The organism is Geothrix mesophila (genome assembly GCF_022808835.1).
Lineage (GTDB): Bacteria > Acidobacteriota > Holophagae > Holophagales > Holophagaceae > Geothrix > Geothrix paludis.
Genome location: NZ_JAKZLD010000004.1, coordinates 157,006 through 210,200, shown reverse-complemented (window position 1 = coordinate 210,200; position 53,195 = coordinate 157,006). Strand labels below are relative to the sequence as shown.

62 protein-coding genes and 4 tRNA genes (1 of these 66 running past the window's edge) are annotated in these 53,195 nt (G+C 68.3%); 32 read left to right on the top strand and 34 right to left on the bottom strand.

From position 1 onward, the window contains the following. From nusG to frr, 13 genes are all read right to left on the bottom strand, one after another. Positions 1-396, bottom strand: the 5' portion of a protein-coding gene (gene nusG / locus MLG87_RS13335) for a transcription termination/antitermination protein NusG (RefSeq protein WP_243295637.1). 243 nt of this gene lie to the left of the window's left edge; 396 of the gene's 639 nt are visible here — the first part of the coding sequence; it begins with the start codon at positions 394-396; its stop codon lies beyond the left edge, outside the window. 13 nt (positions 397-409) lie between these two features. Beyond that, positions 410-604 (bottom strand): preprotein translocase subunit SecE, encoded by a 195-nt coding sequence (gene secE, locus MLG87_RS13330; protein WP_243288286.1) that lies wholly within the window; start codon positions 602-604, stop codon positions 410-412. A 69-nt stretch (positions 605-673) separates the two neighbouring features. Then, a tRNA-Trp gene (locus MLG87_RS13325) sits at positions 674-749 on the bottom strand. 52 nt (positions 750-801) lie between these two features. Then, positions 802-951 carry a 50S ribosomal protein L33 gene (gene rpmG, locus MLG87_RS13320; RefSeq protein ID WP_026853109.1) on the bottom strand — a complete coding sequence of 50 codons (150 nt, stop codon included), beginning with the start codon at positions 949-951 and terminating at the stop codon, positions 802-804. Positions 952-984: 33 nt separating this feature from the next. Beyond that, the gene (gene tuf, locus MLG87_RS13315) at positions 985-2,178 is read right to left on the bottom strand and encodes an elongation factor Tu (protein WP_243295636.1); all 1,194 of its coding nucleotides are present in this window, start codon (positions 2,176-2,178) and stop codon (positions 985-987) included. Positions 2,179-2,232: 54 nt separating this feature from the next. Further along, a tRNA-Thr gene (locus MLG87_RS13310) sits at positions 2,233-2,307 on the bottom strand. A 67-nt stretch (positions 2,308-2,374) separates the two neighbouring features. Further along, positions 2,375-2,450, bottom strand: a tRNA-Gly gene (locus tag MLG87_RS13305). A gap of 50 nt (positions 2,451-2,500) precedes the next feature. Continuing rightward, positions 2,501-2,587, bottom strand: a tRNA-Tyr gene (locus MLG87_RS13300). A 181-nt stretch (positions 2,588-2,768) separates the two neighbouring features. After that, complete coding sequence (rlmB, locus tag MLG87_RS13295; RefSeq protein WP_243295635.1) at positions 2,769-3,491, bottom strand: 23S rRNA (guanosine(2251)-2'-O)-methyltransferase RlmB; 723 nt, start codon at positions 3,489-3,491, stop codon at positions 2,769-2,771. 23 nt (positions 3,492-3,514) lie between these two features. Next, complete coding sequence (locus MLG87_RS13290) at positions 3,515-4,846, bottom strand: OmpP1/FadL family transporter (protein WP_243295634.1); 1,332 nt, start codon at positions 4,844-4,846, stop codon at positions 3,515-3,517. A 152-nt stretch (positions 4,847-4,998) separates the two neighbouring features. Beyond that, the gene (locus MLG87_RS13285) at positions 4,999-5,286 is read right to left on the bottom strand and encodes a hypothetical protein (RefSeq protein WP_243295633.1); all 288 of its coding nucleotides are present in this window, start codon (positions 5,284-5,286) and stop codon (positions 4,999-5,001) included. Between the two features lie 9 nt (positions 5,287-5,295). After that, positions 5,296-6,069 carry a TSUP family transporter gene (locus tag MLG87_RS13280; RefSeq protein WP_243295632.1) on the bottom strand — a complete coding sequence of 258 codons (774 nt, stop codon included), beginning with the start codon at positions 6,067-6,069 and terminating at the stop codon, positions 5,296-5,298. Positions 6,070-6,134: 65 nt separating this feature from the next. After that, positions 6,135-6,707, bottom strand: a complete 573-nt coding sequence (frr, locus tag MLG87_RS13275; RefSeq protein WP_243295631.1) for a ribosome recycling factor — start codon at positions 6,705-6,707, stop codon at positions 6,135-6,137. Positions 6,708-7,069: 362 nt separating this feature from the next. On the opposite strand from frr, the gene MLG87_RS13270 reads away from it, so the two are divergent. After that, complete coding sequence (locus MLG87_RS13270) at positions 7,070-7,960, top strand: alpha/beta hydrolase (RefSeq protein WP_243295630.1); 891 nt, start codon at positions 7,070-7,072, stop codon at positions 7,958-7,960. A 29-nt stretch (positions 7,961-7,989) separates the two neighbouring features. Here MLG87_RS13270 and aceA read toward each other — a convergent pair whose 3' ends face one another. Further along, positions 7,990-9,264, bottom strand: coding sequence for an isocitrate lyase (aceA, locus tag MLG87_RS13265; RefSeq protein WP_243295629.1), 1,275 nt, complete (start codon positions 9,262-9,264; stop codon positions 7,990-7,992). Positions 9,265-9,418: 154 nt separating this feature from the next. On the opposite strand from aceA, the gene MLG87_RS13260 reads away from it, so the two are divergent. Then, positions 9,419-10,861 (top strand): helix-turn-helix domain-containing protein, encoded by a 1,443-nt coding sequence (locus tag MLG87_RS13260; protein ID WP_243295628.1) that lies wholly within the window; start codon positions 9,419-9,421, stop codon positions 10,859-10,861. On the opposite strand, the gene MLG87_RS13255 is transcribed toward MLG87_RS13260, so the two are convergent. From MLG87_RS13255 to purM, 3 genes are all read right to left on the bottom strand, one after another. Further along, positions 10,862-11,917 carry an acyltransferase family protein gene (locus MLG87_RS13255; protein ID WP_243295627.1) on the bottom strand — a complete coding sequence of 352 codons (1,056 nt, stop codon included), beginning with the start codon at positions 11,915-11,917 and terminating at the stop codon, positions 10,862-10,864. It lies immediately after the preceding gene. Positions 11,918-12,012: 95 nt separating this feature from the next. Next, a complete protein-coding gene (locus MLG87_RS13250) occupies positions 12,013-13,767 on the bottom strand; it encodes an NAD-dependent malic enzyme (protein ID WP_243295626.1) in 1,755 nt (584 codons plus the stop codon). A 159-nt stretch (positions 13,768-13,926) separates the two neighbouring features. After that, the gene (gene purM, locus MLG87_RS13245) at positions 13,927-14,964 is read right to left on the bottom strand and encodes a phosphoribosylformylglycinamidine cyclo-ligase (protein ID WP_243295625.1); all 1,038 of its coding nucleotides are present in this window, start codon (positions 14,962-14,964) and stop codon (positions 13,927-13,929) included. Between the two features lie 268 nt (positions 14,965-15,232). Between purM and folE the strand changes: the two genes are divergently transcribed. The 21 genes from folE (at position 15,233) to MLG87_RS13140 (ending at position 31,665) form a co-directional block, all read left to right on the top strand. Continuing rightward, a complete protein-coding gene (folE, locus tag MLG87_RS13240) occupies positions 15,233-15,808 on the top strand; it encodes a GTP cyclohydrolase I (protein ID WP_243295624.1) in 576 nt (191 codons plus the stop codon). A gap of 86 nt (positions 15,809-15,894) precedes the next feature. Further along, on the top strand, positions 15,895-17,865 hold the full coding sequence (locus MLG87_RS13235; RefSeq protein WP_243295623.1) for a fibronectin type III domain-containing protein: 1,971 nt from the start codon (positions 15,895-15,897) through the stop codon (positions 17,863-17,865). Positions 17,866-17,983: 118 nt separating this feature from the next. Further along, entirely contained in the window at positions 17,984-18,442 is a 459-nt protein-coding gene (locus MLG87_RS13230) for a hypothetical protein (protein WP_243295622.1), read from the top strand. A gap of 167 nt (positions 18,443-18,609) precedes the next feature. Continuing rightward, a complete protein-coding gene (locus tag MLG87_RS13225) occupies positions 18,610-20,607 on the top strand; it encodes a fibronectin type III domain-containing protein (RefSeq protein WP_243295621.1) in 1,998 nt (665 codons plus the stop codon). A 75-nt stretch (positions 20,608-20,682) separates the two neighbouring features. Next, positions 20,683-21,000 carry a hypothetical protein gene (locus tag MLG87_RS13220; protein WP_243295620.1) on the top strand — a complete coding sequence of 106 codons (318 nt, stop codon included), beginning with the start codon at positions 20,683-20,685 and terminating at the stop codon, positions 20,998-21,000. Between the two features lie 166 nt (positions 21,001-21,166). Continuing rightward, positions 21,167-21,466, top strand: a complete 300-nt coding sequence (locus MLG87_RS13215) for a YciI-like protein (protein WP_243295619.1) — start codon at positions 21,167-21,169, stop codon at positions 21,464-21,466. 279 nt (positions 21,467-21,745) lie between these two features. Further along, positions 21,746-22,420: a DUF2278 family protein gene (locus MLG87_RS13210; protein ID WP_243295618.1), complete on the top strand. Its 675-nt coding sequence runs from the start codon at positions 21,746-21,748 to the stop codon at positions 22,418-22,420. Between the two features lie 127 nt (positions 22,421-22,547). Next, entirely contained in the window at positions 22,548-22,934 is a 387-nt protein-coding gene (locus MLG87_RS13205; RefSeq protein WP_243295617.1) for a DoxX family protein, read from the top strand. Further along, positions 22,931-23,155, top strand: coding sequence for a hypothetical protein (locus MLG87_RS13200; protein ID WP_243295616.1), 225 nt, complete (start codon positions 22,931-22,933; stop codon positions 23,153-23,155). Before MLG87_RS13205 ends, MLG87_RS13200 begins: the two co-directional genes overlap by 4 nt. Further along, positions 23,155-23,688 (top strand): NADPH-dependent FMN reductase, encoded by a 534-nt coding sequence (locus MLG87_RS13195; protein WP_243295615.1) that lies wholly within the window; start codon positions 23,155-23,157, stop codon positions 23,686-23,688. Before MLG87_RS13200 ends, MLG87_RS13195 begins: the two co-directional genes overlap by 1 nt. Further along, complete coding sequence (locus MLG87_RS13190; protein WP_243295614.1) at positions 23,685-24,170, top strand: YaiI/YqxD family protein; 486 nt, start codon at positions 23,685-23,687, stop codon at positions 24,168-24,170. Before MLG87_RS13195 ends, MLG87_RS13190 begins: the two co-directional genes overlap by 4 nt. A gap of 51 nt (positions 24,171-24,221) precedes the next feature. Further along, positions 24,222-24,419, top strand: coding sequence for a hypothetical protein (locus MLG87_RS13185; protein ID WP_243295613.1), 198 nt, complete (start codon positions 24,222-24,224; stop codon positions 24,417-24,419). A 90-nt stretch (positions 24,420-24,509) separates the two neighbouring features. Further along, positions 24,510-25,376, top strand: coding sequence for a class A beta-lactamase (gene bla, locus MLG87_RS13180; protein ID WP_243295612.1), 867 nt, complete (start codon positions 24,510-24,512; stop codon positions 25,374-25,376). Positions 25,377-25,394: 18 nt separating this feature from the next. Further along, complete coding sequence (locus tag MLG87_RS13175) at positions 25,395-25,874, top strand: HugZ family pyridoxamine 5'-phosphate oxidase (RefSeq protein ID WP_243295611.1); 480 nt, start codon at positions 25,395-25,397, stop codon at positions 25,872-25,874. A 167-nt stretch (positions 25,875-26,041) separates the two neighbouring features. Continuing rightward, positions 26,042-26,515 (top strand): rubrerythrin family protein, encoded by a 474-nt coding sequence (locus tag MLG87_RS13170; protein WP_243295610.1) that lies wholly within the window; start codon positions 26,042-26,044, stop codon positions 26,513-26,515. 7 nt (positions 26,516-26,522) lie between these two features. Continuing rightward, positions 26,523-27,071, top strand: coding sequence for a DUF3501 family protein (locus MLG87_RS13165; RefSeq protein WP_243295609.1), 549 nt, complete (start codon positions 26,523-26,525; stop codon positions 27,069-27,071). A 9-nt stretch (positions 27,072-27,080) separates the two neighbouring features. Beyond that, positions 27,081-27,524, top strand: coding sequence for a Dps family protein (locus tag MLG87_RS13160; protein ID WP_243295608.1), 444 nt, complete (start codon positions 27,081-27,083; stop codon positions 27,522-27,524). 196 nt (positions 27,525-27,720) lie between these two features. Further along, entirely contained in the window at positions 27,721-28,299 is a 579-nt protein-coding gene (locus MLG87_RS13155) for a Fe-Mn family superoxide dismutase (RefSeq protein WP_243295607.1), read from the top strand. Positions 28,300-28,518: 219 nt separating this feature from the next. Continuing rightward, positions 28,519-28,746: a hypothetical protein gene (locus tag MLG87_RS13150; RefSeq protein WP_243295606.1), complete on the top strand. Its 228-nt coding sequence runs from the start codon at positions 28,519-28,521 to the stop codon at positions 28,744-28,746. 41 nt (positions 28,747-28,787) lie between these two features. Continuing rightward, a complete protein-coding gene (locus MLG87_RS13145; protein ID WP_243295605.1) occupies positions 28,788-30,716 on the top strand; it encodes an AAA family ATPase in 1,929 nt (642 codons plus the stop codon). A 247-nt stretch (positions 30,717-30,963) separates the two neighbouring features. Further along, positions 30,964-31,665 carry a DUF2461 domain-containing protein gene (locus MLG87_RS13140; RefSeq protein ID WP_243295604.1) on the top strand — a complete coding sequence of 234 codons (702 nt, stop codon included), beginning with the start codon at positions 30,964-30,966 and terminating at the stop codon, positions 31,663-31,665. Between the two features lie 4 nt (positions 31,666-31,669). Here the strand turns inward: MLG87_RS13140 and MLG87_RS13135 are convergent, their stop codons facing one another. The 11 genes from MLG87_RS13135 to MLG87_RS13085 form a co-directional block, all read right to left on the bottom strand. Next, on the bottom strand, positions 31,670-32,710 hold the full coding sequence (locus tag MLG87_RS13135; RefSeq protein WP_243295603.1) for a prephenate dehydrogenase/arogenate dehydrogenase family protein: 1,041 nt from the start codon (positions 32,708-32,710) through the stop codon (positions 31,670-31,672). Between the two features lie 27 nt (positions 32,711-32,737). Further along, complete coding sequence (locus tag MLG87_RS13130) at positions 32,738-32,968, bottom strand: thioredoxin family protein (protein ID WP_243295602.1); 231 nt, start codon at positions 32,966-32,968, stop codon at positions 32,738-32,740. Between the two features lie 141 nt (positions 32,969-33,109). Beyond that, positions 33,110-34,183: a permease gene (locus MLG87_RS13125; RefSeq protein WP_243295601.1), complete on the bottom strand. Its 1,074-nt coding sequence runs from the start codon at positions 34,181-34,183 to the stop codon at positions 33,110-33,112. Between the two features lie 7 nt (positions 34,184-34,190). Continuing rightward, positions 34,191-35,051, bottom strand: coding sequence for an arsenite methyltransferase (gene arsM, locus MLG87_RS13120; protein WP_243295600.1), 861 nt, complete (start codon positions 35,049-35,051; stop codon positions 34,191-34,193). Positions 35,052-35,116: 65 nt separating this feature from the next. Next, entirely contained in the window at positions 35,117-35,452 is a 336-nt protein-coding gene (locus tag MLG87_RS13115; RefSeq protein WP_243295599.1) for an ArsR/SmtB family transcription factor, read from the bottom strand. Between the two features lie 71 nt (positions 35,453-35,523). After that, positions 35,524-35,943 (bottom strand): arsenate reductase ArsC, encoded by a 420-nt coding sequence (locus MLG87_RS13110; RefSeq protein ID WP_243295598.1) that lies wholly within the window; start codon positions 35,941-35,943, stop codon positions 35,524-35,526. A gap of 10 nt (positions 35,944-35,953) precedes the next feature. After that, positions 35,954-36,436 carry an arsinothricin resistance N-acetyltransferase ArsN1 family B gene (locus tag MLG87_RS13105; RefSeq protein ID WP_243295597.1) on the bottom strand — a complete coding sequence of 161 codons (483 nt, stop codon included), beginning with the start codon at positions 36,434-36,436 and terminating at the stop codon, positions 35,954-35,956. Next, positions 36,433-36,846, bottom strand: a complete 414-nt coding sequence (locus tag MLG87_RS13100; protein ID WP_243295596.1) for a rhodanese-like domain-containing protein — start codon at positions 36,844-36,846, stop codon at positions 36,433-36,435. Before MLG87_RS13100 ends, MLG87_RS13105 begins: the two co-directional genes overlap by 4 nt. A gap of 3 nt (positions 36,847-36,849) precedes the next feature. Beyond that, complete coding sequence (gene arsB, locus MLG87_RS13095; RefSeq protein WP_243295595.1) at positions 36,850-37,938, bottom strand: ACR3 family arsenite efflux transporter; 1,089 nt, start codon at positions 37,936-37,938, stop codon at positions 36,850-36,852. Positions 37,939-37,947: 9 nt separating this feature from the next. After that, entirely contained in the window at positions 37,948-38,280 is a 333-nt protein-coding gene (locus tag MLG87_RS13090; RefSeq protein WP_243295594.1) for a carboxymuconolactone decarboxylase family protein, read from the bottom strand. After that, entirely contained in the window at positions 38,277-38,666 is a 390-nt protein-coding gene (locus MLG87_RS13085; RefSeq protein ID WP_243295593.1) for an ArsR/SmtB family transcription factor, read from the bottom strand. Before MLG87_RS13085 ends, MLG87_RS13090 begins: the two co-directional genes overlap by 4 nt. Positions 38,667-38,768: 102 nt before the next feature. On the opposite strand from MLG87_RS13085, the gene MLG87_RS13080 reads away from it, so the two are divergent. Continuing rightward, on the top strand, positions 38,769-40,256 hold the full coding sequence (locus MLG87_RS13080) for a M20/M25/M40 family metallo-hydrolase (protein ID WP_243295592.1): 1,488 nt from the start codon (positions 38,769-38,771) through the stop codon (positions 40,254-40,256). Between the two features lie 9 nt (positions 40,257-40,265). Here the strand turns inward: MLG87_RS13080 and MLG87_RS13075 are convergent, their stop codons facing one another. Genes MLG87_RS13075 through MLG87_RS13065 form a run of 3 tightly spaced genes read right to left on the bottom strand, consistent with a single transcriptional unit; the run spans position 40,266 to position 43,783 of the window. Next, positions 40,266-42,290 carry a cation:proton antiporter gene (locus tag MLG87_RS13075; RefSeq protein ID WP_243295591.1) on the bottom strand — a complete coding sequence of 675 codons (2,025 nt, stop codon included), beginning with the start codon at positions 42,288-42,290 and terminating at the stop codon, positions 40,266-40,268. Between the two features lie 4 nt (positions 42,291-42,294). Further along, a complete protein-coding gene (locus MLG87_RS13070; protein ID WP_243295590.1) occupies positions 42,295-43,338 on the bottom strand; it encodes a potassium channel family protein in 1,044 nt (347 codons plus the stop codon). A gap of 1 nt (position 43,339) precedes the next feature. Next, on the bottom strand, positions 43,340-43,783 hold the full coding sequence (locus MLG87_RS13065; protein WP_243295589.1) for a PaaI family thioesterase: 444 nt from the start codon (positions 43,781-43,783) through the stop codon (positions 43,340-43,342). 99 nt (positions 43,784-43,882) lie between these two features. On the opposite strand from MLG87_RS13065, the gene MLG87_RS13060 reads away from it, so the two are divergent. Continuing rightward, the gene (locus MLG87_RS13060; protein WP_243295588.1) at positions 43,883-44,881 is read left to right on the top strand and encodes a PstS family phosphate ABC transporter substrate-binding protein; all 999 of its coding nucleotides are present in this window, start codon (positions 43,883-43,885) and stop codon (positions 44,879-44,881) included. A 7-nt stretch (positions 44,882-44,888) separates the two neighbouring features. After that, positions 44,889-45,428, top strand: a complete 540-nt coding sequence (locus MLG87_RS13055) for a TraB/TrbI/VirB10 family type IV secretion system protein (protein ID WP_243295587.1) — start codon at positions 44,889-44,891, stop codon at positions 45,426-45,428. Between the two features lie 3 nt (positions 45,429-45,431). Here the strand turns inward: MLG87_RS13055 and MLG87_RS13050 are convergent, their stop codons facing one another. Both MLG87_RS13050 and ppk1 read right to left on the bottom strand, forming a co-directional pair. After that, positions 45,432-46,466: an Mrp/NBP35 family ATP-binding protein gene (locus MLG87_RS13050; protein WP_243295586.1), complete on the bottom strand. Its 1,035-nt coding sequence runs from the start codon at positions 46,464-46,466 to the stop codon at positions 45,432-45,434. A gap of 163 nt (positions 46,467-46,629) precedes the next feature. Beyond that, the gene (gene ppk1 / locus MLG87_RS13045; protein WP_243295585.1) at positions 46,630-48,762 is read right to left on the bottom strand and encodes a polyphosphate kinase 1; all 2,133 of its coding nucleotides are present in this window, start codon (positions 48,760-48,762) and stop codon (positions 46,630-46,632) included. 181 nt (positions 48,763-48,943) lie between these two features. Between ppk1 and MLG87_RS13040 the strand changes: the two genes are divergently transcribed. The 4 genes from MLG87_RS13040 (at position 48,944) to pth (ending at position 51,606) form a co-directional block, all read left to right on the top strand. Next, entirely contained in the window at positions 48,944-49,588 is a 645-nt protein-coding gene (locus tag MLG87_RS13040; protein WP_243295584.1) for a 50S ribosomal protein L25, read from the top strand. Between the two features lie 93 nt (positions 49,589-49,681). After that, positions 49,682-50,275, top strand: coding sequence for a TetR/AcrR family transcriptional regulator (locus tag MLG87_RS13035; protein WP_243295583.1), 594 nt, complete (start codon positions 49,682-49,684; stop codon positions 50,273-50,275). Positions 50,276-50,299: 24 nt separating this feature from the next. After that, complete coding sequence (locus MLG87_RS13030) at positions 50,300-50,932, top strand: DUF6448 family protein (RefSeq protein WP_243295582.1); 633 nt, start codon at positions 50,300-50,302, stop codon at positions 50,930-50,932. An 89-nt stretch (positions 50,933-51,021) separates the two neighbouring features. Then, positions 51,022-51,606 (top strand): aminoacyl-tRNA hydrolase, encoded by a 585-nt coding sequence (pth, locus tag MLG87_RS13025; RefSeq protein WP_243295581.1) that lies wholly within the window; start codon positions 51,022-51,024, stop codon positions 51,604-51,606. Positions 51,607-51,615: 9 nt separating this feature from the next. Here the strand turns inward: pth and MLG87_RS13020 are convergent, their stop codons facing one another. Continuing rightward, complete coding sequence (locus MLG87_RS13020; protein ID WP_243295580.1) at positions 51,616-52,086, bottom strand: nuclear transport factor 2 family protein; 471 nt, start codon at positions 52,084-52,086, stop codon at positions 51,616-51,618. 278 nt (positions 52,087-52,364) lie between these two features. Between MLG87_RS13020 and rpsF the strand changes: the two genes are divergently transcribed. Further along, positions 52,365-52,754, top strand: coding sequence for a 30S ribosomal protein S6 (gene rpsF / locus MLG87_RS13015; RefSeq protein ID WP_243288344.1), 390 nt, complete (start codon positions 52,365-52,367; stop codon positions 52,752-52,754). After that, entirely contained in the window at positions 52,751-53,017 is a 267-nt protein-coding gene (rpsR, locus tag MLG87_RS13010) for a 30S ribosomal protein S18 (RefSeq protein ID WP_243295579.1), read from the top strand. The genes rpsF and rpsR overlap by 4 nt, the downstream gene beginning before the upstream one ends. Positions 53,018-53,195 lie beyond the last annotated feature (178 nt).

Below are 53,195 nucleotides of genomic sequence, written 5' to 3'. Positions count from 1 at the left end.
CGTGGGGCGCTTCTTGTTGGCGCCCACGAAGCTGGTCACCTTGGGCGTGTTCCGCACCAGGTGCCAGTCGGCATCCGCCATCTCCACGGAGCCGTCGGGCTTGCGCTCCACCTGGATCTGCACGAGCAGGTAGCCGGGGAAGGACTTGCGCTTCTTGACGACGCGCTCCTTCTTGCCGGACTTGGCGTCGACCTTCATCTCCTCGTAGGTCTCCTCGGGGATCTGGATGTCCCCGAAGTTCGCGTCGCGCTCTTCCATCTTGATGCGCTGGCGGAGATGCTCCATCACCTTGGCCTCGTAGCCCGAGTAGGTGTGGATGATGAACCACTTGAGTTCACGACCCTGGATCTGGGCGGGAACCACCGTGTCCTGGGGAGTGCTCATGAGATCGGTCATGGCTGCCTCCGGCTCAGCGGGTCTTCAGGAAGAAGTAGGCGAAGCCCTTGGAGAAGACCCAGTCCGCCGCCCACAGATAGGCCCCGACGAACACCGAGACGATCACCACCGTGTAGGTGGAGGTCAGCACTTTCTCTTTGCTGGGCCAGTCCACCCGGTCGAGCTCTGCGAACAGATCCCTGGCCTGCTGTTTGATGGCACCAATCACGATGGACCCCGTGGAAAGGATTCGGTGAGAAAAACCTGGCCCCGGGCGGGTTCGCCGGGGCCGGGAAGGTGGCAGGGGAGACAGGGTTCGAACCCGCGACCTGCGGATTTGGAGTCCGCTGCTCTACCAGCTGAGCTACTCCCCTGTGGGACCGCCCGGCATCTGGTGAGCCGGGCGGGAACCCTCGGGACCGGAGCCTACTTGGCCTCTCGGTGGACCCGGTAACCGCCACAGAACCGGCAGAACTTGTTGAATTCAAGCTTGCCCGTGGTGGTCTTCTTGTTCTTGGTGGTGCTGTAGTTCTTGCGCTTGCAGTCCTGGCACTGCAGGTGAACGATGTCGCGCATGGTGACCTCCTGAGTCGGAGGGCGGGACCGGCCTTAGGCCAGGATCTCGCCCACGTTGCCGGCGCCCACCGTGCGACCACCCTCACGGATGGCGAACTTCAGGCCCTTGTCCATGGCGATGGGCTGGATCAGCTCGACCGTCAGGGTGACGTTGTCGCCGGGCATCACCATTTCGCGGCCGGCCTCGAGCTCGATGGAGCCGGTCACGTCGGTGGTGCGGAAGTAGAACTGGGGACGGTACTTGTTGAAGAAGGGGGTGTGGCGGCCGCCCTCTTCCTTGGTCAGCACGTACACCTGGGCGTTGAACTTGGTGTGGGGAGTGATGCTGCCGGGCTTGGCGAGCACCTGGCCGCGCTCCACATCCTTGCGCTCCACGCCGCGGAGCAGGATGCCGGCGTTGTCGCCAGCCTGGCCCTGATCCAGGGACTTGCGGAACATCTCGACGCCGGTGACGACCTTCTTGACGGTGTCCTTGAGGCCGACGATCTCGACTTCCTCGCCCACCCGCACGATGCCCTGCTCGATGCGGCCGGTCACCACGGTGCCGCGGCCGGTGATGGTGAACACGTCCTCGACAGGCATGATGAAGGGCTTGTCGATAGCGCGGACAGGATCGGGAATGTAGGCGTCGACGGCGGCCATGAGCTCATGGATGCAGGCGCAGTCGGGGTGCTCGGGGGTGTCGGCGTGATCCAGGGCCAGACGGGCGGAACCCTTGATGATGGGGATCTCGTCGCCGGGGAACTGGTAGGAGGACAGCAGGTCGCGGATCTCCATCTCCACCAGCTCGGCGAGCTCGGGGTCGGCGATGTCGATCTTGTTCATGAAGACCACGATGTAGGGCACGCCCACCTGACGGGCCAGCAGGATGTGCTCGCGGGTCTGGGGCATGGGGCCGTCGGTGGCGGCGACCACGAGGATGGCGCCGTCCATCTGGGCCGCGCCGGTGATCATGTTCTTCACGTAGTCGGCGTGACCGGGGCAGTCCACGTGGGCATAGTGGCGCTTCTCGGTCTGGTACTCGACGTGGGCGGTGTTGATCGTGATCCCGCGGGCCTTCCCTTCGGGCGCGGAGTCGATCTGGTCGTAGGACTTGGTCTCGCCACCGAACTTCTTGGCCAGCACGAACGTGATGGCGGCGGTCAGCGTCGTCTTGCCGTGGTCCACGTGGCCGATGGTGCCGATGTTGACGTGGGGCTTGGAACGATCGAATTTCTCTTTGGCCACGGATGCCTCCTGGAAGGTGGGAGAGAAGATGATGAAGGGAAAATGTGCAAAGGGTGGAGCCCACAACCGGGCTTGAACCGGTGACCTCTTCCTTACCAAGGAAGTGCTCTACCGCTGAGCTATGTGGGCTTTGAACCTTCCCGCCGGAGCGGGGGGCCTTGCCGTCGGACCGGGCGGGGCCGGCAGGACGGGGAGGTGGAGCGGGAAACGGGGCTCGAACCCGCGACATTCAGCTTGGAAGGCTGACGCTCTACCAACTGAGCTATTCCCGCGGTGGAATCCCGAAAGCGGGATCCAGCGATCTGGATGGGATCCAGAGGACTGGTGCCGAGAGAAGGATTCGAACCTCCGTAACGCGATGCGTGGCAGATTTACAGTCTGCTGCCATTAACCACTCGGCCATCTCGGCATTGTCTGTCCAGCGCCCCTCCCGGGGCTTGTCAATGCTTCCGGGAAACCCGGGAAGCCTCCCCTCGGAACCCCTGCCGGGGCTCCGTGTCAGGGTCGCTGCGAGGCAGGGCTTTCCTGACAGGGAACTCCAACGCTATCACGCGCCCATGGGGGCCTCAAGCGAAAACTTCGGAGCGTGGCTATCCACGGCGCGCCAGCACACGGAACAGCGTCACCGCCGCGGCGGCGGAGACGTTGAGGCTCTCGATGCCTCCCGGCATGGGGATGTGGAGGAGGATGTCGCAGCGCTCGCGGATCTTGAGGTGCAGCCCCTCGCCCTCGGCGCCCATCACCAGCACCGCGGCGCGATCGAAGGGCTCCTGCAGGTAGTCGCGGCTGCCGGACCCCGCCGCCAGTCCGTAGATCCACGCCCCGGCCTCCTTCAGGCCGTCCAGGGCGCGGCCCAGGTTCACCACGCGGCACACGGGCACGCGGCCCGCCGTGCCTGCGCTGGCGCGCACCACCGTCTCGTTCACGGCCGCGGAGCGCCGCTCGGGCAGGATCACGCCGTCCACGGCCGCCGCGGCGGCGGAACGCAGGATGGCCCCCAGGTTGTGGGGGTCGGTGACGCCATCCAGCGCCAGCACCAGCGCGGCTGCGCCCTTGGCCCGGACACGGGAGGCGATCTCGTCGAAGTCGGCGTAGGCAAAGGGGCCGCCCTCGCCCAGCACCCCCTGGTGGCGCTGACCCTGGCTGCGCCGATCCAGGCTCTCCATGGGCTCGCGGTGGATGACCACGCCCGCCGACCGGGCCTCCGCGATGAACTTGGCCAGCCGCCCGAAGGCCGCCGGGGCGATCCAGGCCGTGTGCAGCTCTCCGCGGGCCAGGGCCTCTTCGCAGGCGTGGGGGCCGAGAAAACGCATCTAGGGTTCCATCCGGGGCATGGTCAGAACGTCTTCCGGTACCCGATGGCCAGGAGATGCCCCATGCCTTCGATCCGCTCGAGGGTGCCCGTGGAGCGGAAGCCGGAGGAACTCCAGACGCCGTCCAGGCGCCGCGTGCTCAGATCCTCGCTCTGGCGGAACTGGTAGCCGATGCTCAGCTCGCCGCCCCAGGTCTTGTAGCCCGCCCCCACGGAGAAGGCCGCGGTTCGGCCCCCGCCCAGCAAGGGCTCGATCATGGATTCCTCCACGGCGCGCTGATCGAGCGCGAGGCCACCCCGCAGGGTCCAGAACTTGCCCAGCTCGACCTCGACCGAGGCGCTGAGGCCGAAGTGGCCCTTGCCGCGGGGCAGCTCCGCCGGGGCCGTCACCATCCCCGAGGGTGTGGACACCCGGGCGAAATCGGGCACCCTCAGGCCGGCTGCGGTCCAGCGCAGATCCGCTTCCCAGGTCACCATCGGGTGGGCGCGGTGCCGGAAGCCCACCGCGGTCTGGGAGGGCAGTTCCAGCCTCCCCGAACCGCTGGCCACGGGCGTCGAAGCCGACAGGATGCCGGGGGATCGCAGTTCCGTGCCGAGGGGCGGAGCACTCAGTCCGTCGTTGGCGTAGAGGCCCAGGCTGGCGCCCCGGTAGCCCGCGCTCATGTCGAGATCGCCCTTGAGCCCGGACTGGTGGGTGGCGCCCAGAGTCCAGCGCGGATTGATGGCCCAGCGGAACCCCAGCGAGTAGCTCGGAACCACCTTGTTCCCGCTCTGTCCCACCCGCTGCTCCACCACGCCCTGGACCGTGTTCGTGCCCGAGACGGGCAGGGAGGGATCGAGGGGCACGCCGAAGCGCATGACGCTGCTGGATTCGTACCCGAGCCGGGCCACGCCGAGCCCCAGGCCGATGGACATGTTCGGATTGAGGATCCAGGCGGCCTGGCCTTCCAGTCGGTGGGCGGACAGGTCGATGCCATCGCCGAGGAAGCGGCTGGGCGCATCGTCACCGAACTTGCCGTGGCGCAGGTAGGGCTCATCGAGCTTGAGCCCGAGGGTCAGCTTGGGCGAGAGGCGCATGGACAACCCGAAGGCCCCGATGACGCGGTTGCGGTCGGAGGTGTACCAGGTCTTCTGGTTCGATTCGAGGCTCTCCTGACTGGAGGCCAGTTCCATTCCGCCCGCCACGTAGAAGCCCGTCTTCTCCTTCAGCGAGGCCAGCAGGGCCGGATTGGTGGAGGCCGCCTCCAGGCTGTAGCCGTAGGCCACCTGGGCCCCGCTGCGGGCGATGCCCACGGGGTCCGCGGCCGGAAGGGCCAGGCTCTGGGCCGCCGCCGGCAGGGCAGCCGCGCCCAGCATCAGTCCTGCCTTGACCACTCCACGAACCGCCTGCGCCATATCGACCTGCCTCCGGGACACGCTTCTTGAATGGCCCGAACCCGGAAAGGGTTCAAGCCCAAGGCTCCAGGATCGCCAAAAGGGTCCGATTCACCAAGCGCATTCCAACAGGCTCAGTGCTCGGACTCGCCCATGAAGCGGACCAGGAGCCGGTCCACCAGCTCCCAGACCTCCAGGAGGGCCGCCAGGCACATCACCAGGCCGAGGCCCAGGGCCACGGCCCGTCCCCAGGGCCCCACGAGGGCCCGGCAGAGGTCCGGCCAGTGCCACAGGAACGGGGGCACCTTCAGGCGCCCGTAGAAGGCCAGCGTGGAGAGCAGCATCCCGCCCCACAGCAGGTAGAAGAATCTCAAGGTTCGGATGAGGACGTCCCAGGGGAAGGGACGGGGGCGGGAGGGCATCCGAAAAGCCTAGCCGCGGACGACCTGCCAGCCCAAGCGCAGAATGAGGGCGCCCACCACGCCGATGAAGACGCCCCGCACCCAGCGGCTGCCCCGACTCAGGGCCACGTGCGCCCCCAGGTAGCCGCCCACACCGTTGGCCGCCGCCATGCCCAGGGCCACCGAGGGGATCCAGCTCCCCCGCCAGACGAAGAGGCTCATGGCGGTGAGGTTCGAGGCCCAGTTCACCGCCTTGGCCAGGGCCGAGGACCGCAGGAAGTCGAACCCCAGGATCGCCACGAAGAGGAAGATCAGCACCGAGCCCGTTCCCGGCCCGAAGAACCCGTCGTAGAAGCCCAGCCCCAGGGCGATGAGGGCCGCCAGGCCCCGCTGGTGATGGAGGCCGTACCGGGGCGCGTGCAGATGGCCCAGGTCCGGCTTCAGCAGGGTGAAGGCCAGCATGGCCACCAGCAGGCCCAGCATCACGGGCTTCAGGAAGTCTGCATGCACCCGGTAGGTGAGCCACACCCCCCCGGAGGCGCCGAGGGCCGAGGCCAGCACCGGCACCACCATCTCCCGCCAGGCCACGGCCCCGGAGCGCAGGAACTTGCCCGCCGCCATGGTCGTGCCCGTCACCGCCACCACCTTGTTGGTGCCCAGCAGCGTGGGCAGCGGCGTGCCCGCGGGCAGCCCGAGCATGAGGGCCGGCACGGTGATGAGCCCGCCGCCGCCCACCACCGCATCGATGAAGCCCGCCAGCAGGGCGGCGAGCAAGAGGAGGGCGAGGGTGGGGAGGCTCGGCATCGTCGACGGATCCACAAAAGGCCGCGGCCCCGAAGGGCCGCGGCACCTACTGACAGCCTATCGCCTCAGACTTTGAGAATCTCGGCTTCCTTGTGCTTCAGGGCCTCCTCGATCTCCTTGGTGTGGAGGTCGGTGAGCTTCTGGATGTCGTCCAGGGCCTTCTTGGCGGCGTCCTCGGAGATGTGGCCCTCCTTGGCCTTCTCGAGCTTCTTCACGTCCTCGTTGGCGTCGCGTCGGATGTTGCGCACGCCGGTCTTGATCTCCTCGCCCAGGCGGTGGAGGACCTTCACCAGCTCCTTGCGCCGCTCTTCCGTGAGCATGGGGATGGGGAGGCGGATCACCTGGCCGTCGTTGGCCGGGTTGATGCCCAGGTCGGACTTGAGGATGGCCGTCTCCACGGCCTTGATGGCGCTCTTGTCGAAGGGGGTCACCACCAGCATGCCGGACTCGGGCACGGACACGCTGCCCATCTGGTTCAGGGGCACCATGGACCCGTAGTACTCCACGTGCACGTTGTCCAGCAGGCTGGCGTTGGCCCGGCCGGTGCGGATGGTGGCCATCTCCTTCTTCAGGGCCTCCACGGACGCATGCATGCGGCGCTTGGTTTCCTGCAGGATCGCATCGGGGGTCTGGGACATGGGCACCTCGAAAGAGCGGAAGCTTTCTTTTATACCCTAGAGTGCCTAACAAAACCCTGACGGGGCCGCGAGAAAACCAGGCGGGATGCACCGCAAGGAAGGGCCCGCAGGGCGATGTGGTTCATCGTTCAAGGGCGCTGACGACGCGGGGCGCCCGCCTGGCTTTCTCCCTCCGGGCGAGGGGCGGCGGGCTTCTCGATGCTGCGTCAAGGTCCTCGGCGGTGGGGTCCACCACCGCCTTCGTCGCTTTCCTTGCCTCGCTCGCCCGGCGCCTCTCGCGCGGCCCCGTGGGGGTTTTGTTAGGCACTCTTAGAGACCCAGGAACTTGGCGTGCTAGAGTGGGGCACTTTCACGAGGTCCCCATGCGCACACCCCGCCTGCTGGCTCCTCTCGCGGCCCTGATCCTGGCCGCTCCGCTGGCTTCCCCGTTGGCCGCCGCCTCCACCGAGATGGCCCTCACCAGCTCGGACGGCTTCGCCCTCAGGGGCACGCTGACCCTGCCCGCCGCCAAGCCCAAGGCCAAGGTCCCCGTGGTGATCCTCGCCCACCAGTTCCACTCGGACCGGGCCGGCTGGGCGCCCCTCACCGAAAAGCTCCTGGCGCGGGGCATCGGCGTGCTGGCCCTGGACCTCCGCGGCCACGGCGAGAGCACCATGAAGGACGGCACCGAGACCCGGGTCAGCCCCGACTTCACGGCCTCGGCCAAGGCCGTGGGCTTCGACAAGATCCCCGCCGACCTGGCCCAGGCCGCCACCTGGCTCCGCAAGCAGCCGGGCGTGGATGGCCGCCGCATCGGCCTGGCCGGCTCCAGTGTGGGCGCCTTCGCGGTGCTCCTGGCCGCCCCTGAAGTGAAGCCCCTGGCCGTCCTCAGCCTCAGCCCCGCCGGCACCGCCGCCTTCGGGGACAACGCCCGGGATCGACTGAAGGGCGCCGTGCTCCGCAGCCGGCCCTCCGTCCTGGTGCTGGCCTCCATGGAGGACAAGGACGCCGCCGAGAACGCCCAGGTCGTGAAGGACCTGCCCGGCGTGGCCGTGGACCTGAAGGAGGGCAAGGACCACGGGTTCGCCTACTTCAAGGATTGCTCGGACCTCATGACCGTCTACTTCGGCGAATACCTCACCTACCACCACACGGGGAAGAGGTACGCGGCCGTCTCCGCCCCGGCCCGGGCCGAGGCTGCCGCTCCCGCCTCGCCCGAGGGCATGACCGGCGGCCCGGCCGCCGAGGAAAAGAAAGCGGACGCCCCGAAGTAGGGCGTCCGCTTCAGCCAAACCACCGGGACCTAGTGGAACTGCTGGGCCTCGGTTGAACCTACCAGGGCCAGGGTGGAGGCCAGGCCGCCGCTGACGGCCTGGGCCACCTCGTCGAAGTAGCCGGTGCCCACTTCGCGCTGGTGCTTGGTGGCCGTGTAGCCCCGCGCCTCGGCGGCGAACTCGGCCTCCTGCAGCCGCGCGTAGGCTGTCATGTGCTCCGTGCGGTAGGCGTTGGCCAGCTCGAACATGCCGTGGTTCAGGCTGTGGAAGCCCGCCAGGGTGATGAACTGGAACTTGTAGCCCATCGCGTTCAGCTCGCGCTGGAAGGTGGCGATCTCCTCATCGGAGAGCTTCTTCTTCCAGTTGAAGGAGGGCGAGCAGTTGTAGGCCAGCAGCTTGCCCGGGAACGCGGCGTGGACGCCCTCGGCGAACTCGCGGGCCTCCTTCAGATCGGGCGTGGAGGTCTCGCACCAGATGAGGTCCGCGTAGGGCGCGTAGGCCCTGGCGCGGGCGATGGCCATCTGGACGCCGCCGGTGATGCGATGGAAGCCCTCGGCCGTGCGCTCCCCCGTGAGGAAGGGCCGGTCCCGCTCGTCGATGTCGGAGGTGATGAGGCGGGCCGAGTCGGCGTCCGTGCGGGCGATGATGAGGGTGGGCGTGTCCATGACATCCGCCGCCAGACGGGCCGCCACGAGGGTGCGGATGAAGTGGCCCGTGGGGATGAGCACCTTGCCGCCGAGGTGGCCGCACTTCTTCTCGCTGGAGAGCTGGTCCTCGAAGTGGACGCCCGAGGCGCCGGCCTCGATCATGCCCTTCATGAGTTCAAAGGCGTTGAGGGGGCCACCGAAGCCGGCCTCGGCGTCCGCCACGATGGGCAGGAACCAGTCGCGGCTCACGCCGCCCTCGCCGTGCTCGACCTGGTCGGCCCGCTGGAGGGCGCCGTTGAGGCGCTTCACCAGGGCGGGGACCGAGTTGGCGGGGTAGAGGCTCTGGTCCGGGTAGGTCTGGCCCGAGAGGTTGGCGTCCGCCGCCACCTGCCAGCCGGAGCAGTAGATCGCCTTGAGGCCGGCCTTGGCCATCTGCACCGCCTGGCCGCCGCTGAGGGCGCCCAGGGCCCGGGTGGGCTCCTCGTTCTGGAGCAGCTTCCAGAGCTTGCGGGCCCCCAACTTGGCCAGGGTGTGCTCGATGCGGAGGCTGCCGCGGAGCTTCTTCACCGTCTCGGCGCTGTAGGGCCGGGTGATGCCCTCCCAGCGATGGGCCTGGAGGTCGTCCTCGATGGGGGGGATGGGGAACTTGGGGGTCATGGGGCACCTCGGGATGGGGGTTGGGGGTGGCGTGATGTCAAAGATTGACCTATTCTTTCGTGAGTCAACCAACGGCTGATTTGACAGGGGTTGAACTGAAAATTTCAGTCAATTCTTTTCATTGATTTTGTAAATTGATGTAAACGAGGTCCCCATGCCCTCCGCCGCCCCCACCAAGCCCGCCGCCCGCCTCGGCGCCAAGATCCGCCTCCTCCGCCGCCAGGAGGGCCTGAGCCAGGTCCAGCTGGCCGAGGCCCTGGGCATCAGCCCCAGCTACCTGAACCTCATCGAGGGCAACAAGCGACCCCTCACGGCCCCCCTGCTCATCCGCCTGGCCCAGCAGTTCCACCTGGACCTCCGCGCCCTGGCGCCGGACGAGGACCAGCGCCTGTCCGACGACCTCATGGAGGCCTTCGGCGATCCCCTGTTCGAATCGCTGGGGCTCCAGGCCCAGGACGTGCGGGAGCTGGTGCAGAACAGCCCCACCCTGGCCCGGGGGGTCTTCGAGCTGTACCGGGCCTACCAGCACAGCCAGGACAGCCTGGACACGCTGGCGGACAAGCTCAGCGACGGCCAGGGCTTCGACCCCGAGGCCACGCGCCTGCCCTCCGAGGAGGTGGGCGACTTCCTCCAGCAGGCCATGAACCACTTTCCCGAGCTGGAGTCGGCGGCGGAGGAGCTCTGTGCCAGCGCCGGCCTGGACGCGGACCAGCCCTACCCCGCCCTGGCGGCGGCCTTCGAGGCCCGGAACGTCCAGATCCGCATCCACCGCGTCTCTGAGGGGCCCGGCCTGCTGCGCCGCTTCGACCCCGAGCGCCGCGTCCTCAGCCTCTCGGAGCTGCTGCCCCAGCGGAGCCGGACCTTCCAGCTCGCCCACCAGCTGGCCCTGCTGGACCATGGCGACCTGCTGGACCGCCTGGCGGACCACCCCCTGCTGCGCACGAACGCCTCGAAGGCCCTGGCCCGGGTGGCCCTGGCCAACTACTTCGCCGGGGCCGTGCTCATGCCCTACGAGCGCTTCCTGCGGGCGGCCAAGGCCGAGCGCTACGACATCGACATCCTCGCCCGGCGCTTCCAGGCCAGCTTCGAGCAGGTCTGCCACCGGCTCACGACGCTGCGCCGGCCGGGCTTGGAAGGTGTGCCCTTCCACTTCCTGCGCATCGACATCGCCGGGAACATCTCCAAGAGCTTCTCGGCCTCGGGCATCCGCTTCGCACGGTTCTCCGGCGCCTGCCCCCGCTGGAACGCCCACGCCGCCTTCCTCACCCCGGGCCTCATCCGCACCCAGCTCAGCGAGATGCCGGATGGCCGCAAGTACTTCTGCATCGCCCGCACCATCCAGAAGGACACCGGCGGCTACCGGGGCCAGCACGCCATGCAGGCCCTGGGCCTGGGCTGCGAGATGGGTCATGCCAAGGAGCTGATCTACGCCGATGGCCTGCGGCTGGACCAGCCCCCCGTCCCCATCGGCGTCACCTGCCGTCTCTGCGAGCGCACGGACTGCGAGCAGCGCGCCTTCCCGCCCCTGCAGCAGGCCTTCAAGGTCGAGGAGAACCTGCGCCGTACCAGCTTCTACGCGCGGATCGGCGGGGCCTGATCAGCCCTTCGCGCCCCGCCCCAGCTTGCCCATGGGTTCCTCGATCCACCGGTGGACCGCCCAGGCGGCCACGAGGGCCAGGCCCAGGGACAGCGCGAAGCCGAACCGCCCGGCCAGGTGCGGCGCCACCAGCTTCATGGTGAAGGGGTGCAGGAGGTAGAGGCCGTAGCTCCAGGCGCCCAGGCTCGCGAGGCGCTTCCCGAACCAGCCGGGCTCGCCGTCCCGTGTGAAGGCCGCCAGGGCCACCAGGCCCGTCACCGCCAGCAGGTAGCGGTAGCGGAGCCAGCCCGTGAGCGCCACGAGGTGGTCGAAGAACTGGGGTGTGGGCTTCACCAGGATCCACACCAGCGGCAGCGCCAGCAGGAGGGCCCAGCGCGGATCCAGGCGCCGCTCCGTGGTCTCGTGGAGCCCCGCAAGCAGGGCGCCCCAGGCCAGGAGGAAGAGCTGGTTCGGCGCCAGGACGTAGGTGTGGAAGCGGTTCCACTGGGGCTGTCCCATCACGCCGTGCAGGGTGGAGGGCAGGCTCCAGGCCCAGAGGCCCAGGGCCAGGGTGATCAGGAACGGGAGCCCGGCCCTCTCCCGCAGCCAGGCCAGGGCCGGATAGGTGACGTAGAGCAGCGCCACCAGCCCCACGTACCAGCCGCCGGTCACCAGGGCGTGGTTGGGATGGATGGCGCCGAAGGTCAGCGTCAGGTTCTCGAGGAGGAAGCGGAGCGAGACCTCGGGGCCCATGCCCAGATGAAAGATCACGTTCAGGGCGCAGGCCAGGTAGAAGACCGGCGCCAGGCGCAGGAAGCGCCGGAGGTAGAAGCGGCCCGGCCCCTCCTTCCGAACGCGGCGCCAGGGCGTGGTGCGGAACAGCACGAAGCCGCTCAGCACGAAGAAGGCTGATACGCTGTAGTTCCCCAGGCGCGCCATGGCGATGTTCGCGCCGCCGCCCGACTGGGAGATGTCGAACCACACGCCCAGGTGGTAGACGGCGACGCACAGGGCCAGGACGCCCCGGAGGGGGTCCAGCAGGCCCAGTCGCGTGGGGCGGGCGGGACGGGCTTCCACGGGTGCGCTGGTCAGAACCGTCCTCCCTGGTCAGGGGCCAGTGGACCACCGATGGCCCGCCTTGGCCACCATCCGGTTGTGCCGATCTGTTGCCCTCAGGCCAGGGTGGCCTCCTGGTGCCGCTCGTAGGCGGGTTCCGGCGCGGGGTCCGCCGGCAGGTAGCAGGGGTTCCACATGGCCGCCGCGACGGCGCCGGGGATGTCCTCATCGGCCAGGGACCGGGCTGCCACGCCCATCTCCCGAGCCTCCCGCACCACGGCTGCGGCCACGTGGGCCGTGACCTCCCGGATCCGGGCCGCGGGCGGGAAGAGGCTCCCCGCCGCCAGATCCTCAGGCCGGACCTCTTCCGCCAGCTGCCGGGCGGCGGCGGCGAACATCCCGTCCGTCACCTCGCAGGCCTCGGCCACCAGCACGCCCAGGCCCACGCCCGGGAAGATGAAGACGTTGTTGCTCTGGCCGATGCGGTATTCCCGGCCCTCGTAGGCCACCGGATCGAAGGGGCTGCCCGTGGCCACCAGGGCCCGGCCCTCGGTCCAGGCGAGGACATCCCTTGGCTTGGCCTCCGCCTTGCTGGTGGGGTTGGACATGGGCAGCACCACGGGCCGCTCCACCTGGGCGGCCATCGCGCGGATGGCCTCCTCTGTGAAGGCCCCGGCGGTGCCGGAGGTGCCGATGAGCATGGTGGGCTTGAAGGCCTTCACCACGGAGAGGAGGTCGCGCTTCTGACCGCGGCCCAGGCCCATGCGCTCGGCCAGGGCCACCGGCCAGGCGAAGTCCCGCTGCAGCGGATCCAGGCTGGGATCGTCCTCCACCAGAAGTCCCTGCACGTCGAGGTTGGCCATGGCCAGGACGAGATCCTCCCCCTCGAGGCCTTCCCGCCGCAGCGTGGAGCGCACCAGGCGGGAGATGCCGATGCCCGCCGCGCCGGATCCCAGGAAGAGGATCCGCTGCCTCCGGAGGGGCGTGCCCGTGGCCCGGGATCCGGCCAGCAGGGCCGCCACGCCCACCGCGGCCGTGCCCTGGATGTCGTCGTTGAAGCTGGTGAGCACCTTCCGGTAGCGGTCCAGCAGGTGGAAGGCGTTGAACTTCTTGAAGTCCTCCCACTGCAGCAGGGCCTTGGGGAAGACCTGGCGGACCGCCTGCACGAACTCGTCCACCAGGGCGTCGTACTCAGGGCCCCGCAGGCGGCGGGAGCGCCAGCCGAGGTAGAACTCGTCCTCCAGCAGGTCCAGGTTGTCCGTGCCCACGTCCAGGCTCACGGGCAGGGTCTGCCAGGGCGGAATGCCCGCGGCGGCGGTGTAGAGGGCCAGCTTGCCGATGGGGATGCCCATGCCGCCCACGCCCTGGTCCCCCAGCCCGAGGATGCGCTCGTTGTCCGTCACCACGATGAGCCGGATGTCGTCGAAGGCCGCGTTCCGCAGCACGTCCGCGATGTGGCCGCGGTGCTCGGGGGTGATCCAGATGCCTCGCGCCCGGCGGAAGATGTGGCTGAACTCCTGGCAGGCCCGCCCCACGGTGGGGGTGTAGACGATGGGGAGGTACTCCTCGATGTGATCGATGAGCACCCGGTAGAACAGGTGCTCATTGCGGTCCTGGAGGGCCGCCAGGCCGATGTACTTCTCCAGCGGGTCCTGTTTGCGCTGGATGCTGGCGTACACCCGCCGGGCCTGCTGCTCCATGCTGGTCACTGCGTGGGGCAGCAGCCCATCCAGGCCCAGGGTGAGGCGCTCCTCCTGGGAGAAGGCCGTCCCCTTGGTGTACATGGGGTTGCGCAGGAGCCGCACGCCCCGGAAGGGCACGGCCAGGCGCTGCTTCCCGCTGGGTTCGCATTCCACGCCGAAGCGTTCCATGGGACCTCCTCCGCCGGGGCAGGGACTCCTCCATGGCAAGGGCCATGAAGGCGGTCCGCCCCCTCGGAGAGCCTTCCCGCGGGCAGGGGGAGGCGGCCGGAAACCCGGGCAACGCCCCAATATGCGTTCCCGATTCCGGCCCGGCCAGCAATTGACGATCTAGCGGTAGCGAACGATTCCCGCGCCCTTCACCAGACGGCCCAGTACCCAGGCGGGCTCCTCGGCCTCGTGCAGCCGTGCCAGCACGTCGCCGGCCAGCTCGGGCTTCACCACCAGCACCATGCCCACGCCCAGGTTCAGGGCCTGGCGGGCGTCGTCGATGCCCAGGCCGCCCTTCTCCATGAGGAAGCGGAACAGGGCCGGGATCTCCCAGCTGGCCGTATCGATCTCGGCGTCCAGGGTCTTGGGCAGTACGCGGGGGATGTTGTCCGTCAGGCCGCCGCCGGTGATGTGGGCCATGGCCACCAGCTGGTGGGCCTTCACCAGGGGCATGACGGGCTTGAGGTAGCTGCGGTGGATGGCCAGCAGCGCATCGGCCACGGTGCGATCCGTCCCGGGCACCTTGTCGTTCACATCGAGCTTCTCCAGCTCGAAGCAGACCTTGCGGGCCAGGGAGTAGCCGTTGGTGTGCAGGCCCGAGCTGGGCAGGCCGATGAGCACGTCGCCTTCGGCCATGGCGTCGAGGCGCGGCAGCAGGTCGGCCTCATCGACTACGCCCACGATGGTGCCGGCCACATCCACCTCGCCCTCGGCGTAGACGCCGGGCATCTCCGCCAGCTCGCCGCCGATCAGCGCCGAGCCCGCCGCCTGGCAGGCCGTGGCCATGCCCTTGACGATCTGCTCGATGACCTCGGGTTCCAGCTGCTGGGCGGCGATATAATCCAGGAAGAACAAGGGCCGCGCGCCCTGCACCAGGATGTCATTGATGCAGTGGTTCACCAGATCCTGGCCCACCGTGTCCCAGATGCCGGCCCGCCGAGCCACCTTCATCTTGGTGCCCACGCCATCCATGCTGCTGACGAGGATGGGCTTGGCCTCGGGGAACTGGGCGCTGAAGAGGCCGCCGAAGAGGCCGATGTCGCTGCGGACGCCTGGGGTCTTGGTGGCCTTCACCAGGGGCTTGATGCGCTTCAGGGCCTCGTCCTGGCGGTTGATGTCCACGCCGCTGGACGCGTAGCTGACCTTGGCTTCGCTCATGACCTCTCCCGAATCCGCCATTGTCCCACAAGGCGGACGGCCTGCCACCGGCCGGCCTCGCGAGGTGCGGTGGAACGCACCGCGTGCGGCGAAAGGCCTCAGCGCAGCAGCAGCCAGGCCAGGAGGGCCGCCACGATCCAGGCGGCCAGGATGCGCGGCGCGCGGTGCGGATCGAGGGCGTGGGCGCGAAGCATGGCGGGCCTCCCTTCCCTTTGAAGCATCAACCGCGCCGGAAACCACCCGGCAACCGGCGTAGACTGGCCGCACCATGGCCGACGCCCCCTCCCCCTCCTTCGACCGCGCCGCCTCCGAGGCCGCCGTCCGCGCCCTGCTCAAGGGCCTGGGGCAGGATCCGGACGCGCCGGAGCTGCGGGACACCCCCGCCCGGGTGGCGGAGTTCTGGGCCGAGCGGCTGGCGGGCTACGGCGTGGACCTGGCCACCGAGCTGAAGCCCCTGCCGGGCGACCTGGCCCCGGTGCCCGTCATCCTGGAGCGCATCCCCTTCGTGAGCACCTGCGAGCATCACCTGGCCCCCTTCGAAGGCCACGCCACCATCGGCTACCTGCCCGCCAATCCACCGTTTGGCGGCGGCACCGTGGGCCTCAGCAAGCTCGTGCGCGTGGTGCAGGCCTACGCCGGGCGCCTGCAGGTGCAGGAGCGCATGGCCCGGCAGATCGCCGACGCCCTCCAGACCCACCTCCGCCCCGCCGCCTGGGGCGTGGACCTCGTGGCCGTCCACACCTGCATGGCCCACCGCGGCGTGAAGACCCCCGGCGTCCCCGTCCGCACCACCCTCCTGGGCGGTGCCTGGGAGACGAATCCGCCTGCACCGTTCAGGGGCTGATCCGATACCGTTCGGCGGAAGCCGGCGGGGATGATCCGGGGCCTGGGTATGCTGGGTTCTCTGTTCCCGGACCCACGGAGATTCCCATGGCGCGCGCCCTCGGCCTCGGCTTGGCCTTCTGTCTGATGCTGCTCGGCTGCGGCGGGGGCGGCGGGTCCTCCAGCCCCGTCACGCCCGGAGCCCCTCAGCTCACCGCGACCTATGATCCCTACAAGGTCGAGATCAAGCTCACCTGGACCGCAGCCGTCAGTAATATCGACGGCTACAACCTGGAATACAGCTACAACTCCGGCGCCTATGCTCCGATCAATCAGACTCCGATCTTCGGCGGCGTGACCACGGCCTCCCTCAGGTTCACGTCAACGCCTCCCGAACTCGGGACCTTCGATTTCCGGATCTGCAGCGTATGGAATGGCACCAAGGGGCCATATTCCAACGTCGCGGAGATCAAGATCCCGATCGCCCCGCCGAGTTACGTCGGCTCCGCCTACCAGAGTTCGACCCGGAGCATCTGGGTCAGCTGGGCCTCCCAATCCCAGATCGCCGACCACTTGGTCCTGGAGCGGGCCACCTGCGACGCTACGGGTCAGATCACGGGGGCCTGGACGACCCTCCCGCTGACCACCCCGCTCGCCTCCGAGTACACGGACAGCGATCTGAACGAGAGCCTGGGGTATCTCTACCGCATCAGCGCCTGGACTGGTGGGCTCTCGAGCCCCATCACCGGACCCACCCAGACGATCTACGTCCCCCCCCTGGCGCCGGATGCCTTCGCGGCCCAGTCGCTGCCCGGCGCGGTGGCACTCAGCTGGGTGAATCGAAGCACCACGGCGACCAAGATCCAAGTGCTCCGGTACACTCCGGGCATCCCCGGGGCCAGCGTCATCGCCACCCTCCCGGGCACGGCGACTTCCTACCAGGACTCCGGACTGTCCCTCGGCTATTACGCCTACAGCCTGAAGGTATCCGACAGCCGGAGCATCACCACGAGCCCGGACCTCCTGGCAGCGCCCGCCAATCCCATGAACGCGCCGGTCCTGTCCCAGGCCGCCTTGCCCAGCGTGGGCATTTCCATCCAAGCCTCCGCGATGACCCTCGATGGGCAATGGGCCTTTGGACAAGCCAGCCTCTTATCCATCCCGCCCGTCTCTTGGGGGACCTGGCCTGCCTGGTCCCCCTCCGGCAACAGCTACGTCTCCCCGGAATTCCTGCGCCTGGACGCCCAGGCGAGACCCCACGCCCTCTACTACACCGAAAGCCCCACCGAGGACACCCTGGTCCATGCCTGGTACGACGGCAGCGGGTGGACCACCGAAACCGTGCTGGCGAACCCTCAGGTCAACCAGGTGCTCACCGCGTCATTCAACCTGGATCCGACCGGCACCCCCCAGGTGCTTCACGATACAGGTCCAGGTGGCATCATCCAGGGCCTGTCCTATTCGCGCAAGGTGTCCGGGACCTGGATCCACGAATCCATCGACCCCTCCAACACCACCAGGTTCACGGGTGTGCCCCAGTTGGCGCTCGACGCCCTGGACACCCCCCACGCCCTCGTCCGGACCTATTCCAGCACCTTGGAATACAGCCGCAATGCGGATGGAACCTGGACCGCCCAGACCCTGCCCAACAGCCTGCCCTCGACCTCCTACTACATCCTGGAGGACAGCGTCTGGTTGGACTCCGCCACGGCCTGGGCCATCTACCAGACTCCCGACCTCACCACCCCCTCGAATGACGCTTTCTGGGCCATGCAGAAGGTGGCTGGCGTCTGGCAGGCGCCCGTCCTCCTCAAGTCGTTCACTCACCCGGGCACAGCTTCGGCCTCCATCGCCATGTCCTCGGACGGGACACGGGTCGCGGTCGTTTTCAACACGACGAACGGCCTGTACCTCAACACCTGGACCGCCGCACAGGGGTGGGTTGAGAGTCTGCTGCCGATCCCCCCGGACGCCCAGCCCTTGCCCTACCTCAAAGCCGCCTTCGACGGCGCGAACCGCCTGCACATCCTGGTGAAGCCTTCCATCTTCAGCGGAAACCTGGTGGACCTGCACGAATGACCCCTGGGCTGCGGACCCGCGGCCCCGCTCAGCGGGTGATTCCATTCTGTTTGTTCGTTAGATTTACTCCATCTACCCGGTTGTCTTATCACTAGATTTCATTCCAAGGGAGACCTACATGAAGATGCTAGGCGCCGTCTCTGGTTCCATTTGTCTATTGGCATCTACCGCCTGCATTCCGCCCATTCCGGATCTGACCCCGAAGCTCTACCTTCACCCGGTCAAAGGTCCCATGGTCAATCAGCACCCGAATGCGGCTATCACTGGATTCTCAACGGGAATCGGCTCGGGCTCGATATCATTTCAATTACCCAGCGGAGAATCATGCAAAGGGCCATGGGAGCCCATCCCTCAGGACCAAGCAGGTTCCAACCTGGCCAGCTACTGGGATCTTGTTTATGGAGAGGGCTATTTCACCAGACACGTCCTCGGATCCAAGTGGCGCGGTAAATCCAAAATTACGGGCGACAAAGGTTCCGAATTTCAGCTGGAATTCTATCGGGGTGCTCCCAAAGATTCGCCGTTGCTAGGCGTGGCAACCGATGCGGCCGGTAACGTCTACAAAGTGACCCAATAGACTCGATCCCCCGTTCGACCCCACCCCCACCATCTTTCCTCCGGGGACCCCTGGCCCACGGCCCTACCATTCGGCACCTGAAATCCCCTGTTCGGCGGTGTGGAGGCTTCCGGAGGCCGGATGCCGATATGCTGCCTCCCAAGGTGTCTCCGCCCATGGGAAATGTCATGAATCGGATCCGGGGCCTCAGCCTCGTGTTCAGCCTGTTGCTCACCGGCTGCGGAGGCGGCGGCGGGGGAACCACCTCCGCTCCCCCGGTCCCCGCAGGCCCGGCGGCCGTCCAGCTCCAGGCCACCTATGACCCGACGCAGCTCCAGGTCACCTTGACCTGGACGCCCCCCTCCACCCCCATCGACGGGTACAACCTCGAAGCGCAGGTGGGCACGGGTTCTTTCACCCAGCTGAATGACACCCTCATCCCGGCGGCGACCACCGGCGTTCTCGTGACCTTTACGTCCAAGCCTCCGGAGCTGGCGAAGATCGGCTTCCGGATCCAGGCCGTCCGGAATGGGACCGGCGGTTCCTTCTCCAACATCGCCGAGATCCACCTTCCTCTGGAGGCGCCGCAGACGATCTCGGCCTGGTACTCGGTCTCTGATGGAGGCGTCTACGTGTCCTGGGACACTCCGTCCCTCCTGGCAGACCGCTACGTCCTGGAACGGGCCGTCTGCGATGGCGCCGGGACAATCACAGGGCCCTGGACGGCGCTCTCGACGAGCTATGCCCTCGGGTCCCACTACACGGACGCCAACCTGGACGAGACCTTGCAGTACCGCTACCGCGTGACCGCGTGGTCCGGTTCCACCTCGAGCAGCACGACCGGGCCGACCCAGCCTGTGGCCATCCCGCCTCTCGCCCCCACGGGACTGTCGGCGCAGCCCCTGGCCAGCGCGATCGGGCTCAGCTGGGTCAACCGGAGCCAGACTGCCACCCAGATCCAAGTGCTCCGGGGCAGTGTCGGGACCGCCAGCACCCTTCTGGCCACTCTGCCGCCCACGGCCACGAGCTACCAGGACACGGGGCTTTCGCTGGGTTACTACACCTACACCCTTGTGGTCACAAGCGGAACCCTGTCCACCACCGGCCCCTGGGTCACCTTGGCCCCCATCAATCCGACCGGGGCGCCCACCCTGGCATCCACCCCCATGGCGGGCAGCCCCCAGACCGACGTCGCGGCTTTGTCCCCGGCCGGCCTCTGGGCCCTTGGCGTCACCTCGCCACTGGCCATCCCCGCCACCACCTGGGGCAACTGGACCAGCTGGACCGTCCCGACCGCTGGTGGAGGAGCCTACGCGGTGACGGCCCCCCTCGCCCTGGACCCCCAGTCGAGACCCCACGCGGTCTACCTGGCCACCTCCTCCATCGCGGAGGACCTGACTCACGCCTGGTTCGATGGGACCGCCTGGCAGTCCGAGGTGATCCGTCACCTGGCCACCTCGCCGACCTACACCTTCCCGAGGGGCGCCTTCATCCTGGACCAGGCCGGGATACCCCGGGTCCTCGAAGATACGGGCACCACCAAAGGGGCCTTCGCGGGCCTGGCCCTTCATCAATGGATCAATGGGGCCTGGACCCAGGAGCCCCTGTTCCCCGCCGGTACGACCGACTGGTACAACGGCACCCTGCGGCTCTCCGTGGACCCCGGTGGCACGCTGCACGCGCTCATCCCCACCTGGTCCGATCTGCGAGCCCTCGACCGCCATGCGGACGGGACCTGGTCCACCCAGACACTGCCGGACACCCGGCCTTGGGGGGGCGGCTATGCCTTCGCCGACGGGGTGTGGGCGGGCACCGACACCGCCTGGACGTTCTTCCAGGTCGCCGATGCGGCGAACCCCCTGAATGACGCTTTCTGGGTGCTCGCCAAGGTGGGAGGCGCGTGGCAGGCCCCGACCCTCCTGCGGTCCTTCCCCCATATGGGCATCACCCAGGCCAGTGTCGCGTTGAGCCCGGATGGCACCCGCGTCGCGGCCGTCGTCGCCACGACGAATGGCCTCTACCTCTACACTCAGACACCCCAAGGCTGGGTGGAGAGCCTTATGCCGATCCCTCCGGGCGACCTGGCCTATCCCTATTTCAAGGTCGCCTTCGACGGAGCCAACCATCTGCACATCCTGGTGAGGCCCTCCGCATACAACACGGCCATGGTGGACTTGCACGAATAGCTCTGCAACCCAAGGAAGACCCCGGGGCCAGAGGATGGACAGGCCCTGACGCATCCCTTCGGCTACCCTTCTGCCATGCCCCTCCCCACCCCTGAACTCAAGCTCGGCTATGAGCTGTTCTCCAAGCTGCTGACCTGGGCGGCGGGGAAGCGGTCGTCGAAGCGGCTGGAGGCGCTGAAGTCAGCGGCCTTCCAGGAGCTTCTGAAGGGGGACGCGGCGGACCTGGACCTGGTGGCCTCGGTGCTGAAGGAGATCCACAAGGCGGCGGACACCTCGGCCAAGGCGGTGCGCCTGGAACACCTGTACGACAACGCCACCCAGCCGGCCGCCAAGGCCAAGAAGCCGGACCGCCGGCGGCGGGCCGTCAAGAAGGAGCCTGGCGCCAAGGGCTGAGGGGCGACCTTATCGGGCCCAGCAGGCATTGTCATTCGAAGGTCGACAGCCTTTGCGGTCGGCGATAGTCGTGGAAAAACACGATGGAACCGCGAGGCATCTTGCTCCATCTTTTCCGGTGGATGCGGCTGTCATGACGACCGCCTCCCATCGATGAGGGGCATCTATGCACTACCTCCTGATCTACGAGGTCGGTCCGGAATATGTGGATCGCCGAGGGGAATTCCGGAAGGAGCACCTGGCCCTGGCCTGGGCCGCCCATGAGCGGGGCGAGCTGGTGCTGGGCGGGGCGGTGGCGGATCCCGTGGACATGTCCGTCCTCCTCTTCCAGGGGGACTCCCCGGCGGCGGCCCAGCGCTTCGCCGCGGCGGATCCCTACGTGCTCCACGGCCTGGTGCATCGCTGGCAGGTGCGCCCCTGGATCACCGTGGTCGGCGCGGACGCGGCCACGCCGGTGCACGCGTAGGTTCCTGGACCCACCAGCCTCTTCCGATTCCACCGGTTCGAATCCGGCGATCTCGCGGGCTTGTTCCGGGTCATTTTCTGCCTAGCTTGTCGATCGAGCATCCACATCTTTCGAGACCTTATCCCCAAGGTTTCCATGCTTGCCATCGATCTGCCTCAAGGCCTCCTCGCCACCCCTTTTGTCGTTAGGCGCGGGTGACAGGCAACAATCTTTTGCCGCTCTCATTCGCACATTCAGCGCTTCCACGAACCTGGCCAAACCACCCTCTCGGAGGTGCGCGTGCCCCTTCCCAACGGCTACGGCGTCGTCATTGGAACCTTGGATCATTACCAACGCGACCCTATCAACAACTATGGCCAGTATTATCACGATAACGTCTATGTCTCGACGCCGGCCGGCCTCTACCACTGCGCCGTCGACGTCGACACCAAGATGACGAACGACGGAATCCAGTGGCGCGTGGTTCCCCTGGGAGAAGCGGACATGAAAGGTGTGTTCGCCATGGCCAATGGCTGGCACACCCTGATCTGCAATGACACGTCTGGGGCCCTGGACAACATCAGGACCGCAGCATTTCACCGAAAAGGCTGCAACATTATCTTCATTATTTTTGACCCTATTCTCGAAGCACTGCGGCGCTGGTTCAACGTCTGGATCAATCCCCCTTGGAAGGCTGGCACCAGCATCGATGCCCTCGCGGTGCTCGAACCGCTTCTTGATGATTCCACGCGACTTTTCATCTTCGGGGAACCCTTCACCTACGGCGGGTTGGGCGTCCACAACATCCATCAGAACCAAGGAGACCCTTCCGGTTCGCAGTGGTGGTCAGAAAACGGGATCTGGCAGGATGGGGGGGTGATCATCGAGAAAAAGGATCATTCCATCGTGGCATTCCTGACCAAGTTCAAGACCCAGGCCTACCAGACCGACACCAGCGGGCACCCGATCCCCTGACCGCCGCGCATTGTTTTCACGGAGCCGGATAACAGGCGGGATCCGAGCGCAAACCGGGGGAAGAGTTCCCTGTCCGGATCCGGCCTCCAGGTCCAGAATGTTTTCACACCCATCGGAGGGGACTTCCATGACATGGCTCAGCAAGTACTCGGACCACACCTACGCGCTGCTGCGCATCGTGTCGGGCCTGTTGCTGGCGTTCCACGGGCTCCAGAAGATCTTCGGGGTGGTGAGCGGCTTCCAGCCCCCGGTGGGTTCCCAGCTCTGGATCGGCGGCCTCATCGAGCTGGTGGGCGGCCTGGCGATCCTGGCGGGCTTCCAGACGCGGCTGGCGGCCTTCCTCTGCAGCGGCATGATGGCGGTGGCCTACATGCAGTTCCACTGGAAGTTCCAGTTCGGCGCCGCCTTCTGGCCCGCCGTGAACAAGGGCGAGCTGGCGGTGGTGTTCTGCTTCCTGTTCCTCTTCATCGCCGCCAAGGGTGGCGTGAAGTGGTGCCTGGACAAGACCGCATGAAGGCCGCCACCCTCAAGTCCCTCGCGGGCCTGGCCCTCATCGCCCTGGGCGCCGCGGCCCTGGCCTGGCCTGAGTTCAGCTACACGAAGGACGCCCACGACGCCAAGCTGGGTCCCCTGGAGTTCACCCTGAAGGAAAAGGACACCCTGCGCATCCCGGCCTGGGCTGGGTTCGCGGCCATCGCCGCAGGCACGGTCCTCGTGTGGCGGCGGAAGGACTGATGCGGATCCTCGCCCTGGCCGGCAGCCTGCGGGCGGCCTCCCTCAACACGCGGCTGCTGCGAGAGGCCGCCCGTCTGGCGCCGGAGGCCGCGTTCGAGTTCTGGGAGCGCCTGGACGACCTGCCCCACTTCAGCCCGGAGCGCGACGTCGAGCCCGCGCCGGAGCCCGTGGCCGATCTGCGGGCCCGGATCCAGGCGGCGGATGCCCTGCTCGTCTGCACCCCCGAGTACATCCACGCCATGCCCGCCGTGCTGAAGAACCTGCTGGAGTGGGTGGTCTCGTCGGGCGCCTGCGTGGGCAAGCCCGCGGCGGCCTGGAGCGCCTCGCCCTCGCCGGAGGGCGGCGCCAAGGCCCAGGCCTCCCTGGCCCACACGCTGGCGGTGATGTCGGCGCGGGTAGTACCGGAGGCCTCGCTCTGCCTCACCCTGGCCGCCTCGGGCCTGGACGCGGAGGGGCGCCTGGCGGATCCCGCCCAGGCGGCCCGCGTGGCGGCGGCGGTCCAGGCCCTGATCGCCGCCGGGGCTGCCGCATGACCGGAATCAGCGTCGAGGCCCCCGCCATCCGCATCTTCGTGGACGCGGACGCCTGCCCGGTGAAGGAGGAGGTCTTCCGGGTGGCCTCGCGCTGTGGGCTGAAGGTGTTCCTCGTCTCGAACACGCCGTTGCGGGTACCGCGCCATCCCCTGTTCGAGTCCGTGGTGGTGGCCCGGGGCCAGTTCGACGGCGCCGACGACTGGATCGTGGCGAACATCACGGCCTCGGATATCGCCGTGACCGCCGACATCCCCCTGGCGGCCCGCTGCCTCGAAAAAGGCGCCCGGGCCCTGGACGCGCGGGGTCGCGTCTACACGCCGGATTCCATCGGCGATGCCCTGGCCAGCCGCGAGCTGATGGGCCACCTGCGGGCCATGGGCGAGCTGGGCACGGGCCCGGCTCCATTCAGCGCGAAGGACCGCTCCACCTTCCTGCAGAGGTTGGACGACCTCATCCAGGCGCTCCGGCGGACGAGGCGGTAGACTAAGGAAAGGGCTTCACAGGCTTCAACCTTTTTCGAGATCGGACGCGCCATGGCCAGAAAGCCCAACTACAACTTCGAGAAGCGGCAGAAGGACCTGGCCCGCCAGAAGAAGAAGGAAGAGAAGCTGCAGAAGAAGGCGCTGAAGAAGGACGCCCAGGGCAACGACATTCCGGACGCCGAAGGCCAGGACGAGACCCCCGGGGGCGACCAGACTCCCGACCAGGACTCCGAACGGGCCTCCGAGTAGGCCCCAAGACTGCCCCCGGGCCGGCACCGGGGTTCGCACCGCCTCGGCAGCCCGCGCCGTGGTAGAACGAAGGGCCTTCCAGGAGTCCCCATGAGCCGGATGCTGTGCGCCGCCCTTCTCCTGATCCAGCCCCTCCAGGCTGCGCCGCCGACCCCCACTCCGGCCCCGGCCCAGGCCCGCCTTGCCGTCCTGGAGGCCCGCGCAGGTGGCCGCCTGGGCGTGATGGCGCTGGACACGGGCACGGGCCGCCGCATCGCCCACCGCGGCGAGGAGCGGTTCCCCCTGTGCAGCACCTTCAAGATCCTGCTGGCGGGGGCGGTGCTCGTGCGGGCGGAGCGGGGGCAGGAGCGCCTGGACCGGTCCATCGCCTACACGGCGGCGGACCTGCTGGAGTACGCGCCCGTCACGGCGGCCCGGGTGGCGGAGGGGCACATGACCGTGGAGGCGCTCTGCGCCGCCGCCGTGGAAGCCAGCGACAACACCGCGGCCAACCTGCTGCTCCAGGCCCTCGGCGGCCCCGCCGAGGTGACGGCCTTCGCGCGCGGCCTGGGCGACCCCGTGACGCGGCTGGACCGAACTGAGCCCACCCTGAACACCGCCATCCCCGGCGACCCCCGGGACACCACCAGCCCCGCGGCCATGGTGGATTCCCTGAAGGCCATGCTGCTGGGCGGGGCGCTCGAGCCGGCCTCCTGCCAGCGCCTGGAGGGCTGGATGCGGGGCTGCCTCACCGGCGGAGACCGCCTGAGGGCGGGCCTCCCGGTCACCTGGGCCGTGGGGGACAAGACCGGCTCCGGCGAGCGGGGCACCGTGAATGATGTGGCCGTCCTGCGTCCGCCGGGACGGGCGCCGATCCTGGTGGCCGCCTACTACACCGGCTCCCGCGCCCCCATGAAGGACCGCAACGCCGTGCTGGCCGAAGTGGGCCGCATCGTGGCCGCCGCCTTCCCGAACTGACCTGGCCGAGGAGCCCTCATGGACCCGAACACGGAAGCGACGCTCCACGCCCTGCTGACGGGACTTCCTGTGGCCTCCCTGGGCACGCTGCAGGAAGGGGCCCCCTTCGTCTCCATGGTGCCCGTGGTCCCGGCGCCGGATGGTGCGGGCCTCCTCATCCACGTGAGCGGCCTGGCCCAGCACACCCGCGACCTGCGGGTGGATGCCCGCGCCAGCCTCCTGCTCGTGGTGCCCATGGAGGAGGGCCAGAATCCGCTGGCCCTCCCCCGGGTGACCGTGCAGGGCGTGGCCGAGGAGATCCCGCGGGAATCCAGCCGCCATGACCAGGCGGCCAAGGCCTACCTGGCGCGGTTCCCGGAGGCCGAGATGACCCTGGGCCTGGGGGACTTCTCCTTCTTCCTCATCCGCCCTGCCTCCGGACGCCTGGTGCTGGGCTTCGGCCGGGCCCTCAGCCTGGACGCCGCTCAGATCCAGGCCAGCCTCCGCTCGGTCCCCTGATCGGCCCAACTCGCGACATGCCGAGGATCCGGCTCTCGACCGGTCGGGATTCTCTTGGGAAAGCCCGGGTTGGAATTTACAGAATTTATTCAATGATTTGACTTATTGCTTTGGCATGAGGATGGCTCTACCTTGATGCCGCCGATCGCGGCCCATGAGGAGATGCCATGTCCTTCACCGATTCCAAGACCCACCAGAACCTCAAGGCCGCCTTCGCCGGCGAGAGCCAGGCGAACCGTCGCTACACCTGGATGGCCCAGGTGGCCGAGAAGGAAGGCCTGAAGGAGGTGGCCGACCTCTTCAAGCACAGCGCCGACGGTGAGACGGGTCACGCCCTGAGGCACCTGATGTTCCTCGCGGAGAAGGCCGGCGACCCCGCCACGGGCCTGCCCCTGGGCGACACGCTCACCAACCTGAAGTCCGCGGTGGCCGGCGAGACCTACGAGTACACGGACATGTACCCAGAGTTCGCCCGCCTGGCCAAGGAGGAGGGCTACCCGGAGATCGCCGCCTGGTTCGAGACCCTGGCCAAGGTCGAGCGCTTCCACGCCGGCCGCTTCCAGGAGGCCCTGACCAAGCTGCAGGCCGGCGCCAAGCCCGCCTTCGCCCAGCCCGCCGCCGACATCGCCCAGCATGTCTGAGTTCCTGGTGGCCCCTTCCTTCGACCCCGCCACCGAGCGCGCCCGCTTCCAGGCTCGGGAGGCCTTCCTGGCCCGCCAGGCCGCCCTGCGGCTCGACCTCGCCGAGGGCGTCAGCTTCCAGCCGGAGACCGCGGAGAGCGTGGAGGACCAGGTGGTCGAGACCCTCTGGGCCGAAGGCATGACCCTGGACTCCGCCCCGGTGGAGGACCTGGCCGAGGCTCGCGCCTCCTTCGCGGTGCTGGCGCCCCGGTTCGAGCCGGGGGGCATGAGCGTGGCCGCCACGCTCATGCTGGGCTTCCCCGACGACGTGCGGGACCGCCGCCTGGCGGACCTGCACACGTTCCCGGACCAGCTGGCGCTGGAGCTGGCGGATGGTTCCCTCGTCGCGCCCTCCGTGGATCGCGGCGCCGCCGGGCCGGAGGACCGCCTGCCCTCCGTGCTGGCCCTGCGCTACCTCCTTCCGGACGGCCGCCCCATCGCCGCCCTCGTCTCCAACCACGCCGGGCTCCCCGGCCGCTGGCCCGCGCCGGCCGCCTGGACGTCCTGGCCTTCCTGAGGAGAAGCCGTGAACCGTTCCGTCATCGATCACCTGAATGCCGAGCTGGCCACCGCCTTCGTGCTGGCCCTCAACGCCAAGCGCTACCACTGGACCGTCACCGGCCCCCACTTCCGCGACTACCACCTGCGTTTCGAGGACCTCTACACCGCCGCCGACGGCACCGTGGACGAACTGGCGGAGCGCATCCGCATGATGGGCGGCGTGCCGATCCACGCCCCCGCCCAGATCGAGGCCCAGACCAAGGCCGCCATCTCCAACCCCTCCGCCCGCCTCGATCCCGAGGCCATGCTGAAGGAGGCCCTGGCCAACGAGGAGGCCACTGTGTCCCTCATGCACGAGGGCATTGAGCTCGCCAATGACGCTGGCGATCCCGGTACCGCCGACCTGCTCACCCGCTTCGTGCAGGTCCACCAGAAAGAGGCCTGGTTCCTGCGCGAGATGCTGGGCTGACCTGCACAAGGGGGGACCGCCCGGACGCTTCGCGTGCTCCGCGTCCCCCCTCGTGCACCCCCACGCGGTATCCGGGCCAAGCCCGGCCACTGCCTCTGATACCGGACCCGCACCTGAACATTGTGCCTGTTTCATCCAATTTCCGACTTTTTAAGTAAACTACCCATCCGCGCGTCGCGCAGCCAAGGAGACACCCATGGCCTACACCGCCAAGAACTATGACCACCTGAAGGGCGGCGCCCTGAAGGGGCTCAGCGATTCCCAGCTGGACCAGCACTTCGGCCTCTACAAGGGCTACGTCACCAAGCTGAACGAGATCGAAGAGCGCTTGGCGACCGCCGACAACACCAAGCCCAACTACTCCTACAACGAGTACAGCGAGCTGAAGCGCCGCGAGGCCGTGGCCTTCAACGGCTCCTTCCTGCATGAGCTCTACTTCGAGAACCTGGGCGCCGACAGCACCATCAGCGCCGGCCTCCAGGCCGCCCTGGACGCCGTGGGCGGCAAGGACAAGGTGCTCGCCGACCTCAAGGCCACCGCCATGGGCGGTCCCGGCTGGGCCCTGCTCACTCGCAACCGCCGCGACGGCAAGCTGCACACCTACTTCGTCGCCGAGCACCACCTGGGCCTGCCCATCGAGCAGGATCTGCTCGTGGTGCTGGACAGCTGGGAGCACGCCTTTATGGTCGACTACGGCACCGCCCGCGCGAAGTACCTCGAGGCCTTCGTCGAGAACATCAAGTGGAGCGAGGTCAGTAAGCGCTTTGGGAAGTAAGTCGCGCAGGCGATGAATCGCCTGCGTACGGGCCCCCGCAAGGGGGCCCGCCTTGTTTCTTCCCGGTCGCACGCTTCCTCATTAAGGCCGGGATTCAAGGTGAGGCATCAGTTCTTCACCCCAGCGACACCTAAACGGCCGAGACATTCTTTTCTCGCACGGTCGGTATTTCCCTGAAATGATGCCCGGGTCATCTTCGCGAGGACTTCGGGAGGCATCATGCAGCGGTATGGCAATGCCGGTGGCGATTCCGGGATTAGGGCCTTCGAATGTGGGACCGATTCGATCACGGTCGAATTCAGTGACGGCGCCGTCTATCGCTACACCTACCGCAGCGCTGGCGCCGGAGTCATCGAGCAGATGAAGCAGTTGGCGCTGCGCGGAAGCGGCCTGAACGGCTACATCAACCGCCACGCGAAGAACGCCTACGAATCCCGTCTTCGTTAGGACAACCGACAGTCGGTCCCGAAGGCCCAGCAAGGATCACCATGCGCATCGCCAGCGTCCGCATCCAGAACCTACGTTCCTTCAAGGATCAGACAATCGAGTTCGACCCATACACCTGTCTTGTCGGGCCGAACGGGTCAGGGAAGTCAAACGTCTTCTGCGCGCTGAACATCTTCTTCGGGGAAGACGATCACTCGCAGACAAGCCTGACGACCCTTGAGGAGGAGGACTTCCACAAGAAGAAGACCGATGAGCCCATTCGGATCACGGTGACCTTCAAGGATCTGAGCCCGGCCGCCAAGGAGGACCTGAAGGCATACGTCCGTCAGGACCAGCTTGTGGTCACCGCCGTTGCCGAGTGGGATCCGGAGGCGAAAATCGCCAAGGTCCGTCAGGTGGGCGAGCGCAAGGTGATGGCGGAGTTCGCCCCGTATTTCCAGGCCCAAAAGGAAGGCGCGAAGGCTCCGAGGCTGAAGGAGATATTCGCGGAACTGAAGTCCGCCTTTCCTGAGGTGAAATCGGCCACAGCAATGGATGCCATGAGGGACTCCCTTCGCGCCTACGAGGAGGAACATCCGGACCGGTGCGTGCTCATGGAAAGCCCGGATCAGTTCTACGGCGTATCCAAGGGTGACCACCTCCTGAATCGCCATATTCAGTGGGTGTTCGTTCCGGCCATCAAGGATGCCGCCAGCGAACACCGCGAAGCCAAGGATTCGGCGCTGGGCCAGTTGCTGAACAGGACCGTCCGGACGCGGGTGTCCTTCAAGGAAAGGCTGGCGGTCGTCAAGGAGGAGGCTGCCGCGAAATACCAAGCGATCCTCGCTGAGAGCCAAGGCGCCCTTGAGGACCTTTCCGCGAAGCTGACGGAAGGGCTCGCCCAATGGGCAACGCCGGATGCCGGCATGGGGCTGGTGTGGCATGCCGATCGCGACAAGAGCGTCACCGTATCCGAACCCTATGCCGAGATCGTGGCGACTGATGGCGCCTTCAGCGGGGCGTTGACCCGATTCGGACATGGGCTTCAGCGGTCCTACCTCCTGGCGTTGCTGCAACTGATCGCGGCCGGTGAAGGGGAAGGCGAAGGCCCCACCCTCATATTAGGGGTTGAGGAACCCGAACTTTTCCAGCATCCGCCTCAGGCGCGCCACCTGGCCAATGTCCTTTCCACGCTGAGCGAGAAGGGAAACCAGGTGATGGTCTGCACCCACAGTCCATTGTTCGTGCGCGGCGAATCCTTCGAGAACGTCCGGCTCATTCGTAGGGATGCCGCCACTAAGGCATCCGTCATCGCCAGTTGCTCCGCGGTCGACATCGAAGGGGCCGTCACGGCGGCCCGGGGGAAGGCATCTCCGCTACGGGTGGCCGCCATCGCGAAGCTGGACCAGGAATTGAATCCCGAGCTGAACGAACTGTTCTTCGCCCCGTACATCGTCCTGGTCGAAGGGACTGAGGACATCGCCTACATCAAGGCCCACATGCTCAAACAGGGCGTGATGGAACGATTCCGTGCCCTCGGGGGGCATTTCATCCCGGTCCACAAGAAGAGCCGGATGCCGAAACCCCTCGCGATCCTGGTGAGGCTGGGGATCCCATTCTTCTGCGTGTTCGACGCCGATGGGGACTGCGCAAAGGCCGAACACCTCCCTTCCCATGAATCCGACAACAAGACCCTGTTGACCCTCATGGGAATGGCTGGTGCCCCGCCTTTCCCGGCTGAAACGGTTTGGAGCCCCACGGCAACCGTATGGGCGACTTCCTACACCAAGGTCATCGAAGCCGATTTCGGGCCGGAGACTTGGGAACAGGCAAAGGATGCGGTCAGAGCCGCGCATGGCTGTCCGCCGAACATCGATAAGACCGCCTATTACATCCCCGAGTTTTTGAACGAAGCCTGGACCAGGGGCGGGTCATCTCCTGCAAGCGAAAGGCTGGTGCAGGCGATCATGGCAGGCGCAGAAAGGCGTTGATAAAACTGGCACTTCTGGGCCATCTCCACACCGTGGATTCCATACTTATTCGTGCGGCAAGGATCCAAATTCCTCTGCGAAAAACACATGGCTCACGTGGCCGGTTTGGTTCTGTCCGCGACTCATCATCGTTCAGCAAATTCATGCGCCAGGCACCACGGTGCCTTCGTGATCCATCTTTCCCGTCATGCCTGGTCCGCCACGCGAAGTCTGCCCTACCCTGGAGGCATCCACCCGGGGAGGTGACGTGGCGGCCAAGGCGATCCCCACTGGATTCGAGAACCCGCTGGGCCCCGGCCTCTTCCGGTTCCTGAAGGACCTCAAGGCGCACAACGACCGGGAGTGGTTCCAGGCGAACAAGGCAAGGTACGAGGCCGAGGCGCGGGATCCGGTGCTGCGGCTCATCGCGGCCTTCAGCGGGCCGCTGGCCGCCGTCAGCCGGCATGTGGAAGCCGATCCGCGTCCTTCGGGCGGTTCGCTGTTCCGCATCTACCGCGACACCCGCTTCAGCCGGGACAAGAGCCCCTACAAGACGCACCTGGGCGTGAACTTCCGCCATCGCTCGGCCGCGGCCGGCGGCGTCCACGGGCCAGGCTTCTACCTCCATTTCGAGCCTGGCGGCTGCTTCGCGGGGGGCGGCCTGTGGCACCCGGAGTCCGAGGCGCTCTTCAAGGTGCGGCAGGCCATCGTGGCCCGCGCCGCGGCGTGGAAGAAGCTCAAGGACGCGGGCCTGGAGATCGAGGGCGAGGCGCTCAAGCGGGTGCCCCAGGGCTTCGACGCCGGGCATCCGCATGCCGAGGACCTCAAGTTCAAGGATTTCTACGCCTCCACCGCCTTCACCGACGCCCAGGTGCTGGCTCCGGACTTCCCGGGCCGCCTGGCGGAGGCCCTCCGGGACGCGGCACCCCTGGTGGCCTTCCTGTGCAAGGCGCTGGACCTGCCCTTCTGATGTCCTAGCGTCCCTGGGCCGCCCGCGAGGCCCGCAGCACGGCGCGGAAGACCTCCTCCACACCCTGCGCGTCCAGGTGGGCCTCCTGGGCCCAGGCCCGCCGGGCCTGGAGCTGCGAGGCTTCCCGGTCAGGGTCGTGCACGGGGAGGCCCAGCTCGGCCTTGGCGCGGCCGGCGCGGAGCACCAGCTCGGTGCGTCGGGCCAGCAGGGCCACCAGCTCCTGGTCCAGGGCGTCGATGTGGTCGCGGGTTTCCTGGAGGATGGGGGAGCGCTCCCCCAGGCTGGGGATGGCCAACTGCTGCTCGTCCGCGCCTTCTGCCACGGCTTCCGCCAGGGTCTGGTGGATGGCGGAGAGGGCCTCCAGCAGGCCTTCGCGGGCTCCCTTGGCGAAGGGGTTCTGGTTCTGCAGCGCGGCGAAGAGGTGGCCGGCATCCTCGCGCACGGATTCCAGGGTGCGGGCGATGGCGTGGAAGGAGGGCGGCGTGAAGGGCAGCTCGGCCCCGGCGCCCACGTCCAGCAGGCCCTTGGCGATGAAGAAGGTGAGGGCGTGGGTGGTGGCCATCACGCGGTCGTGGTCCTCGGGGCTCTGGCGCAGCACCTCGCAGCCCAGGCTCTCGAACAGGGCCTGCACCCGATCGGCGGCAGCGGGATGGTGGTTCGAGGGGCAGAGCACCACGCGCAGGGGACGCTCCGCCCGGGCCAGACTCACGGGACCGAAGAGAGGATGCGTCCCTGCGTGGGGGATGGCCGCGCCGAGCTGGGCGTCCATCAGGGCGCAGGGGCCTGACTTCACGCTGCCCACATCGAAGACCAGCTGGTCTGGCCGCAGGTGGGGCCGCAGGCTCGCCAGGGCCGCGACCTGGGCGGCCACGGGCACCGCCAGCACCAGGGCCTCCGCCTCCACCAGGTCCCGGAGGCCGGCGGCCCGGCGCTCGGCGGGGACTTCCACGGCGGGATCCCAGGCCCGATAGCCATGGCCGGCCTCGCGGAGCAGCTCGCCCAGCGCGCGCCCGAAGCGGCCATAGCCCAGGATGCCGATGCGCATGAAATCCCCTCGCGGTGTGGGGAAATCCTACCGCAGCAGGTCCTTGATGGCCGCCACCGTGGGCACGTGGCCCTGGCTCTTCACCACGCCGTCCACCACCAGCCCCGGCGTGGACATCACGCCCCGGGCCACGATGTCCGGATACTCCGTGACCTTCACCAGCGTGAAGTCCAGGCCCAACCCCTTCGCGGCTTCCTCCGTCCGCTCCGCCAGCAGCTTGCACTTGGCGCAGCCGCTGCCCAGCACTTCGATCTTCATGGCATCACCTCGTCGTTATAAACCCAAAAACACACGCAGAGCGCACGGAGAGAGCGGAGGCGCGCAGAGAGCATCCAGCCTTCCTTCTCTGCGTATCTCCTTCCCCTCCGCGCTCTCTGCGTGTGTGGTTTCCTTTGCAAGTCATAGCAGCGCATTGAACAGGAACCCGACGAGCACGATGCCCGCCGCCACGGTGCCGAGGAAGACCGCCAGCAGCCGGGGCTTGAGCACCTTGCGGAGGATGACGGTCTCGGGAAGGGACAGCCCCGTCACCGCCATCATGAAGGCGAGGGCTGTACCCAGCGCCGCGCCCTTGGCCAGCAGCACCTGGACGATGGGGATGATGCCAGCCGCGTTGGAATACAGGGGTACGCCGATGAGGACCGCCAGGGGTACGCTCCACCAGGCGGACTTGCCCATGACGCGGGCCATCAGCTCGGCGGGCACGTAGCCGTGCAGGAAGGCGCCGACGGCGATGCCAGCGAGAATATAGGGCCAGACCTTGCCGACAATGCCCTTCGTGGCCTGGAGCGCCAGGTCCAGGCGCTGCGCGAAGCCCAGGGAAGCGTCCGACGCCTTGGAGGCCTCGAAGGGGATCTCCATCACCCAGGGCTCCAGGTGCCGCTCCATGCGGAGCTTCCCGAGGATCCAGCCGGAGACGAAGGCCACCGCCAAGCCCGTGGCGGTGTAGAGGAGGGCGGTGCGCCAGCCGAAGAGGCCCCACAGCAGGAACAGCGCCACCTCGTTCACCATGGGGGCCGATACCAGGAAGCTGAAGGTGGCGCCCAGGGGCACGCCCACCCGCACGAAGCCGATGAAGAGGGGCACGGCGGAGCAGGAGCAGAAGGGCGTGGCGATGCCCAGCAGGGCGGCCAGCAGGTTGCTCCATGCGCCCGTGCGCTTGGCCAGCAGGTCACGGGTGCGTTCCGCGCTGAGGAAGGTCTGCACGAAGCTGACGCCCAGCACCACGACCGCCAGGAGCATAAGCACCTTCGGCGCGTCGTAGACGAAGAAGGCCACCGCCTCGCCGAGCCGGCTGCCGGGCGCCAGGCCGAAGGCCCGGAAGGCCAGCCAATCGGCGGCCGGGTGGAGCGCGAGGTAGAGCGCGACCCAGACCGGGAGGGCGGCCAGCAGCCACCCTCCCGACCTCCAGAATCCGGGTCCCGCGGCAGAGGCGGGCGCGGCGCAGGCACAGCTTTTCGAAGCGTCGGTCATGGCATCCTCACCCGCAGCAGCCGGGCGCGCAGCAGGCCCGTTCCGCCGATTTCGCCGCCTTGGTGGCTTCCACCTGGACGCTCAGCACCGAACCGGCCAGCTGTTCCAGCTCCTCCGGGCTCATGCCCGGGTAGCGCTGCTTGGCGAGCTCCATCAGCTCCGGCGAGAGTTCCGCCAGGCCGAAGCGCCGCTCCGAGGCCACGGTCACGCCCTCGAAGCCCGCGGCGCGGATGGCGGCCAGGTAGTCGTCCTTCAACATCGCGCCGGAAATGCAGGCCGCGTAGACGTCCAGATCCTGGAGCAGCGCCTCGGGCAGGGGCCGCGCAAGCACCAGGTCGGAGACCTGGAGGCGTCCGCCGGCTTTGAGCACGCGGAAGGCCTCGCGGAACACCTTGGCTTTGTCCGGGGCGAGGTTCACCACGCAGTTGGAGAGGATCACGTCCACGCTGGCATCGTCCACGGGCAGGGCCTCGATGTCACCCCGGCGGAACTCGACGTTCCCGTAGCCGTGCTTCCGGGCCAGGGAGGTGGCCCGCTCGATCATCTCCGGCGTCATGTCCACGCCGATGACGCGGCCTTCGGGTCCCACCCGCTGGGCGGCGAGGAAGGCGTCGAAGCCCGCGCCGGAGCCCAGGTCCAGCACGGTCTCGCCGGGCTTCAGGGCCGCCAGGGCCACCGGGTTGCCGCAGCCCAGGCCCAGGTTGGCGCCTTCGGGCACGGCGGCGAGGTCTTTCGGGTCGTAGCCCAGGTCCAGGCTGGCGTCCCCGGGGGCGCAGCAGGAGGTTCCCCCGCCGCAGCAGCTCTGGTTCTTGGTGACGAAGCCGGCGTAGCGGTCGCGGACGGCGGATTTCAAGGTTTCGGGTTCCATGGTGGCCTTTCAGATGGAGGTTTCCCGGGACACCGGAGGCATCCACGTCCCAGGACGATGGAAGGTCAGTCCCTGCGGCAGCAGGGCGAAGGTTGGGGCTCGTCCGCCGCGCCACCGGCGCAGCAGTCCTGCCAGAGGTATTCGGTCAGCGCCCGCAGGGTGCCGTAGTCGGCGCGGTAGCGGAGCGTGGTGCCTTCGCGGGCCACCAGCACCAGGCCGGCGTCGGCGAGGGTGGCCAGATGATGGCTGAGGGTGGAGGCCGGGATGTCCAGGCGCGACTGCAGCTCTCCGGCGGGCGTCCCCGCCTCGGGGCCCTGCACCAGGCGGCGCAGGATGGACAGGCGGAGCGGATGCCCGAGGGCCTTCAGCCGCTCCGCCGCCTGTTCCACACGCCCGGTCATGGTCTCCTCCTGAACTAATTCTAGATTTGTCGAAATAGAGTGCAAGGCCTAATTTCGATTTCTTTCGAAATTCACGACATCCAGCCCCGCTCCCGACCGAGGGCCTCCAGGCGGCGGGCGATCTCGTCCCGGGCGGCGCGGAAGCGGGCACGCAGGTCCTCGGGCGTGAGCGAAGGATCGTCGCTGGCGGGATCGGGGATGGGCCAGTGCAGCCGCTCGGCCTTGCCCAGGAAGGCGGGGCAGACTTCCTCGGCGCAGAGGGTGATGACCAGGTTCACGGAGGCCGGGTCGATGTCCGACACGGGCTTCGAGGTGTGCGTCGAGGCGTCGATGCCCCGCTCCGCCAGGGTCTCGATGGCGTAGGGGTTCACGCGGCTGGGCCGGCTGCCGGCGCTCTGGATGCGGAAACCGGGGAAGAGCTGGCGGGCCAGGCCCTCGGCCAGCTGGGACCGGGCGCTGTTGGCCACGCAGAGGAAGAGGATCGAGGTCATGCGGTCTCCGTCACAGGAGCAGTTCCCAGAAGCCCACATCCACCCAGGCGCCAAACTTCCAGCCGGCCTCGGTCATGTGGCCCACCTTCTTGAAGCCGAGCTTCTCGTGGAGCCGCACGCTGGGCCCGTTGGGCAGGCTCAGGCAGCCCAGAGCGGAATGGAAGCCCCGCTTCCGGAGCTCCTCCAGGAGCGCCTGGTAGAGCGCGGCGCCCCGCCCCTTCCCATGGTGGCCTCGGTCCAGGTAGACGGTGGTCTCCACGGCGAAGCGGTAGGCGTGCCGCGTCCGCCAGGTGGAGCCGTAGGCGTAGCCTCGCACCACACCGTCCTCCTCCCACACGAGCCACGGATAGGCGGCCGTCACCTTGGCGATGCGCGCCCCCATCTCCTCGGCGGTCACGGGCTGCTCCTCGAAGGTGATGATGGTGTCCCGGATGTAGGGGTTGTAGATCTCGGCCAGGGCCGGGGCATCGGTGGGCAGGACGGGGCGGATCATCGGTGGCCTTTCCGGGGGCGCAGCACGCAGGGGCACTGGCCGTGGAGGAGCGCGGCGGCGTCGGTCGTCACGGGCAAGCCCTCCTGGTCCCAGAGGAGCATTCCGCCGTTCAGGCAGGCCACCTGGGTGAAGCCGTGGTCCAGCAGCAGGTGCGCGGCCTCCTTGGTGTAGACGCCGGCGCTGTCCGCCAGGAGCAGGGGGCGGTCCCTGGGCAGCTCGGACAGCAGGCCGGCCAGCTCCTCGTGGGGGATGCGGATGGTCTCGGCCACGTTGAAGGCCTTCATCTCCGCCAGCTCATCGAGGCGGAGGTCCACCAGGACGGCGCCCTCGTTCAGCGCCGCCAGTGCGTCCTTCGGCGCCAGGAAGCGCAGCCCCGCAATCACCATGCCTCTGCCGTCGAAGATGCCCATGGTTCACCTCCCGCGGGAATCCGCCGCGGATCCGGTGGTAGTGACGTCCTCCGCGCCGGCGGCGTACCACTTCCGCCGCAGCCAGAGGGCTACGTTGACCAGGCCGATGAGCACGGGAACCTCCACCAGTGGCCCGATGACGGCCGCGAAGGCCGCCCCGTGCGCGATGCCGAAGGTGCCGACGGCCACGGCGATGGCCAGCTCGAAGTCGTTGGAGGCGGCCGTGAAGGAGAGCGTGGCCGTGTGGCCGTAGGGGGCGCCCAGCCGGTGGCTGATCCAGAACGAGACGAAGAACATGATGAGGAAGTAGAGCAGCAGGGGCAGGGCGACCCGCGCGACGTCGAAGGGCACCCGGACGATGCTGTCGCCCTTCAGGCTGAACATCACCACGATGGTGAACAGCAGCGATACCAGGGTGATGGGGCTGATGGCCGGCACGAAGCGGTGGTCGTACCACTCGTGGCCCTTCATCCGGACCAGGACCAGGCGGGTGATGAGCCCCGCCGCGAACGGGATGCCCAGGTAGATGAGGACCGTCTTGGCGATCTCGCCCATGGTGATATGGATGGCCACCCCGTGCAGGCCCAGCCAGCCCGGGGCCACCGTGAGGAAGAACCACGCATAGACCGAGTAGAGCAGCATCTGGAAGACGGCGTTGAAGGCCACGAGCCCCGCGCAGTACTCGCGGTTCCCGCAGGCCAGGTCGTTCCAGACGATGACCATGGCAATGCACCGCGCGAGCCCCACGAGGATGAGGCCCGCCATGTATTCGGGCTTGTCGCGGAGGAAGAGCACCGCCAGGAGGAACATGACCACCGGGCCCGCCACCCAGTTCTGGATGAGGGAGAAGGTCAGGACCTTCCGGTTCAGGAACACCTTCCCCATCTCCTCGAAGTGCACCTTCGCCAGCACGGGGTACATCATCAGGATGAGCCCCGCGGCGATGGGCAGGCTGGTGGTGCCCACGTTGAGGCTGTTCACCGCCCGGTTGAAGCCCGGGACGGCGTAGCCCAGCAGGATGCCCAGCCCCATGGCGAGGAAGATCCACAGGGTCAGGAAGCGATCAAGGAAGGACAGCCTGCCTGTGGACATGGGCTTCTCCTAGTGGCAGTCGCAGTCGTCGCCGCAGTCGCCCTTCTGGCCGCCGGCCTCTTCGCAGGCGCAGGCGCCGCCGCAGCAGCCGCCGCTCTCGCCCACCAGCGTGGTCTGGGCCAGGGCCATGATCTGGGAGTGGGGGTCGCCCTTCACGCGCAGGGCCATGTTCACGGCCTCGATCATGTCGTCCTTGGACACGCCCAGCTCTTCCAGGCGGCTCTGGTGGGCGCGGAAGGCGCGCTCGGCGTTGGATCCGATGGCGGCGCCCAGGGCGATGAGGTTGAGGGTGGTCTCGCTGAGACCGGTGGCTTCCGTCTCAGTCTGGGCCTGGGTGGTCATGCGTGCTCCTGGAGGGTGCGTGAAGGGGGACAGGCGACGGGGTCGCAGGTGTCGCAGCGGAGGGCGCGGGCCTGGGCCCGATCCCGGGACAGCTCGGTCTCGGCGCCAGCCATGAGGGGCCAGAGGGCCTCCAGCAGGGGCCGGGTGGCAGCCTCGTCGGCCAGGGCCACGTGGACCCAGCGGCCCACCTTCCACTCGCGCACCAGGCCCGTGCGGCGAAGGCCGGTCAGGTGCTCGGAGACGGTGGAGGGCGCCAGGCCTAGCACCTCGGCCACCTCGCAGACGCACAGCTCGCCCCCGTGCAGGAGCGCGAGGATGCGCAGGCGCACGGGATGGGCCAGGACTTTGAGGGTGTCCACGAGGGGCCGGAGAGGTTCAGAGGTCATTTCGCTATTTCCCGAAACATCGTCAGCATACGCTCAAACCCGAGTCTTGTCATACCTCGTTTTTTGATGTTTTCTAGAGGCCTCATCCCTCCTGGAGGTCCCATGACGCGGTTCCCCTCCGCCCTGCCCTGGCTGGCCCTGGCCGCCCTCCTCCGGGCCCAGGCCCCCTTTCCGGCTGCGCCGGCCCCCTCCCCGGTGCCGGTCCTGAAGGAGTATCCCGCCACGCCGGCCGGCCGCCTGCTCCGGGAGATCCACGACCATGCGGCGGTGGTGGCGCGGGTGGAGCAGCTCTGCGACACCATCGGCCCCCGCCTCACGGGCTCGGAGCAGCTCCGCCGGGCCCAGGCCTGGGCCATGGGCGAGCTGACGCGATTCGGCGCGGTGAATGTCCACGAGGAGGCCTACGACTTCGGCCTGGCCTGGACCCGGGGCACGGACAGCGCCCGCCTGCTCACGCACAACGGCATTCGGTTCCGGGTGGATCAGCAGGCCTGGACCCCCGCCACCCGCGGCGCGATCCAGGGCGAGCTGATCCTGGTGGATGCCCGGAACCTCCAGGAACTGCAGGCCTTCAAGGGCCAGCTCAAGGGGAAGATCCTCCTGCGCACCAACCCCGACGACAAGCGGCCCCCGCTGGCGCGCCGGGGGGCGGACTTCGCGGCCTACCAGGCCGAGCAGGCGGCCATGGCCCAATTCCTCCAGGAGGAGGGCGCCCTCGCGGCCCTGACCATGTCCGGCCGGAAGAACGGCCTGGGCTTCGCCGCCGGCGGCGCGGGCCGCGACCCGAAGAAGGCGGGCCTCCCCGCCGCCTACGTCCCCCAGGAGCCCTACAAGATGCTGCTGCGCCTCCTGGCCCGGAAGGAGCCGGTGAAGCTGGAGCTGAGCCTCGGCGGCGCCTTCTCCAAGACCCCGGTGCAGGCCTTCAACGTGGTGGGCGAGCTCAAGGGGACCGAGAAACCCGACGAGGTGGTGATCCTCGGCGCCCACCTGGACAGCTGGGACCTGGGCACCGGCGCCACGGACAACGCCACAGGCAGCGCCATCGTCCTGGAGGCCCTGCGCGCCTTCCAGGCCACGGGCCTGAAGCCGGAGCGCACGATCCGCTTCGTGCTCTTCAGCGGCGAGGAACAGGGGCTGCTGGGCTCCCGCGCCTACGTGGAGGCCCACCGGACCGAGCTGGACGCCATCCAGGCGGTGCTGGTCCACGACATGGGCACGGGCATGGTGAAGGGCTTCACCTTGCAGGGCCGGGAGGACTGCCGCGGCCCCATGGCCCAGGCCATCGCGCCGCTCAACGACCTGGGCGTGAAGGATCTTTCGCTGCGCGTCATGGGCAGCACGGACCACGCCCCCTTCGACCGGGCCGGCGTCCCAGCCTTCCCCGCCACCCAGGATCCGGCGGACTACTTCCTGGGCACCCACCACAGTCAGATGGACTTCCCGGACCACGTGATTCCGGACCAGCTCGTGCAGGGCGCCCAGGCCATGGCCGTCACCGCCTGGGAGCTGGCGGAGATGCCGGGCCGCCTGCCCCACGGCGTGAACCTGCGGCCGCCCGTGGGAGCCGTGAATCCGTCCGCCCCGCGCTGATCCCGTCCCTCAGGCCCCCGGACCCGGTTCCCGTCCCAGCACCGCCTCGGCCTGATCCAGGGCCGAGGCCGGGCCGCTGAGGGCCAGCAGATCGCCCGCCTGGAGACGCGCGTCGGGCCGGGGCTCCAGCAGGTGGCCCTCCCGCAGCAGGGCCACCAGGGCCGCACCCGAACCGCCCGGCAGATCCAGGTCCCCGAGGCTGCGACCCAGCGAGGGGCAGCGGGGCCCGATGCGGAGGGTGCGCCAGCCCCCAGCCGGAGCCGCCGGCGCCGCATCTGGATCGCCCCAGGGATCCCGGGCCTCCGCGCCCATCCAGTCGGCGCCGGCATCCAGATCCCTCTGAAGGCTCCGGGCCCGCCGCCAGAGCAGCAGCGGGATCGCCAGGGCTGCGGCCGCGCCCAGCGCGCCCAGGGAGGCCAGGGGAATGAGGGCCGAGACCGCCGCCAGCACGGGCAGGCCCGTGAGCAGCAGCACGCCGAGGCGCAGTCCCGTGCGGAAGGCGCGGCGCATGTCGGGACGGCTGCCCAGGCCGCCGGGACCCGGCAGGTCCAGCAGACGCTCGGCCAGGGTCCGGGTGCGGCGCACCATGCGGCTCACCAGGAAGCCCACCACGACCACCGCCGCCAGCAGGACCGCGCCCTGGGCCAGGGTGTGGCCCAGCGCGCCCCGCCCCTCGAGCCAGGTGGCCCCCAGCCGCATCACCCGCGGGGCGAGGACGCCCACCAGGCCGATGAGGACCGCATCCAGCAGCAGGCGCAGGAAGGTCCGCCGCGCCGCGGCCCCCGGGGCCTTGCGGAGGGCCGGGGCGCGCAGGGCGGCGGCCCAGGACTGGTAGAGACCCAGGTAGGTCTTCAGGGCCACGGGCAGGTGCCGCTCCACGAACCGGGCCGCCGGCTCCCCTCCGCTGAGCAGCGCCGGTGTGGCCAGGGCTGTGGCGACGCCGATGGCCGCCAACAGGGCGTAGCGGGAAGGGTCCACCACGCCCAGGCCGATGCCCGCGCTGAGGAGGATGAACCCGAACTCCCCCACCTGTCCGAGGGCGAGGCCCGCGCGCACGCCGAGGGCCAGGGGCAGGCCCGCGAGCGTGGCCCCCACGGTGACGGAAAGCGCGTTCACGACGATGACCAGGGCGGTGAAGAGCAGCACCAGCGGCCAGTCGCGCGCCACCACCGCCGGCTCCATCAGCATGCCCACGGCCACGAAGAACATGGCCGCGAAGAGGTCCCGCAACGGATGGACCAGGTGCTCCACCTTGCGGCCCCGGCCCGACTCGCAGACCAGCATGCCCGCCACGAAGGCGCCCATGGCCACAGAGAACCCCGCCCAGGCCGCCAGCTGGGCCAGGCCGAAGCAGAGGGCCGCCGCCGCCACCAGCAGCACTTCGTCCCGCGCATGGTCCGCCACCCAGCGCACGGCCCGGGGCACCACCAGGCGACCCAGGCCGATGAGCACGGCGAGGAAGGCGACCAGCTTGAGCAGCGTACCCGCGATGGCCCGGGCACTGGGGCCGCCCAGGGAGGCCGCCGCCGTGAGCGCCGCCAGGAGCAGCACGGCGTGGAGGTCCTCCACCAGCAGGACGCCCAGGATCGTCTCCTTCAGCGGACCCCGGATGCCCCGCTCGTCGAAGAGCTTGGCCAGGATCATGGTGGAGGCGATGGCGAGGCTGGCGCCGAAGAAGGCGCTCTCCAGGGGCGGCCAGCCAAGCAGCCGCGCCGCGAGGAAGCCCACCACCAGCTGGGTCCCCACCTGCAGCGTGCCCGTGAGCAGGGCCTGGGGCCCGGCCTGCAGCAGCTTCGACAGGCTGAACTCCAGGCCGATGGTGAACATCAGAAGGATGACGCCCAGCTCGCCCATGAGACGCACGTTGCCCAGGTCCGCCACGAGCGGCACGGGCACATGAGGACCGACGATCATGCCCGCCAGGAGGTACCCGAGTACCGCCGGCAGCTTCAGCTTCTGGAAGAGCACCGAGGTCAGTGCGGCGACGCCCAGCACCATGGCCAGGTCCAGCAGGAGGCGCGCGTGCCCCTCCACGGCCTCAGCCCTTGGCCAGCCGCGTGAGGGTCTCCAGCGCGTCCGGCGGCCCCATCACCAGCAGCTCGTCGCCCCTCTGGAAGCGTTCCTCGCCGGACGGGTTGAACCGCAGGCCGGAGCCGGGATGCACGAGGCCCACCAGCAGCGACCCGGTGGCGTGGCGCAGCCGGGCCTCCCGCAGGGTCTGGCCCACCAGGGGCGACCCGGTGGCGATGGCGATGCGCTCCAGGCCCAACTCCAACTGTTCCTGCTGCAGCACGATGTCGAAGAAGTTCATCATCTCGGGCTTGAGCAGCAGGCCGGCCATGCGCCGGCCTCCGATCTCGTAGGGGCTCACGATGTGGTCCGCGCCGGCGGCCTTCAGCTGGCGCTCGGTGCCCAGCTTGGCGCTCCGGGCCACCACAGGGATGTCCGGCCGGATCTGCTTGACGGTGAGGGTCACCAGCACGTTGTCGGCGTCGGTGGTGAGGGCGGTGATGAGGCCGCGGGCCCGGCGGACGCCCGCGCGCTCCAGCACCATCTCCTCCATGGCGTTGCCGTAGAGGATCATCTCGCCGGCGAAGCGCGGGCTGCGGCCCTTGGTCTCGTCCTGCTCGATGATGACGAAGGGAATGCCCGCCTTCTTCAGCTCCCAGGCGGCCTGGAAGCCCATCTTCCCGAAGCCGCAGACGATGATGTGGTCCTTGAGGTCGTCCAGGCGCTTCTGCATGCGGCGCTCCATGATGTAGCCCTTGAGGTCCCCCTCCAGGAGCAGGGCGGTCAGGTTCGACACGGCATAGGAAGCCGTCCCCAGGCCGATGACGAGGTAGAAGATCGTGAAGAGCTTGGTCTGGGCGTTCACGTCGCCCAGTTCCCGGAAGCCCACGGTGAACAGGGTGGTGACGGCCATGTAGAGGCTGTCGAGGGCGTTGAGGTGCGCCAGCTGGTGGTAGCCGAGCCCCCCGCACACGATGACCGCCACCAGCAGGGCCAGGGTGTACTGCAGGCGCCTCAGGGGGACGGCCTGGCGCCCGTTCCGCTTCTCGGGAAATGGCGTCCCGGCCCTCACCTCACCCTCCGAGACCAGCCTTGATGGCGAAGTTGGCGGTGCTGTGCGCCACCAGGTCCGGGCCGCAGGTGAGGCGGCAGGCGAGGATGCCACTGCGGCCGGAGATGCGCACCACCTGGGCTTCCGCACGAACCTCGCCCCGGGCGGGCTCCAGGTAGCGGATGTGCAGATCGGAGGTGGCGAAGGGCATGGCGCCGTCAAAGGCGGTGCTGAGGGCGAGGGCGCTCACCATATCCGCGATGGTGGCCAGCACCCCGCCGTTCACCGTGCCGCGGCTGCCGTTGATGACGGCCTTGGTGGGCGCCAGCACCATGACCGCCTGCCCGGGCGTGACGGATTCGATGGTGAGCCCCCAGCCGCTGATGAGCGGCCAGGGGTGGAAGCGGTCGCGCAGGCGCTCCAGGAGATCCGGCGCGAGGGTCTCGGGTATGTGCGGCTTGACCATGGTCCAGGATAGCTCCATTCGCCGGGGTCACGGCAAAGGAGCCGGGGCTTCACGACCGTGTCACGCCGCCATGGGGCAATGGTTCCGGAGGAACCCCCCATGACCTTTCGTGCGATCGCGCCCATCGTCCTGCTCGCCTTCGGCCTGGCCTGCCAGCCGCCCGGAGCGGTCTCCGCGCCCCCGCCTCCTCCGGCGCCCGCGGCCCGGGAAGTGGCCCTGCCCGCCTACGCCGCGGAACGGCCGGTCTCGGGCGAGCTGAAGAGCGTGGGCTCGGATTCCATGGAACCGCTGATGGTGCTCTGGGGCGAGGACTTCAAGAAGGTCCACCCCCGGGTCGCCACGCAGTTCATCTGCAAGGGCTCGGCCACGGCCCCCAAGGCCCTCCTGGAGGGCAGCGCCATCATGGGCCAGATGAGCCGCGAGATGACCGACGCGGAGCTGGCGGCCTTCCAGGCCAAGTACGGCTACGCGCCCACGCGCATCCCCGTCGCCGTGGACGCCCTGGTGGTCTACGTCAACGCCAACAACCCCATCAAGCAGCTCCGCATGGAGGAGATCGACGCCATCTTCTCCACCACCCGCAAGAGCGGCGCGAAGCGCGACATCCTGCGCTGGGGCGACCTGGGCCTCGGGGGCGACTGGAAGCAGCGCGACATCCAGGCCTACGGACGGGACGAGAACTCCGGCACCCGCGCCTTCTTCCGGGAGCACGTCATGAAGAAGGGCGACTTCAAGCCCGGCGTGAAGGCCTTCATGGACCAGTTCGCCGTGGTGGAGGCCCCGGCGGTGGACGGCGGCGGCATCAGCTACGGCCCTCTTCAGTACGCCAACCGCATGGTGAAGGGCGTGCCCGTCGCCTCCTTCGGCAGCGACCATGCCGTGGAGCCCACCCTGGAAACCATCCAGAACGCCACCTACCCCCTGACCCGCTTCCTCTACATCTATGTGAACAAGACCCCCGGCCGCGCCCTGGATCCCGCCGTGAAGGAGTTCCTCCACTTCGTCCTGTCCCGGGAGGGCCAGGCGGCGGTGGCCAGTTTCGGGGCCGTGTCCATCCCCGGGGACCTGGCGGCCATGGGCGTGGGCAAGCTGAACTGAGGCCGCCATGCCACTCCTGGGGCCCCTGTCGAAACCGCTCGTGCTGTCGCTGCTGCTCGCCGCCCTGCTGGGGATCGGGCCGGAACCCCTTCCCGCGCTGCCTCCCCACCGCACCGTCCTGCAGCTGCCGGCCGCGCCCGCGACGCGAGGAGCTGTCGATCTGCGCCTCCAGGAGAACGGCTCGACCTACCCGGTGCCCGCGGGGCTCGAAGTGCCCCTGCGGATCGAAGGCGACCTCGCGGCGCCTCCGACGGATCCCGGCCGAACCCTGATCCACTTCAGCCTGGAAGCGCCGGTCTATGACGCGCGCCGCCGCGCGCTGCTGCTGCCGGCCGGCACCCGCCTGGTGGGCCTGGTCCACCTGCTGCGCGGCGAGTACCGGTTCGTGGCCTTCCAGTCCCTGACCCTCCCGGACGGCCGCAGCCTGGGGGCTCCGGAGGAAGGGTTCCGCCTCGGCCCGGGAACCCAGCTCGACATCCTTGACGGCGGCCGGGCCACGCTCACCGTGGCCCGGCCCCTCCGCGTCGAGGCCTTCGGGAAGCCCTAGGACCTAGAGCTTCAGCACACCCTTGAGGGTCTCGGCCATGTCCTGGAAGACCTTCGTCTGGACACTGTGGGGATGCTCGGCCACGAAGGGCTTGCCGCTGTCCCCGCCCTCGCGGATGGCCAGGTCGATGGGCACTTCGCCCAGGAAGGGCAGCTCCATGCGGATGGCCGCGGCCTTCACGCCGCCGTGGCCGAAGATCTGGGTCTCCTTCCCGCAGCCGGGGCAGATGAAGCTGCTCATGTTCTCGATGATGCCCAGCACGGGCACCTTCACCGTGCCGAACATGCCGATGGCCTTCTTGGCGTCGAGGAAGGCCACGTCCTGGGGCGTGCTGACGATGACCGCGCCGTCCACCTGGGCGTTCTGGATGAGGGTGAGCTGCACGTCGCCGGTGCCGGGCGGCAGGTCGATGAGCAGCACGTCCAGGTCGCCCCAGGCCACGTCCTTCAGGAACTGCTGGAGGGCCTTGTTGAGCATGGCGCCGCGCCAGATGACCGGCCGGTCCTCCTCGATGAGCAGGCCCATGGACATGACCTTGATGCCGAACTTCTCCAGGGGCAGGATCTGGCCGTCCGGCGTGCCCAGGGGCGAGTCCTTCAGGCCCAGCATCATGGGGATGGAGGGGCCGTAGATGTCCGAGTCCAGCAGGCCCACCTTGAGGCCCTCCTGGGCCAGGGCGATGGCGAGGTTGGCGGTGACCGTGCTCTTGCCCACGCCGCCCTTGCCGGAGCCCACCACCACGCAGCGCTTGATGCCGGGGATGAGGTTCTTGAACTCCACCTGGGCCGTCTTCTCCCAGCCGATCTCGATGTCCGCCGCCGTGACGCCCGGCTGGTTGAGGATGATCTCCTCCAGCGCCTGCTTGATGGCCGCCACGCGGTCCCGGTAGGCATCCATGAGCTGGAGCAGCACCGTCACCTTGCCCTCGGTGACATCGATGCCCTTCACGGCCTTCAGGTTCGTGAGCGTGGCGTTGGTGCCGGGGACGACATAGGCGTTCAAGGCTTCAAACAGGGCGGCGCGGCTGATCTTCGTCATGCGTGTCTCCAGCCGTCCAGTTTGACATGGGTACCACCAAAGGCTGAAACCGCGAAAGGCGCGAAACGCCCTGCGGGCGCGCGAAAAGAAATTGAGTCATAGAAATGAATCTATTCCCCACCCGCCTGATTTCTTTTCGGCCCTTTTCGCGGTTTTCGCGGTTTCAAATGTCCTGGTCCAACGGCCCCAGCTTCTGAGTCAAAGCCCCCACCCCGCTGGCCAGCAGGGTGTGCTCGTAGATTCGGAGCTGGCTGCGGAGGGGCGGGTCCTGGGGATCCAGGCCCCGGCGCAGCACGTCGCCCTCGGGACCGAGGACCCGGCCCTTCAGGGTGTCATGCAGCTGGAGCTCCACCATCTCCATCACCTGGGCGGCCAGCACTGGATCCACCAGGGGGAAGGCCAGCTCCACCCGGCGATCCAGGTTGCGGGGCATGAGATCGGCGCTGGCGAGCAGCGTCTCGGGCTGCCCGTCGTTGGCGAAGTGGTAGATCCGGGCATGCTCCAGGAAGCGGTCGAGGATGGACAGGGCGCGGATGTTCTCTGACAGCCCCGGCACGCCGGGGCGCAGACAGCAGGTGCCCCGCACGATGAGGTCCACCTTCACGCCCTCGCGGCTGGCCTCGTAGAGCAGCTGGATGAGCTGCGGGTCCACCAGGGCGTTCATCTTGAGCACCATCCGAGCCGGGTGCCCCTTCCGCGCATGGCCGATCTCCCGCTGGATGCGCTCCTTGAGGGCCTTCTTCAGGTGCTGGGGCGCCAGGAGGATCTGGTTGAACTTCGGAGGGCGGGTGTAGCCCGTGAGCATGTTGAAGAGGTTGGAGAGGTCCTCGCCGAATTCCGGGCGGGCCGTGAAGAGACCCAGGTCCGAGTAGAGGCGGCTGGTCCGCTCGTTGTAGTTGCCCGTGCCCAGGTGGCAGTAGCGCTGGATGCCGGCGGCCTCCTGACGCACCACGAGGCAGGCCTTGCAGTGGATCTTGTGGTTGGGCAGGCCGTAGACCACGTGCACGCCGGTCTTCTCCAGGCGCCGGGCCCAGGCGATGTTCGCGGCCTCGTCGAAGCGGGCCCGCAGCTCCACGATGGCCGCCACCTGCTTGCCGCGCTCCGCGGCGCGCTCCAGGGCCGCGGCCACAGGGCTGTTGGCCGTCACCCGGTAGAGCGTCATCTTGATGGCGAGGACCTTGGGATCCTCGGCCGCCTCCCGCACGAAGCGCACCACGCTGTCGTCGAAGCTCTGGTAGGGGTGGTGGAGGAGGATGTCGTTCTTGGCGATGGCGTCGAAGACGCTGCCCGCCTGGTCCAGCTGGGGCACGGGCAGGGGCGGCAGGGGCGAGTCCTTGAGGTGGGGCAGGTCGAGCTGGATGTAGAGCTGCATCAGATCCGAGAAGGCCGTGAGGCCCGAGCTGGGGTAGAGGTCCTCGGGGCTCAGCTCCATCTCCTCGATGAGCAGGTCCAGCACCTTGGCGGACAGGCCGTGCTCGTACTGAAGGCGCACAACGGCGCCGCGGCGGCGGTCCCGCAGGCTCTCCTCCACGGTCTTGAGCAGGTCCTCGGATGGATCCTCCTCCACCGGCTGGTCCGAGTCGCGGGTGACGCGGATGGCGTGGCAGCACTTCACCGCGTAGCCCAGGAAGAGGCGGGCCAGGTGGTGGCGGACCACGTCCTCGAGCATGACGAAGGCGTGGGCGTCCGGCGCCGAGGGCACGCGGAGGAAACGGGAGGCGAGGCCCGTGGGCACGTGGATGAAGGACAGCTCCGAAGCCGGCAGGTCCCCGTCCAGCAGGTCCTCGTCCGGCACCAGTTCCACCACCAGCACCAGGGCCCGGTTGCCCAGGCGGGGGAAGGGGTGGCCCGTGTCCACGGCCAGGGGCGTGATCAAGGGCAGGATGCTGCGCTCGAAGTAGTCGAGGACGAAGGCCTCCTGCGCCCCATCCAGATCCTTCGGGTCGAGGATGCGGATGCCCGCGGCCTCCAGCTGGGGCTCGAGGATGGCGTGGAAGAGCTCGTGCTGCCGGGCGGAGTAGGCGTGGATCCGCCCCGCCACCCGCTCCAGCAGCTGGCGGGGCGTGAGGCCATCCGGGCCGGGCTGGGTGATCCCGGCGTCGATCTGCCGCCAGATGCCCGCCACCCGCACCATGAAGAACTCGTCCCAGTTGTTCGATACGATGCCGAGGAACTTCACCCGCTCCAGCAGGGGTACCGAGGGGTCCTCCGCCTCCTCCATGACCCGCGCGTTGAAGTCCAGCCAGCTCAGCTCGCGGTTGAGCAGCTCCTCGGGGCGGGGAATGGGGTGGAACATGGAAGCAGGATAATCCCGGCCTGTGACGGCCGTGCGCCGGGCCGCGGGGAATATCCCCTTTGGTTTCGGGGCTTTTTCAGGCAGAATCGGTGGTTCGGCCCTCCATCGGGAGGCGCCGAGCGGTCCGCCCGGACCCACCCCAACGAGAGGGCGGCAGCCAGCCGCCAGGTAGGAGGAAGACATGTCCCAGGAAGTCCTGGTCGTCCCCAAGCGCGAGACCTTCGGCAAGGCCGCCATCCGTGATCTCAAGAAGAGCGGCATGATCCCCGCCGTGGTCTATGGCCTGAACGAGGCGCCCATCGCCATCGCCATCAGCCCCAAGGCCGTGGCCCGCGTGCTGGCCAGCGACGCCGGCATGAACTCCGTGATGTTCCTCCAGCGCGAGGGCACGGACATCAAGCGCCACGTCATCATCAAGGACCTGCAGCGCGACCCCATCACGGGCCGCCTCCGTCACGTCGACTTCATGCGCGTGGACATGACCCACAAGGTGCGCGTGAAGGTGCCCGTGCGCCTCATCGGCACCGCCATCGGCGTGAAGAGCATGGGCGGCATTCTCGACTTCGCCCACCGCGAGATCGAGCTCGAGTGCCTGCCCAGCATCATCCCCGCCCACATCGACGTGGACGTGACCAACCTGGCCGTGGGTGACAGCATCCGCTTCGAGCAGATCGCCCTCATGCCCAACGTGGCCTTCGTGGGCGACGCCCACCAGACGGTCTGCTCCGTCCGCGGCAAGGCCGCCGAGGAGGAGGAGACCGCCGCGCCGGCCGCCGCCGCCGAGCCCGAAGTGGCCAAGAAGGGCAAGAAGGAAGAGAAGAAGTAGCTATCAGCTGTCAGCCATCAGGAAAGCGGGCGCCTTTCGGTGCCCGCTTTTTTTGGAGGTTGACAGAAGTAAGTACTTACTTACACTCGATGCATGGCTGGATCTTCCCTGGAACTCACCTCTAAGCGTGTGGAAATTACGGATGCGGCGCTCCGAATCATCGAGGGCCGGGGCATCGCGGCCCTGACCACCAGCACCCTGGCGGCCGAGCTGGGCGTGAGCAGCGGCGCGCCCTTCCGCCACTTCGCGAACCGGGAGGCCATCCTCGAGGCCGTGGTCCTGCGGGTGGAGGAGCTGATCCTCGGCACCTTCCCCCCAGAGACGGACCCGCCCCTGGAGCGCCTCCTGGCCCTGCTCCGGGCCCGCGCCAGGGTGGTGGGCGGCCATCGCGGCATCGGCCGGCTGATGTTCTCCGAGCAGTTCGCCCTGGCCCTGCCGGCCGCCGCCGCCGAGCGGCTCCGCTCCGTGGTCATGCGGACCCGAGCCTTCCTTCAGGCCGCCCTTGAGGAGGGGCAGCGGGAAGGTGCCATTCGCGGCGATCTCACGGCGGGGGCCCTGCTGTCCGTGGTCTTCGGAATGCTCATGCAACTCGTGCACGCCCAGGCCGTCGGCCAGGGCCGAACCCAGGACGCCGATGAAACCTGCGCCACCCTTCTGGCGTTACTGCAACCCCCGCCAGCCCCCTGAGCCGGCGGCTTCCCGGAGTTACCCATGCGAAAGCTTCCCATCCTGTTCGCGGCCCTCCTCGCCGGCCTCAGCGCCCTGCCCCTGAGCGCCCATTGCGATGCCCTGGACGGCCCCGTGATCGTCACCGCCCGGAAGGCGCTGGCGAAGGGCGACGTCAACCTGGTTCTCGCCTGGGTGAAGGCCGAGGACGAGGCGCAGATCCGCGCGGCCTTCGCCCGCACCCTCAAGGTCGGCGCCCTGGGCCCCGAAGCGAAGGACCTGGCCGAGACCTACTTCTTCGAGACCCTGGTGCGGATCCACCGCGCCGGCGAAGGTGCGCCCTACACGGGCCTCAAGCCTGCGGGCCTGGACCTGGGCCCTGCCATCCCCGCTGCCGACAAGGCCATGGCCTCCGGCGACTTGAAGCCCGTGTTCGACCTCATGCACAGCGTCCTCAAGCCCGGCCTCGAAGCCCGCTTCAAGGAGGCCCGCGCCGCCCGGAGCCAGGCGTCGTCCGATCCCGCCTCCGGCCGAAAGGCCGTGGCCGCCTACGTGGACTTCCTCCACTACGTGGATGGCGTCTACCGCCTCTCCGCCGGCGGGGCCGCCCACGCCGAGGGCGCCGAGGCCGAAGCCCACGCCGCCCCCGCCAAGCCGGAGTCCCATCACCAGCACTGAGCACCCTTCCGGCACGGAGCACGCGGGCGCCATGCGGCGCCCGCCGCCTTTTCCGGGAGCTGATAGCCGACAGCTGATAGCTTCAACCCATGTGGACCCTCGTTCCCCTCGGCAATCCCGGCCCCGAGTACCAGGACACTCGGCATAATCTCGGTCGTCTCATGCTCCAGCGCTGGATGGCGGACAGGGAGCTGACGCCATCCCCGGCCAAGCGGTTCCCCTCGGGCACGCTCTATCCGCTGACGGACCGCCTCCAGGCCCTGGTGCCCTCCACCTACATGAATCTCTCCGGGGAGGCCTGCCTCCAGGCCGAAGCCGCGGGGATCTACCCCCGCAGGCTGGTGCTCCTCTACGACGACAAGGACCTGCCCCTGGGCACGGGCCGCTTCCGTCTCGACGGCTCCAGCGGCGGCCACAACGGCCTCCGCTCCGTGTTCGAGTGCCTGGGCACCACGGACATCGCCCGCCTCCGCCTGGGCATCGGCCCCTTCCAGCGCCCCCTGGTGGACTACGTGCTGCAGCGATGGACCGACGCCGAATGGGAGGCCATCGACCGGCTGGACGCCCCTTTCGCCCGGTTCCTGGATCTGCTCGGGCAGACGGAGGATCTGGGTGGCCTGGCGAACCAGGTGAATCCGGCAGCGTTCTGGGGGCCGCCGGACGCGGACCGCTGAGCGAGCATCCTATTTCCCGGTCGCAGGACCCGCCGGCGGAGGGACGGGGATCGGGAGGATGCTGGCCACCCGCCACCGCCCCTCGGTCCGGACCAGAGTCTGGTTCAGAAGGAACTGGGCCTCCTGGGGCGGCTGTCCGGCAGGTCCCAGGGTGAAGCGCACGGGGACGAACAGCTGGGCTGCGTCACCCCTCGTGAACACCACCCGGAAGGCCGCGTAGTCCGGTTCGAGGTGCCAGGTGCCCTTGTAGAGGGCCTCGAATCGTCGCAGGGTCTCCGGCCGGCCCCAGATCGCCGCCCCCCGGGTGATCCAGAGGAACTGATCGGAGTCGAGGAGGAGCGGTTCCAGGGCCTTCGCATCGTGGGCGTTCTGAGCGGCCACGAAGGCTTCGAAACCCTTCCGGATCTCCTCCGCGGGGTTCTGGGCTGCGGTCGGGAGCGCGGTCAGCAGGGGCACCACCACCAAGGTCCATGGGCGCATGGCTTCCTCCCGAGCGGTCCATCACAGACACGCGACTGCCAATATGACCAAAACAGCCTGTCCGTCAATATTCAATTAAGAAAATTACGACTAATTAATAGAATCTGGATTCTTTGCCATCCCGTGATACCCGGCCCCGGAGGGGAGGCCTGGGGCGAAGGCTTTCCATTGATCTCAGGCCCTTTCCGCGAGAAACTGCTTCTTCGCGCCCTCGCCGGAGGGCGTCTTCCTTGCTCCCCGGAACCCAGAGGGGGGCTTCACATCCACAAGGAGGACAGATGCGTCACTACGAGACCATCTTCATCGCCTCCCCCACGCTGACGGACGAGCAGAGCGATGAGCTCGTCAAGCAGTTCGAGGGGATCATTGCCGAGCAGGGTGGCGAGCTGCTCAAGACCGACAAGTGGGGCCGCAAGAAGCTGGCCTACGAAGTCCAGAAGTTCAGCGAGGGCTACTACACGCTGTTCGAGATGAACGCGGGTCCCGACCTCATCGCCGAGCTGGAGCGCCGCTTCCGCAACCACGATTCGGTCATCAAGTACCTGAGCGTCCGCATGGACGAGGCCGAGAAGGCTGCGGGCCGCGCCAAGCAGCGCATCGAGCGCGAGGCCAAGCGCAAGGCCCAGGCCGGCATCAAGGAACGTTCCGCTGAAGAGGTGATGGGATGAAGCGCCGCAGCGACGCCAAGAAGGGCAAGCCCAAGAAGAAGAAGGCCTTTGGGGGCCGACGCGCCAAGTTCTGCAAGTTCTGCGTCGAGAAGAGCACCCTCATCGACTACAAGGATGTGAAGACCCTCCAGGCCTTCACCCCCGAGCGCGGCAAGGTGCTGCCCCGCCGCACCAGCGGCGTGTGTGCCGTCCACCAGCGCGCCCTCGTGGAAGCCATCAAGCGCGCGCGGAACATCGCGCTGCTGCCGTTCGCCACGGACTAGCCTCATCGTCCGTTCTCCTTCGGAAGGCCGCCCTCCGGGCGGCTTTCCTATTTCATGGCGATGTTCCGCGCGCGCTACGCACGCACTCGGGCCGGCGGGGCCCCGCTCCGAAGGCTCCCCCCCCCCCGGGGACCCCACCCCCCCCCCCCCCCGCCACCCCCCCCCCGCCGAAACCCCC

Bases quoted from the DNA above. Each gene is read 5' to 3' on its own strand.
- rpmG (WP_026853109.1), bottom strand. From the start codon at position 951: ATGCGCGACATCGTTCACCTGCAGTGCCAGGACTGCAAGCGCAAGAAC.
- rlmB (WP_243295635.1), bottom strand. From the start codon at position 3,491: ATGCGTTTTCTCGGCCCCCACGCCTGCGAAGAGGCCCTGGCCCGCGGA.
- MLG87_RS13290 (WP_243295634.1), bottom strand. From the start codon at position 4,846: ATGCTGGGCGCGGCTGCCCTGCCGGCGGCGGCCCAGAGCCTGGCCCTT.
- MLG87_RS13285 (WP_243295633.1), bottom strand. From the start codon at position 5,286: ATGCCCTCCCGCCCCCGTCCCTTCCCCTGGGACGTCCTCATCCGAACC.
- MLG87_RS13280 (WP_243295632.1), bottom strand. From the start codon at position 6,069: ATGCCGAGCCTCCCCACCCTCGCCCTCCTCTTGCTCGCCGCCCTGCTG.
- frr (WP_243295631.1), bottom strand. From the start codon at position 6,707: ATGTCCCAGACCCCCGATGCGATCCTGCAGGAAACCAAGCGCCGCATG.
- MLG87_RS13270 (WP_243295630.1), top strand. From the start codon at position 7,070: ATGCGCACACCCCGCCTGCTGGCTCCTCTCGCGGCCCTGATCCTGGCC.
- aceA (WP_243295629.1), bottom strand. From the start codon at position 9,264: ATGACCCCCAAGTTCCCCATCCCCCCCATCGAGGACGACCTCCAGGCC.
- MLG87_RS13260 (WP_243295628.1), top strand. From the start codon at position 9,419: ATGCCCTCCGCCGCCCCCACCAAGCCCGCCGCCCGCCTCGGCGCCAAG.
- MLG87_RS13250 (WP_243295626.1), bottom strand. From the start codon at position 13,767: ATGGAACGCTTCGGCGTGGAATGCGAACCCAGCGGGAAGCAGCGCCTG.
- purM (WP_243295625.1), bottom strand. From the start codon at position 14,964: ATGAGCGAAGCCAAGGTCAGCTACGCGTCCAGCGGCGTGGACATCAAC.
- folE (WP_243295624.1), top strand. From the start codon at position 15,233: ATGGCCGACGCCCCCTCCCCCTCCTTCGACCGCGCCGCCTCCGAGGCC.
- MLG87_RS13235 (WP_243295623.1), top strand. From the start codon at position 15,895: ATGGCGCGCGCCCTCGGCCTCGGCTTGGCCTTCTGTCTGATGCTGCTC.
- MLG87_RS13230 (WP_243295622.1), top strand. From the start codon at position 17,984: ATGAAGATGCTAGGCGCCGTCTCTGGTTCCATTTGTCTATTGGCATCT.
- MLG87_RS13225 (WP_243295621.1), top strand. From the start codon at position 18,610: ATGAATCGGATCCGGGGCCTCAGCCTCGTGTTCAGCCTGTTGCTCACC.
- MLG87_RS13220 (WP_243295620.1), top strand. From the start codon at position 20,683: ATGCCCCTCCCCACCCCTGAACTCAAGCTCGGCTATGAGCTGTTCTCC.
- MLG87_RS13215 (WP_243295619.1), top strand. From the start codon at position 21,167: ATGCACTACCTCCTGATCTACGAGGTCGGTCCGGAATATGTGGATCGC.
- MLG87_RS13205 (WP_243295617.1), top strand. From the start codon at position 22,548: ATGACATGGCTCAGCAAGTACTCGGACCACACCTACGCGCTGCTGCGC.
- MLG87_RS13200 (WP_243295616.1), top strand. From the start codon at position 22,931: ATGAAGGCCGCCACCCTCAAGTCCCTCGCGGGCCTGGCCCTCATCGCC.
- MLG87_RS13195 (WP_243295615.1), top strand. From the start codon at position 23,155: ATGCGGATCCTCGCCCTGGCCGGCAGCCTGCGGGCGGCCTCCCTCAAC.
- MLG87_RS13190 (WP_243295614.1), top strand. From the start codon at position 23,685: ATGACCGGAATCAGCGTCGAGGCCCCCGCCATCCGCATCTTCGTGGAC.
- MLG87_RS13185 (WP_243295613.1), top strand. From the start codon at position 24,222: ATGGCCAGAAAGCCCAACTACAACTTCGAGAAGCGGCAGAAGGACCTG.
- bla (WP_243295612.1), top strand. From the start codon at position 24,510: ATGAGCCGGATGCTGTGCGCCGCCCTTCTCCTGATCCAGCCCCTCCAG.
- MLG87_RS13175 (WP_243295611.1), top strand. From the start codon at position 25,395: ATGGACCCGAACACGGAAGCGACGCTCCACGCCCTGCTGACGGGACTT.
- MLG87_RS13170 (WP_243295610.1), top strand. From the start codon at position 26,042: ATGTCCTTCACCGATTCCAAGACCCACCAGAACCTCAAGGCCGCCTTC.
- MLG87_RS13155 (WP_243295607.1), top strand. From the start codon at position 27,721: ATGGCCTACACCGCCAAGAACTATGACCACCTGAAGGGCGGCGCCCTG.
- MLG87_RS13150 (WP_243295606.1), top strand. From the start codon at position 28,519: ATGCAGCGGTATGGCAATGCCGGTGGCGATTCCGGGATTAGGGCCTTC.
- MLG87_RS13145 (WP_243295605.1), top strand. From the start codon at position 28,788: ATGCGCATCGCCAGCGTCCGCATCCAGAACCTACGTTCCTTCAAGGAT.
- MLG87_RS13135 (WP_243295603.1), bottom strand. From the start codon at position 32,710: ATGCGCATCGGCATCCTGGGCTATGGCCGCTTCGGGCGCGCGCTGGGC.
- MLG87_RS13130 (WP_243295602.1), bottom strand. From the start codon at position 32,968: ATGAAGATCGAAGTGCTGGGCAGCGGCTGCGCCAAGTGCAAGCTGCTG.
- MLG87_RS13125 (WP_243295601.1), bottom strand. From the start codon at position 34,183: ATGACCGACGCTTCGAAAAGCTGTGCCTGCGCCGCGCCCGCCTCTGCC.
- arsM (WP_243295600.1), bottom strand. From the start codon at position 35,051: ATGGAACCCGAAACCTTGAAATCCGCCGTCCGCGACCGCTACGCCGGC.
- MLG87_RS13115 (WP_243295599.1), bottom strand. From the start codon at position 35,452: ATGACCGGGCGTGTGGAACAGGCGGCGGAGCGGCTGAAGGCCCTCGGG.
- MLG87_RS13110 (WP_243295598.1), bottom strand. From the start codon at position 35,943: ATGACCTCGATCCTCTTCCTCTGCGTGGCCAACAGCGCCCGGTCCCAG.
- MLG87_RS13105 (WP_243295597.1), bottom strand. From the start codon at position 36,436: ATGATCCGCCCCGTCCTGCCCACCGATGCCCCGGCCCTGGCCGAGATC.
- MLG87_RS13100 (WP_243295596.1), bottom strand. From the start codon at position 36,846: ATGGGCATCTTCGACGGCAGAGGCATGGTGATTGCGGGGCTGCGCTTC.
- arsB (WP_243295595.1), bottom strand. From the start codon at position 37,938: ATGTCCACAGGCAGGCTGTCCTTCCTTGATCGCTTCCTGACCCTGTGG.
- MLG87_RS13090 (WP_243295594.1), bottom strand. From the start codon at position 38,280: ATGACCACCCAGGCCCAGACTGAGACGGAAGCCACCGGTCTCAGCGAG.
- MLG87_RS13085 (WP_243295593.1), bottom strand. From the start codon at position 38,666: ATGACCTCTGAACCTCTCCGGCCCCTCGTGGACACCCTCAAAGTCCTG.
- MLG87_RS13080 (WP_243295592.1), top strand. From the start codon at position 38,769: ATGACGCGGTTCCCCTCCGCCCTGCCCTGGCTGGCCCTGGCCGCCCTC.
- MLG87_RS13065 (WP_243295589.1), bottom strand. From the start codon at position 43,783: ATGGTCAAGCCGCACATACCCGAGACCCTCGCGCCGGATCTCCTGGAG.
- MLG87_RS13060 (WP_243295588.1), top strand. From the start codon at position 43,883: ATGACCTTTCGTGCGATCGCGCCCATCGTCCTGCTCGCCTTCGGCCTG.
- MLG87_RS13055 (WP_243295587.1), top strand. From the start codon at position 44,889: ATGCCACTCCTGGGGCCCCTGTCGAAACCGCTCGTGCTGTCGCTGCTG.
- MLG87_RS13050 (WP_243295586.1), bottom strand. From the start codon at position 46,466: ATGACGAAGATCAGCCGCGCCGCCCTGTTTGAAGCCTTGAACGCCTAT.
- ppk1 (WP_243295585.1), bottom strand. From the start codon at position 48,762: ATGTTCCACCCCATTCCCCGCCCCGAGGAGCTGCTCAACCGCGAGCTG.
- MLG87_RS13040 (WP_243295584.1), top strand. From the start codon at position 48,944: ATGTCCCAGGAAGTCCTGGTCGTCCCCAAGCGCGAGACCTTCGGCAAG.
- MLG87_RS13035 (WP_243295583.1), top strand. From the start codon at position 49,682: ATGGCTGGATCTTCCCTGGAACTCACCTCTAAGCGTGTGGAAATTACG.
- MLG87_RS13030 (WP_243295582.1), top strand. From the start codon at position 50,300: ATGCGAAAGCTTCCCATCCTGTTCGCGGCCCTCCTCGCCGGCCTCAGC.
- pth (WP_243295581.1), top strand. From the start codon at position 51,022: ATGTGGACCCTCGTTCCCCTCGGCAATCCCGGCCCCGAGTACCAGGAC.
- MLG87_RS13020 (WP_243295580.1), bottom strand. From the start codon at position 52,086: ATGCGCCCATGGACCTTGGTGGTGGTGCCCCTGCTGACCGCGCTCCCG.
- rpsF (WP_243288344.1), top strand. From the start codon at position 52,365: ATGCGTCACTACGAGACCATCTTCATCGCCTCCCCCACGCTGACGGAC.
- rpsR (WP_243295579.1), top strand. From the start codon at position 52,751: ATGAAGCGCCGCAGCGACGCCAAGAAGGGCAAGCCCAAGAAGAAGAAG.